The 54,053-nt window shown below is 66.1% G+C and carries 61 protein-coding genes (1 of these 61 cut by a window edge); 12 read left to right on the top strand and 49 right to left on the bottom strand.

The genetic code is table 11. From position 1 onward, the window contains the following. Window positions 1-566, top strand: partial view of a helix-turn-helix transcriptional regulator gene (locus tag ACP156_RS03645; protein WP_425049933.1) — the 3' portion only. Its footprint begins 112 nt before the window's first position; the window shows 566 of its 678 coding nt (coding positions 113-678); the start codon falls outside the window, past its left edge; its stop codon occupies window positions 564-566. 18 nt (window positions 567-584) lie between these two features. On the opposite strand, the gene ACP156_RS03640 is transcribed toward ACP156_RS03645, so the two are convergent. Both ACP156_RS03640 and ACP156_RS03635 read right to left on the bottom strand, forming a co-directional pair. Then, window positions 585-1,706 carry an ABC transporter ATP-binding protein gene (locus ACP156_RS03640; RefSeq protein WP_425049932.1) on the bottom strand — a complete coding sequence of 374 codons (1,122 nt, stop codon included), beginning with the start codon at window positions 1,704-1,706 and terminating at the stop codon, window positions 585-587. Window positions 1,707-1,815: 109 nt separating this feature from the next. Then, complete coding sequence (locus ACP156_RS03635) at window positions 1,816-2,595, bottom strand: SDR family oxidoreductase (protein WP_425049931.1); 780 nt, start codon at window positions 2,593-2,595, stop codon at window positions 1,816-1,818. A gap of 358 nt (window positions 2,596-2,953) precedes the next feature. Between ACP156_RS03635 and ACP156_RS03630 the strand changes: the two genes are divergently transcribed. Continuing rightward, window positions 2,954-3,988, top strand: a complete 1,035-nt coding sequence (locus ACP156_RS03630; protein WP_425049930.1) for a Hint domain-containing protein — start codon at window positions 2,954-2,956, stop codon at window positions 3,986-3,988. 82 nt (window positions 3,989-4,070) lie between these two features. Continuing rightward, window positions 4,071-4,481, top strand: coding sequence for a nuclear transport factor 2 family protein (locus ACP156_RS03625; RefSeq protein ID WP_425049929.1), 411 nt, complete (start codon window positions 4,071-4,073; stop codon window positions 4,479-4,481). Window positions 4,482-4,485: 4 nt separating this feature from the next. Here the strand turns inward: ACP156_RS03625 and ACP156_RS03620 are convergent, their stop codons facing one another. The 3 genes from ACP156_RS03620 to ACP156_RS03610 all read right to left on the bottom strand — a co-directional run bounded on the left by ACP156_RS03620 (window position 4,486) and on the right by ACP156_RS03610 (window position 7,565). Beyond that, complete coding sequence (locus tag ACP156_RS03620) at window positions 4,486-4,740, bottom strand: DUF7218 family protein (RefSeq protein WP_425049928.1); 255 nt, start codon at window positions 4,738-4,740, stop codon at window positions 4,486-4,488. A 59-nt stretch (window positions 4,741-4,799) separates the two neighbouring features. Further along, the gene (locus ACP156_RS03615) at window positions 4,800-5,750 is read right to left on the bottom strand and encodes a Hint domain-containing protein (protein WP_425049927.1); all 951 of its coding nucleotides are present in this window, start codon (window positions 5,748-5,750) and stop codon (window positions 4,800-4,802) included. Between the two features lie 99 nt (window positions 5,751-5,849). Beyond that, window positions 5,850-7,565 (bottom strand): Hint domain-containing protein, encoded by a 1,716-nt coding sequence (locus ACP156_RS03610; protein ID WP_425049926.1) that lies wholly within the window; start codon window positions 7,563-7,565, stop codon window positions 5,850-5,852. A 294-nt stretch (window positions 7,566-7,859) separates the two neighbouring features. Here ACP156_RS03610 and ACP156_RS03605 point away from each other — a divergent pair, with 294 nt between their 5' ends. The 3 genes from ACP156_RS03605 to ACP156_RS03595 all read left to right on the top strand — a co-directional run bounded on the left by ACP156_RS03605 (window position 7,860) and on the right by ACP156_RS03595 (window position 10,538). Then, entirely contained in the window at window positions 7,860-9,479 is a 1,620-nt protein-coding gene (locus ACP156_RS03605; RefSeq protein WP_425049924.1) for a peptide chain release factor 3, read from the top strand. 200 nt (window positions 9,480-9,679) lie between these two features. After that, a complete protein-coding gene (locus ACP156_RS03600) occupies window positions 9,680-10,156 on the top strand; it encodes a hypothetical protein (RefSeq protein WP_425049923.1) in 477 nt (158 codons plus the stop codon). After that, window positions 10,110-10,538 carry a hypothetical protein gene (locus tag ACP156_RS03595; RefSeq protein WP_425049922.1) on the top strand — a complete coding sequence of 143 codons (429 nt, stop codon included), beginning with the start codon at window positions 10,110-10,112 and terminating at the stop codon, window positions 10,536-10,538. Before ACP156_RS03600 ends, ACP156_RS03595 begins: the two co-directional genes overlap by 47 nt. 5 nt (window positions 10,539-10,543) lie before the next feature. Here ACP156_RS03595 and ACP156_RS03590 read toward each other — a convergent pair whose 3' ends face one another. Beyond that, window positions 10,544-11,035 (bottom strand): hypothetical protein, encoded by a 492-nt coding sequence (locus ACP156_RS03590; protein WP_425049921.1) that lies wholly within the window; start codon window positions 11,033-11,035, stop codon window positions 10,544-10,546. A gap of 63 nt (window positions 11,036-11,098) precedes the next feature. Next, window positions 11,099-11,242: a hypothetical protein gene (locus ACP156_RS03585; RefSeq protein ID WP_425049920.1), complete on the bottom strand. Its 144-nt coding sequence runs from the start codon at window positions 11,240-11,242 to the stop codon at window positions 11,099-11,101. 410 nt (window positions 11,243-11,652) lie between these two features. Between ACP156_RS03585 and ACP156_RS03580 the strand changes: the two genes are divergently transcribed. Then, on the top strand, window positions 11,653-13,038 hold the full coding sequence (locus tag ACP156_RS03580; RefSeq protein ID WP_425049919.1) for a DEAD/DEAH box helicase: 1,386 nt from the start codon (window positions 11,653-11,655) through the stop codon (window positions 13,036-13,038). A gap of 116 nt (window positions 13,039-13,154) precedes the next feature. Next, a complete protein-coding gene (locus tag ACP156_RS03575; protein ID WP_425049918.1) occupies window positions 13,155-13,475 on the top strand; it encodes a PilZ domain-containing protein in 321 nt (106 codons plus the stop codon). 453 nt (window positions 13,476-13,928) lie between these two features. On the opposite strand, the gene ACP156_RS03570 is transcribed toward ACP156_RS03575, so the two are convergent. From ACP156_RS03570 to trhA, 36 genes are all read right to left on the bottom strand, one after another. Then, the gene (locus ACP156_RS03570; protein WP_425049917.1) at window positions 13,929-14,348 is read right to left on the bottom strand and encodes an OsmC family protein; all 420 of its coding nucleotides are present in this window, start codon (window positions 14,346-14,348) and stop codon (window positions 13,929-13,931) included. Between the two features lie 75 nt (window positions 14,349-14,423). Next, window positions 14,424-16,088: a ribonuclease J gene (locus ACP156_RS03565; protein WP_425049916.1), complete on the bottom strand. Its 1,665-nt coding sequence runs from the start codon at window positions 16,086-16,088 to the stop codon at window positions 14,424-14,426. Beyond that, window positions 16,085-16,858 carry a type III pantothenate kinase gene (locus ACP156_RS03560; protein WP_425049915.1) on the bottom strand — a complete coding sequence of 258 codons (774 nt, stop codon included), beginning with the start codon at window positions 16,856-16,858 and terminating at the stop codon, window positions 16,085-16,087. Before ACP156_RS03560 ends, ACP156_RS03565 begins: the two co-directional genes overlap by 4 nt. 10 nt (window positions 16,859-16,868) lie before the next feature. Further along, window positions 16,869-17,636 (bottom strand): biotin--[acetyl-CoA-carboxylase] ligase, encoded by a 768-nt coding sequence (locus ACP156_RS03555; RefSeq protein WP_425049914.1) that lies wholly within the window; start codon window positions 17,634-17,636, stop codon window positions 16,869-16,871. Further along, the gene (gene nuoN / locus ACP156_RS03550; protein ID WP_425049913.1) at window positions 17,626-19,065 is read right to left on the bottom strand and encodes an NADH-quinone oxidoreductase subunit NuoN; all 1,440 of its coding nucleotides are present in this window, start codon (window positions 19,063-19,065) and stop codon (window positions 17,626-17,628) included. The genes ACP156_RS03555 and nuoN overlap by 11 nt, the downstream gene beginning before the upstream one ends. A gap of 3 nt (window positions 19,066-19,068) precedes the next feature. Beyond that, on the bottom strand, window positions 19,069-20,637 hold the full coding sequence (locus ACP156_RS03545; RefSeq protein WP_425049912.1) for an NADH-quinone oxidoreductase subunit M: 1,569 nt from the start codon (window positions 20,635-20,637) through the stop codon (window positions 19,069-19,071). A gap of 14 nt (window positions 20,638-20,651) precedes the next feature. Beyond that, window positions 20,652-22,811, bottom strand: coding sequence for an NADH-quinone oxidoreductase subunit L (nuoL, locus tag ACP156_RS03540; RefSeq protein WP_425049911.1), 2,160 nt, complete (start codon window positions 22,809-22,811; stop codon window positions 20,652-20,654). Window positions 22,812-22,817: 6 nt separating this feature from the next. Then, entirely contained in the window at window positions 22,818-23,123 is a 306-nt protein-coding gene (gene nuoK, locus ACP156_RS03535; protein WP_275633164.1) for an NADH-quinone oxidoreductase subunit NuoK, read from the bottom strand. Between the two features lie 146 nt (window positions 23,124-23,269). Then, window positions 23,270-23,815: a hypothetical protein gene (locus tag ACP156_RS03530; protein WP_425049910.1), complete on the bottom strand. Its 546-nt coding sequence runs from the start codon at window positions 23,813-23,815 to the stop codon at window positions 23,270-23,272. Next, complete coding sequence (locus tag ACP156_RS03525) at window positions 23,812-24,426, bottom strand: NADH-quinone oxidoreductase subunit J (protein WP_425049909.1); 615 nt, start codon at window positions 24,424-24,426, stop codon at window positions 23,812-23,814. Before ACP156_RS03525 ends, ACP156_RS03530 begins: the two co-directional genes overlap by 4 nt. Next, complete coding sequence (locus ACP156_RS03520; protein ID WP_425049908.1) at window positions 24,423-24,833, bottom strand: carboxymuconolactone decarboxylase family protein; 411 nt, start codon at window positions 24,831-24,833, stop codon at window positions 24,423-24,425. The genes ACP156_RS03525 and ACP156_RS03520 overlap by 4 nt, the downstream gene beginning before the upstream one ends. Window positions 24,834-24,921: 88 nt before the next feature. Next, window positions 24,922-25,416, bottom strand: coding sequence for an NADH-quinone oxidoreductase subunit NuoI (nuoI, locus tag ACP156_RS03515; RefSeq protein WP_425049906.1), 495 nt, complete (start codon window positions 25,414-25,416; stop codon window positions 24,922-24,924). A 58-nt stretch (window positions 25,417-25,474) separates the two neighbouring features. Then, window positions 25,475-26,512 (bottom strand): NADH-quinone oxidoreductase subunit NuoH, encoded by a 1,038-nt coding sequence (nuoH, locus tag ACP156_RS03510; protein ID WP_425049905.1) that lies wholly within the window; start codon window positions 26,510-26,512, stop codon window positions 25,475-25,477. Between the two features lie 8 nt (window positions 26,513-26,520). Then, window positions 26,521-26,925, bottom strand: coding sequence for a hypothetical protein (locus ACP156_RS03505; protein WP_425049904.1), 405 nt, complete (start codon window positions 26,923-26,925; stop codon window positions 26,521-26,523). A gap of 11 nt (window positions 26,926-26,936) precedes the next feature. Then, complete coding sequence (gene nuoG, locus ACP156_RS03500; RefSeq protein ID WP_425049902.1) at window positions 26,937-28,955, bottom strand: NADH-quinone oxidoreductase subunit NuoG; 2,019 nt, start codon at window positions 28,953-28,955, stop codon at window positions 26,937-26,939. A gap of 418 nt (window positions 28,956-29,373) precedes the next feature. After that, entirely contained in the window at window positions 29,374-29,784 is a 411-nt protein-coding gene (locus ACP156_RS03495) for a DUF5333 domain-containing protein (protein ID WP_425049901.1), read from the bottom strand. Window positions 29,785-29,980: 196 nt separating this feature from the next. Then, on the bottom strand, window positions 29,981-30,397 hold the full coding sequence (locus ACP156_RS03490; RefSeq protein ID WP_425049900.1) for a hypothetical protein: 417 nt from the start codon (window positions 30,395-30,397) through the stop codon (window positions 29,981-29,983). 2 nt (window positions 30,398-30,399) lie between these two features. Further along, a complete protein-coding gene (nuoF, locus tag ACP156_RS03485) occupies window positions 30,400-31,695 on the bottom strand; it encodes an NADH-quinone oxidoreductase subunit NuoF (RefSeq protein ID WP_425049899.1) in 1,296 nt (431 codons plus the stop codon). A 6-nt stretch (window positions 31,696-31,701) separates the two neighbouring features. Next, complete coding sequence (locus ACP156_RS03480; protein WP_425049898.1) at window positions 31,702-31,932, bottom strand: DUF5337 family protein; 231 nt, start codon at window positions 31,930-31,932, stop codon at window positions 31,702-31,704. Window positions 31,933-31,940: 8 nt separating this feature from the next. Continuing rightward, window positions 31,941-32,732 carry an NADH:ubiquinone oxidoreductase gene (locus ACP156_RS03475; protein ID WP_425049897.1) on the bottom strand — a complete coding sequence of 264 codons (792 nt, stop codon included), beginning with the start codon at window positions 32,730-32,732 and terminating at the stop codon, window positions 31,941-31,943. Window positions 32,733-32,770: 38 nt separating this feature from the next. Next, the gene (locus ACP156_RS03470) at window positions 32,771-34,018 is read right to left on the bottom strand and encodes an NADH-quinone oxidoreductase subunit E (RefSeq protein WP_425049896.1); all 1,248 of its coding nucleotides are present in this window, start codon (window positions 34,016-34,018) and stop codon (window positions 32,771-32,773) included. A 9-nt stretch (window positions 34,019-34,027) separates the two neighbouring features. Next, the gene (locus ACP156_RS03465; protein ID WP_425049895.1) at window positions 34,028-34,696 is read right to left on the bottom strand and encodes a hypothetical protein; all 669 of its coding nucleotides are present in this window, start codon (window positions 34,694-34,696) and stop codon (window positions 34,028-34,030) included. After that, window positions 34,693-34,836, bottom strand: a complete 144-nt coding sequence (locus tag ACP156_RS03460) for a hypothetical protein (RefSeq protein ID WP_425049894.1) — start codon at window positions 34,834-34,836, stop codon at window positions 34,693-34,695. The genes ACP156_RS03465 and ACP156_RS03460 overlap by 4 nt, the downstream gene beginning before the upstream one ends. Window positions 34,837-34,844: 8 nt before the next feature. Further along, window positions 34,845-36,086, bottom strand: coding sequence for an NADH-quinone oxidoreductase subunit D (locus ACP156_RS03455; RefSeq protein WP_425049893.1), 1,242 nt, complete (start codon window positions 36,084-36,086; stop codon window positions 34,845-34,847). Continuing rightward, window positions 36,083-36,688, bottom strand: a complete 606-nt coding sequence (locus ACP156_RS03450) for an NADH-quinone oxidoreductase subunit C (RefSeq protein WP_425049892.1) — start codon at window positions 36,686-36,688, stop codon at window positions 36,083-36,085. The genes ACP156_RS03455 and ACP156_RS03450 overlap by 4 nt, the downstream gene beginning before the upstream one ends. A 3-nt stretch (window positions 36,689-36,691) precedes the next feature. Further along, window positions 36,692-37,225, bottom strand: a complete 534-nt coding sequence (locus ACP156_RS03445; protein ID WP_425049891.1) for a NuoB/complex I 20 kDa subunit family protein — start codon at window positions 37,223-37,225, stop codon at window positions 36,692-36,694. Then, complete coding sequence (locus ACP156_RS03440; protein ID WP_425049890.1) at window positions 37,216-37,581, bottom strand: NADH-quinone oxidoreductase subunit A; 366 nt, start codon at window positions 37,579-37,581, stop codon at window positions 37,216-37,218. Before ACP156_RS03440 ends, ACP156_RS03445 begins: the two co-directional genes overlap by 10 nt. 215 nt (window positions 37,582-37,796) lie before the next feature. Further along, window positions 37,797-38,465: a glutathione S-transferase family protein gene (locus ACP156_RS03435; RefSeq protein WP_425049889.1), complete on the bottom strand. Its 669-nt coding sequence runs from the start codon at window positions 38,463-38,465 to the stop codon at window positions 37,797-37,799. A gap of 97 nt (window positions 38,466-38,562) precedes the next feature. Next, a complete protein-coding gene (locus ACP156_RS03430; RefSeq protein ID WP_425049888.1) occupies window positions 38,563-39,552 on the bottom strand; it encodes an NAD(P)H-dependent flavin oxidoreductase in 990 nt (329 codons plus the stop codon). Beyond that, window positions 39,540-40,259 carry a hypothetical protein gene (locus tag ACP156_RS03425; RefSeq protein WP_425049887.1) on the bottom strand — a complete coding sequence of 240 codons (720 nt, stop codon included), beginning with the start codon at window positions 40,257-40,259 and terminating at the stop codon, window positions 39,540-39,542. The genes ACP156_RS03430 and ACP156_RS03425 overlap by 13 nt, the downstream gene beginning before the upstream one ends. A 113-nt stretch (window positions 40,260-40,372) precedes the next feature. Continuing rightward, the gene (locus ACP156_RS03420; RefSeq protein ID WP_425049886.1) at window positions 40,373-41,188 is read right to left on the bottom strand and encodes an EcsC family protein; all 816 of its coding nucleotides are present in this window, start codon (window positions 41,186-41,188) and stop codon (window positions 40,373-40,375) included. A gap of 22 nt (window positions 41,189-41,210) precedes the next feature. Continuing rightward, the gene (locus tag ACP156_RS03415; protein ID WP_425049885.1) at window positions 41,211-41,720 is read right to left on the bottom strand and encodes a lysozyme inhibitor LprI family protein; all 510 of its coding nucleotides are present in this window, start codon (window positions 41,718-41,720) and stop codon (window positions 41,211-41,213) included. Window positions 41,721-41,743: 23 nt separating this feature from the next. Next, complete coding sequence (locus ACP156_RS03410) at window positions 41,744-42,901, bottom strand: isovaleryl-CoA dehydrogenase (protein ID WP_425049884.1); 1,158 nt, start codon at window positions 42,899-42,901, stop codon at window positions 41,744-41,746. Window positions 42,902-43,237: 336 nt separating this feature from the next. Then, on the bottom strand, window positions 43,238-43,900 hold the full coding sequence (locus tag ACP156_RS03405) for a DUF1236 domain-containing protein (RefSeq protein WP_425049883.1): 663 nt from the start codon (window positions 43,898-43,900) through the stop codon (window positions 43,238-43,240). Between the two features lie 178 nt (window positions 43,901-44,078). Continuing rightward, on the bottom strand, window positions 44,079-45,290 hold the full coding sequence (locus ACP156_RS03400; protein WP_425049882.1) for a DegT/DnrJ/EryC1/StrS family aminotransferase: 1,212 nt from the start codon (window positions 45,288-45,290) through the stop codon (window positions 44,079-44,081). A gap of 57 nt (window positions 45,291-45,347) precedes the next feature. After that, the gene (gene trhA, locus ACP156_RS03395) at window positions 45,348-46,028 is read right to left on the bottom strand and encodes a PAQR family membrane homeostasis protein TrhA (RefSeq protein ID WP_425049881.1); all 681 of its coding nucleotides are present in this window, start codon (window positions 46,026-46,028) and stop codon (window positions 45,348-45,350) included. A gap of 272 nt (window positions 46,029-46,300) precedes the next feature. Between trhA and ACP156_RS03390 the strand changes: the two genes are divergently transcribed. Next, window positions 46,301-46,564: a YjhX family toxin gene (locus ACP156_RS03390; RefSeq protein ID WP_425049880.1), complete on the top strand. Its 264-nt coding sequence runs from the start codon at window positions 46,301-46,303 to the stop codon at window positions 46,562-46,564. A gap of 126 nt (window positions 46,565-46,690) precedes the next feature. Here the strand turns inward: ACP156_RS03390 and ACP156_RS03385 are convergent, their stop codons facing one another. From ACP156_RS03385 to ACP156_RS03370, 4 genes are all read right to left on the bottom strand, one after another. Next, window positions 46,691-46,873 carry a zinc-finger domain-containing protein gene (locus tag ACP156_RS03385; protein ID WP_425049879.1) on the bottom strand — a complete coding sequence of 61 codons (183 nt, stop codon included), beginning with the start codon at window positions 46,871-46,873 and terminating at the stop codon, window positions 46,691-46,693. 144 nt (window positions 46,874-47,017) lie between these two features. Further along, on the bottom strand, window positions 47,018-47,731 hold the full coding sequence (locus ACP156_RS03380; RefSeq protein WP_425049878.1) for a hypothetical protein: 714 nt from the start codon (window positions 47,729-47,731) through the stop codon (window positions 47,018-47,020). 168 nt (window positions 47,732-47,899) lie between these two features. Further along, entirely contained in the window at window positions 47,900-48,268 is a 369-nt protein-coding gene (locus ACP156_RS03375) for a histidine triad nucleotide-binding protein (protein ID WP_425049877.1), read from the bottom strand. A gap of 7 nt (window positions 48,269-48,275) precedes the next feature. After that, the gene (locus ACP156_RS03370) at window positions 48,276-49,853 is read right to left on the bottom strand and encodes a DUF5928 domain-containing protein (RefSeq protein ID WP_425049876.1); all 1,578 of its coding nucleotides are present in this window, start codon (window positions 49,851-49,853) and stop codon (window positions 48,276-48,278) included. Between the two features lie 148 nt (window positions 49,854-50,001). Here ACP156_RS03370 and ACP156_RS03365 point away from each other — a divergent pair, with 148 nt between their 5' ends. Beyond that, entirely contained in the window at window positions 50,002-50,820 is an 819-nt protein-coding gene (locus ACP156_RS03365) for a sulfotransferase family protein (RefSeq protein WP_425049875.1), read from the top strand. 73 nt (window positions 50,821-50,893) lie between these two features. On the opposite strand, the gene ACP156_RS03360 is transcribed toward ACP156_RS03365, so the two are convergent. Continuing rightward, entirely contained in the window at window positions 50,894-51,061 is a 168-nt protein-coding gene (locus ACP156_RS03360; protein ID WP_425049874.1) for a hypothetical protein, read from the bottom strand. 261 nt (window positions 51,062-51,322) lie between these two features. On the opposite strand from ACP156_RS03360, the gene ACP156_RS03355 reads away from it, so the two are divergent. Both ACP156_RS03355 and ACP156_RS03350 read left to right on the top strand, forming a co-directional pair. Beyond that, a complete protein-coding gene (locus ACP156_RS03355; protein ID WP_425049873.1) occupies window positions 51,323-51,793 on the top strand; it encodes an NUDIX hydrolase in 471 nt (156 codons plus the stop codon). Between the two features lie 66 nt (window positions 51,794-51,859). Beyond that, window positions 51,860-53,335 carry an inorganic phosphate transporter gene (locus ACP156_RS03350; RefSeq protein WP_425049872.1) on the top strand — a complete coding sequence of 492 codons (1,476 nt, stop codon included), beginning with the start codon at window positions 51,860-51,862 and terminating at the stop codon, window positions 53,333-53,335. Here ACP156_RS03350 and ACP156_RS03345 read toward each other — a convergent pair. Beyond that, window positions 53,315-53,842: a cupin domain-containing protein gene (locus tag ACP156_RS03345; RefSeq protein ID WP_425049871.1), complete on the bottom strand. Its 528-nt coding sequence runs from the start codon at window positions 53,840-53,842 to the stop codon at window positions 53,315-53,317. The two genes, ACP156_RS03350 and ACP156_RS03345, sit on opposite strands and share 21 nt — an antisense overlap. Between the last annotated feature and the right edge of the window lie 211 nt (window positions 53,843-54,053).

The raw sequence follows: 54,053 nt of genomic DNA, 5'->3' as shown, positions 1-54,053 counted from the left end.
GCGACATGGACACGCTGATGGCGTCCGGCGTGCCGGTCCGGGGCGAACGCGGGCTGGGCTACCGGATGACCGCGCCGGTGACGCTGCCGCCGCTGAACCTGTCGATGACGGAACTCGAGGCCTTGCACCTTGGACTGGCGGCGGTGGCGCATGGCGGCGACGCGGAACTGTCGGCGGCCGCGCGCGGGCTGTCCGCGCGGATCGACACGCTGCTGCCCGAGGACCGCACCGGGGCGCGCGGCGGCTGGACCTTCGCGGTGCATCCGCTGGCGGACGCGGCGGCGGGCTTCGCGCACATGCCGCGTATCCGCGCCGCGATCCGCAGCCGTCAGAAGCTGGCCGCGCATCACCACGAGGACGACGGCTCTTTGCTGCGCCGGGTGATCCGCCCGTTGCAGCTGGACTACTGGGGCCGCGTCTGGACAGTGACCTGCTGGTGCGAGACCACGGCGGATTTCGCCACGCTGCGCGTGGACCGGATCGAGAAGCTGGAGAACCTTCCGGCGCTGTTCGTCGAGGAACAGGGCAAGACGCTTGTGGATTTCAAGAACGCCGGGGCCGCCTAGTCGGCGACGGGTCGTTCGTTATTTCTTCGCCGGGAACACGAAACACCGGTCCCGCCGCACCGTCAGCCACAGGGGCCGCCCCGGCTTGGGCAGGAACACGTTCGGCACCGTGGCCTTCAGGATAGACAGGTCGTGGTCCATGCGGAACTCGACAAGGCTTTCCGACCCCATGAACCGCGCCCGCTGTACGACGCCGCGCGCGGGCACCCCGTCGCGCGAGGTCGGCAACGGCCCGGCGCCGTTGCGGTCGAAGTCGATCTTCACATGCTGCGGACGGAACACGATCTCGACCTCGGTGCCGTCAGGCTGGCCGGGGGCAAGGAACTGGCCGAACGGGGTGTCCGTCAGCGCACCGCGCACCGTGCCCCGGATCACGTTGATATCGCTGAAGAATGCCGCCGCGGCCTTGTCCGCCGGGGCGTTGTAGACGTTGTAGGGGGCGCCTTGCTGCACGATCCGCCCGTCGCGCATCAGCGCGATCTCGTCGGCCATGCGCATCGCCTCTTCCGGCTCGTGCGTGACCAGCAGGACAGCCGCGCCCGCCTCTTTCAGGATCTCCAGCGTCTCGTCGCGGATGCCGTCGCGCAGGCGGTTGTCCAGCCCGCTGAACGGCTCGTCCATCAGCATCACGCTCGGCCCCGGCGCAAGGGCGCGGGCCAGCGCGACGCGCTGCTGCTCGCCGCCCGACAGTTCATGCGGGAAGGCGTCGATGTGGCGCAGAAGGTCGACACGTTCCAGCAACGCCGTCACACGCGCCCGCGTCTCGGCCTTGCTGCCCGTCAGCCCGAAGGCCACGTTGTCGGCCACCGACATATGCGGAAACAGCGCGAAGTCCTGGAACATCAGCCCGATCGAGCGCCGTTCGGGCGGCACCCGGAACACCGTGTCGCAGATCAGCTTGCCGTCCAGATAGATCTCGCCCGAGTCCTGCATGTCCACCCCGGCGATGCAGCGCAGCGTGGTGGACTTGCCGCAGCCAGAGGGGCCCAGCAGACAGGTCACCTGCCCCGGCATCACCCGCAGCGACACATGATCCACCACCGACCGACCGGCGAAATGCCGGCTGAGATCGCGGATCTCCAGCCGGGGCTCGGGGACCACCGGCGGAGTTGTCTTCGGCAGAGGCTCGGGCGCGTTCATGCGGGCAGGACCAAGTCCGATCAATTTTGTCGATCACTCGGACCTAGCAATACCGCCCCGTCCCCGCAAGGCACGGGGACGGAATGCCACGCCTGCCCCTCGTCCGGGGTTACAGCGTGAAGTTGTTGTAGCCGCCGTCCAGCAGGATGTTCTGGCCCACCATGAAGCCCGCGAACTGCGAGCACATGAAGGCGCAGGTGGCGCCGAATTCCTCGGTCGTGCCATAGCGGCGCGCGGGGATTTCCTTGAACTTCTCGGCCCGCAACTCTTCCATCGAGACACCGGCGTCGGCGGCGCGCTTGCCGTCCATCGTATCGGTGCGGTTGGTGGTGTGCGAACCCGGCAGCAGGTTGTTGATGCACACGCCCGAGGGCGCGACCTGCCGCGCGGTGCCGGCGACAAAACCGGTCAGGCCCGTGCGGGCCGAGTTCGACAGGCCAAGGATCGCCATCGGCGCCTTCACGGACTGCGAGGTGATGTTGACCACCCGGCCCCAGCCACGTTCCATCATGCCCGGCAAAGCGGCCTGCATCAGCGCGATGGGCGTCAGCATGTTCGCGTCCAGCGCCTTGATGAAATCCTCGCGCGACCAGTCGGCCCACATGCCCGGAGGCGGGCCACCCGCGTTGGTGATCAGGATGTCCAGATCGCCCGCGGCCTCCAGCACCTTCGCGCGGCCCTCTTCCGACACGATGTCGGCGGCCACGGCGGTGACCTCGACGCCGAAGTCGTCGCGGATCGCCTGCGCCGCCTCTTCCAGCGCCTCGGCGCCACGGGCGTTCATCACGATGTCCACACCGGCCTCTGCCAGCGCGCGGGCGCAGCCCAGCCCCAGCCCCTTCGACGACGCGCAGACCAGCGCCCGCTTGCCCTTGATACCCAGATCCATCTGTCCGATGCCTCCCGTCCGATTGCGATGTCGCCCCGGCCTAGCACCCCGCCCCGGCGAACGGAAGCGAGCGATCGTGCGCCCGACCTCTCGGATGCCCGAGCGCCGCCATTGCTGCGTTGCGGCAAAATAAGGCGAAACCGGTGAAACAATGACCCGAAAATCGGCCGGACCGTCGCCCGATCAACGACTTACGGAAGGTTAATTGCCACAACATTTACCCGAAGTTGACGCGAATACGCGCCGCATCATATAGCAAATACTACCATGGCGATGGGGTTACGCATTCGGACGAATGGTGGGGGCCGCGTCCGGACGCAAAGCCGTGGAGACGGAACCTGGTACAGGCTGCTGCAAGATGAGTGTGCATGGTGTGACCCAGCGCGGGGGTGCGCAGGGACTGCCCGTCATCCGGGCGACAGACTTCGTTGTATCGAACGGGGCCAACCTCGGTGACCCGGTCGCACACGCGTCCGAACTGATCCTTGATGATGTCTATACTCTCGACGTTGATGCGCGTCGCCTGCGCCTGTCGCTCGAGATCGCCGACCAGCATTCCAATTTCACGATCGCCGCGGGCACCCAGACCGGCCGCCCCGGTGCGGCGCTGCACTTGGACTGCTGCGCCACCTTCATGGCGCCCGACGGCACCATCGTCGAGGCGCTGATCCTCGTCGAGCTCGACCGCGACGGCATGATCGCGGACACCTATGTCATGACGCTGGCCGACCTGCGGCCGCGCACCGATTACGCCCTGGTCGCCGTCGACACCGAAAGCGCGCGGCAGAAATTCGCGGCGCTGGCCTGCGTTTCCTTCACCCGTGGCACGCACATCACCATGGCCGACGGCGCGCAGCGCCGGATCGAGGACATCCGCCCCGGCGACCGGGTTCTGACCCGTGACAGCGGCGCGCAAACGGTGCGCTGGATCGGCCAGCAGACGGTCCGCGCCACGGGCGCCTTCGCGCCGATCACCATCGCGCCCGGCGCGCTGAACAACGAGGGGCCGCTTCGCCTGTCGCCGAACCAGCGCCTGTTCGTCTACCAGCGCGAGGACAAGCTTGGCGCCGGTCGCTCTGAAGTGGCGATCAAGGCCGAGTATCTTGTGAACGGCGAGACCGTAACGCGCGGCAACGGCGGGTTCGTGGATTACTTCCAGATCCTGTTCGATACGCACGAGTTCATTTTCGCCGAGGGCATCGCCACCGAAAGCCTTGCGCTCGACACCCGCACCGGCCCGGTGCTTCCGCGCGAGATCCGTGCAAAGCTGACCTCGGACTCGGGGCTGTCACGCCGCGCGCCCCTGTCGCGCCCGCGCCCGGTGGACCTGCCCGAGGGCATGCTGGACAGCACAGTCGCGGCGGACCTGCTGCGCAAGGCGTCCGCGCACTAGGCGCATGACCGTTTCGCGATAGTTCTTGGCAGGGGGCCGGGATCGGCCCTACCCTTGCTCTATTCTTCCAAGGAGCATTGCCATGACCATTTCCGATCCCCGCGGTTTCGTATCTGGGCTTTATGCCGACCGCTTGAAAAACGACCCCGTCACCATAGCCAACCAGTTCACCGAGGATGCCGGGTTCGCCATCGTCGGCCGCCCGCTTGCCAATTCGGCCGCCGTCAGTCGCCCCGCCCGGATGAGCGTCACCGACATGGCGCAGCAGATCGTCGACACATGGGAGTGGCGCGACATCCAACTGGGCGACGTGCTGGCAGAGGGTGACCTGATCGTCACCCGCTACGAGGTCACCGCCCGCCACGTCCCGACCGGCCGCGAAATCACCACCGAGATCGTGGACTTCCTGACGGTCAAGAACGGCAAGGTCACCGACATGCGGCAATACACCGACACCGCCTATCTGGGTGAGGTCGTCTGTTCCGTGACCTAGACGGTCAGCCCTCGCGCAGCTCCTCGATCAGTTCGTCTTTCGTCATCTGGGACCGGTTCTCGACATCCAGTTCCTGCGCCCGGGAATACAGATCGTCCTTGCTCCACTTCTCGTAAGGCGGCTGCTTGCCGCCCTTCTCCGACGGATGCATGTCGTCGTTGGCCTTCGCGTTGGCGATGCGGGCGGCCTTTTGCTTGGACATCCCGTCCTCGCGCAGGTCGTCGTAAAGCTTTTCGTCCTTGATGCTGGGTCGTGCCATCTGAGGTCTCCTTTCGGAAACCGAACGCGCCCCTGACCCAAGGGTTCCCCGGTGCGCGGTCAGCCTTGCCGCAGCATCTGTGCAGCGGGCAGGCCCAGCCGCGCGCGCGTGGCGGGCGGCAGCAGCCGGGCCGAGCCGATCCGGGGCATGCGCATCTCTGGCACGATCCGCTCTGTTCCGAAGCGCAGCACATAGTCGGCGTGGTTGTCGAACAGGCGGCGACCGGCGGCGTCCATGAAGGTCTCGGCCGGCAGACCGTTGGCATAGATCAGCGAATGGCGGTCCGTCTCGACGTGATAGACCTTCTGCGTGTTCGGCGCCTTGGCGCGGGGCTCCCAGCCGATGCCTTCCGCGCCGGCCAAAGCGCCGGCGGTGACCATCATGCCGTCCAGAAGGATCGCGTGGTCCGGCGTCACCAGCAGATCGCGGGCGGGCCGGTCGTGTCCCAGAGCATGGGCGCGGATGCGGATCATGCCGTGCCGAAGGCTGAACAGGCGCGGGAACAGCGTGCGCACGCCGACCCAGCGCACCGGCACCACCGCCCCGTCGGCGGTGCGGACCATGTCGCCGGGCTTCAGGTCTTCGACGGCGGTCTCGCCCCCGGGCGTGGCGATCCCGGTGCCGGGACCGAAGCAGAAGGCGAAGGTGGCCCCGTCCGAGGCCAGCGCCACGTCGTCAGGGTCCAGCGTCGCGGGCCAGCTGACCGTCGTGTCCTCGGGGCAAAGCACCGCGTAGGTGTAAGTTTCCGACCCGCCGCCGCCCGAGGTAATCTGTTGGAACACCGGCATCACGATGCCCTGAACCAGAACCGTGCCAAGGAAGAGCCCATAGTCGGTCGCTCCGCCGTTCCACAGGCCGCCGGTGTCGCTGTCGCCATCCTCCAGCGTCATGTCGCCGTCCTCGTCCGGCATCGTCCCCGCCACCAGCGTGTCCGCGAAGAACGACGCGATCGCGACCGCGCTGGCCGCACTGTAAAGCGCGTGAATGAAATATGTGAACTCGCTGTCCATGGTGCCGCCCCCCAGCAGAATACCTGACCCGAATTCCCTTAGGTTTCCGTAGCGTCAAGATTCTGTCAAGGGAAGCGCCGCATGGGGCGCGGTCCGCGTCTAGGTCAGCCGACGCCCCACCGCGCCCAGCGCCACCGGCAGCAGGCGGGCCGAACCGATGCGTGGCAGGTCCATCTCGGGCACCACCCGCCGGTCGCCCGGACGGTCGGTCGCGCCCGCGAAGCTTTCCGCAGGTGCGCCGTTCGCCAGCAACACCTCGTGCGCCTCGGTCTCGACGTGGAACACCTCGAACACCGGGGGCAGGTCCGCCAGCGGCACCCAGTCGATGCCCGGCAGCCCCACCAGCGCCGACGCGACCACGATGAGGCCGTTCAGGATCATCCCGTGATCGCCGGTGACCACAAGATCGCGCGACGGCACACCCTCGCCCAGCGCGCCCGCCGCGATGCAAACCGGCACCGTCTCGGGCGACGCGGGCACCTGCTGGCGGCCCAGCCAGCGCACCCCGACGGCCCGCCCGTCCGCAGTCAGAACGCTGTCGCCGGGCTGCAATGTCTCGACCGCCGCCGTGCCGCCCGGCACCGCGATGGCGGTTCCGGCAGCGAAGCAGTTGACGTTTGTGTTGGCCATCGAAAGGTCGTCGGCGGTTGTCCCCTCGATCCGCAGGACGCCCGAACCGCCGCCATGTGACAGGTCGATCTCCAGCGTGTCACCATCCATGTCGGACGCCGCCAGAATGTCGGCGAAGCGGGCGAAATGACCCGAAAGGTCCACCACGTCCAACGCCGCGTCGAAGTCGGTGATCAGGTCGGTCGCGCCGTCTCCGAACCCCAGGAACCAGTCCGCGCCGTCGCCGCCGGTCAGGGTGTCGTCGCCGGTGCCGCCGTCCAGCGTGTCGCCGCCCTCGCCGCCTTTCAGCAGATCGTCCCCGCCGCCGCCTGACAGATCGTCGTCATTCACACCGCCGTAAATGTCCTCGTGAAAGAACTGCCCCTCGACCGTCGTGTTCTCCGACCCGGCCGATTGCGCCGACAGCATTGTCATCCGTGCGAAATCGTCGGCGGTGCGCGCGTCGTCGCCCGTCAGCGCCTCGATGGCGGCGGCGATGTCGGCATAGTGCGGCGCGAAGGCCGCCGACTGAAGCTGCGAGACGCCGGGGATCAGGCTGCCGCCGCCGGTCTCGTACACGCGCGAGGTCGCGCCGATGGCGTAGGTCTCGGCCACCCCGTCGCCATCCGCGTCGTAGTCGATGAAATTGCCGCCGCCGCTCATGCCGCCCACGACATCGGCGCCGACGATCATGAAGTAGCCGCCCGCGTCGCCCTCGATCTCTTGCGCGCTGTAGCCCAGAAGCGAGCCCGAGGTTTCGTGCAGCGTCCCCTCCTCGCCGTCCAACGCGTTCTCGGCGGTGGGATAGCCGGTGATCGTGACCGTCCCGCTCAGGTCGGAGGGATCGTTTGCGATCAGCAGCGACACCGCCGGACCGTCGTAGAAGGTGCCGGTGCTGGACAGCGTCGCGCCCACATGCATCCCGATGTCGAAGCCGGTCGCGATATAGCCGGTGGAGTCGTCGATATAAGGGTCCCAGTCGGCGGTATCCGAGGGCAGGGTCACGTCGATCTCGGTCGTCGCGTGGGCCTCTGCCTCGCCATCCAGACCCGCCTGCGGCACGGCCTCGTAGGTGCCGCCCGCTTTCGGAATGTGGTTGGCGGAAAAGTAGATGCCGCCGCCGATGTGGATGCCGGAAAACTTCACCTCGACAGACGCAAGGTATTCGATCCCGGTGGCGGCCGGGTCGACGATCTCAAGAGCCATGGGAAAACCTGCTCGGTACTCGTTACAACGCGTTTCTCGCCGAGGACCGTAAAATTGATGCTAACGATGTTAAAGACATCCGGCCGCCCGCGACGTAACGGAACTTTCGCCAAGCACTTTTTATAGGCGATTCAAGTGATTGAAGCTCGCTTTTCGATTGAAGGCAGGCAGGCCCGAAGGGCTGAAACCCGGCTTCGCGGCTGAAAACTGCGCCCTGACCCGACGGGTCCCTCCGCCGCGCCGATAGCGTCGGGACCGTTGCTCTTGCCGCCGAGGGTCAATATATCGCCGCTCATGCTGGACCGTGCTCATAACGCCCCCGACCTGCCCGCCGAGATTGCCCGGCGGCGCACCTTCGCCATCATCTCGCACCCGGATGCGGGCAAGACGACGCTGACCGAGAAATTCCTTCTCTACGGTGGCGCGATCCAGATGGCCGGACAGGTGCGCGCCAAGGGCGAGGCGCGGCGGACGCGGTCGGACTTCATGCAGATGGAAAAGGACCGGGGCATCTCTGTCTCGGCCTCGGCCATGTCGTTCGATTTCGCCAGCGGCGACAGCAACTATCGCTTCAACCTCGTCGACACCCCCGGCCACTCGGACTTTTCCGAAGACACCTACCGTACCCTGACGGCGGTGGATGCGGCGATCATGGTGATCGACGGCGCGAAGGGCGTGGAAAGCCAGACCCAGAAGCTGTTCGAGGTCTGCCGCCTGCGCGACCTGCCGATCCTGACCTTCTGCAACAAGATGGACCGCGAAAGCCGCGACACGTTCGAGATCATCGACGAGATCCAGGAAAACCTGGCCATCGACGTGACCCCCGCCAGTTGGCCCATCGGCATGGGGCGCGAGTTCGTCGGCTGCTACGATGTGCTGAACGACCGGCTGGAGATCATGGACCGCGCCGACCGCAACAAGGTGGCGGAGTCGATCAAGATCGCCGGGCTGGACGACCCCAAGCTGGCCGACCACGTGCCCGCGCACCTTCTGGAACAGCTGCGCGAAGAGCTTGAGATGGCGAAGGAACTGCTGCCGAAGTTCGACGCGCAGGCGTTTCTGGACGGAACGCTGACGCCGATCTGGTTCGGCAGCGCCATCAACTCGTTCGGCGTCAAGGAACTGATGGACGGGATCGGCAAATACGGCCCCGTGCCGCAGCCACAGTCCGCCGAACCGCGCCCGATTGGCCCGGACGAGACCAAGGTGATGGGCTTCGTGTTCAAGGTGCAGGCCAACATGGACCCCAAGCACCGCGACCGCGTGGCCTTCGTGCGCCTCGCCTCGGGGCATTTTCAGCGCGGAATGAAGCTGACGCATGTGCGCTCGAAAAAGCCGATGGCGATCTCGAACCCGGTGCTGTTCCTCGCCTCTGACCGCGAACTGGCGGAAGAGGCCTGGGCCGGCGACATCATCGGCATCCCGAACCACGGGCAACTGCGCATCGGCGACACGCTGACCGAGGGCGAGACGATCCGCGTGACCGGCATCCCCTCCTTCGCGCCGGAACTGCTGCAAAGCTGCCGTGCGGGCGATCCGCTGAAGGCCAAGCATCTTGAGAAGGCGCTGATGCAGTTCGCTGAGGAAGGTGCGGCCAAGGTGTTCAAGCCGAACATCGGCTCGGGCTTCATCGTCGGCGTCGTCGGCGCGCTTCAGTTCGAGGTGCTGGCCAGCCGGATCGAGCTGGAATACGGCCTGCCCGTCCGGTTCGAGGCGTCGCAGTTCACCTCGGCCCGCTGGGTCAGCGGCCCCAAGGCGGCAGTCGAGAAGTTCGTCAACGCCAACAAGCAGCACATCAGCCACGACAACGACGGCGACATCGTCTACATGACGCGGCTTCAGTGGGACATCGACCGGGTGGAACGGGACTATCCCGAGCTGACCCTGTCGGCGACCAAGGAAATGATGGTCTGATCCGGGCCCCGGCGGCGAAAGACCGCCGGCCCGACCGTTGACGCCCGGGGCGGGTCTTGCCCGTGCCGGGCGGTGTCATACCTGCAAAAGGAACCCGCCCGTCCCTGCCCCCTTTGCGGGCGGGCAGCCCTATCTTCGTGTGCTCCGCCATGGTCCCGAACGCATGGCCGGCACACCGACACAAGACACGGACGACCCAGATGCGCCACATCGCCCCGACGCTGCTTGCCGTTTCCCTGCTTTCCCTGCCGCTTGCCGCACCAGCGCAAGAGACCGATCCCCACATCACCGAAGTCGACGGCGCGCGCGTCCTGTATGCGTGGGCCGTGCCGGAAGACGATGGTTTGCAGGTCTACATGGAGATCGAGAACACCGGCAGCGTCGGGCTTCTGCTGACCGGCGGCGAAACCGCCGACGGAGGCACTTTGGCTTTGCGGGATACCGAGGTGACCGCGGCGGCGCCGGTGGACCTGAGCGAATTTCCGATTGCGCCGGGCGTGTCGATAGACCTCGTGCCCGGCGGGATGTACCTTGCACTGGACGACGCCCCGGACCTGTCCGAAGGCGATCGCCTGAACGCCCACATAGAACTGGACCCGGTTGGTGACGTTGAGATCGAAATCGACATTCTTGCTCCCGGCACTCGCGATCATCCTGACGCTGGCCACCGGCAGTAGGCCTTCTGCGGCAGAGCCCGCGGGCTGGGGCCTGCTTGGCGCCATCGAGATCCGCGAGGTCGAGAAGGACGGCCGCTGGGCGGTCGAGAAAACCTATCCCGACGCGCTGCGGGCGGCGGCAAACGATTTTTCCGTCACCGGTTATTATGTCCCGGTCGAGGCGCAGGCCTATGTGCGCAGCTTCCTTCTGGTGCCGGACCCCGCCGACTGCCCCTTCTGCGGCACGAACGGCTATGGCCCGACGCTGGAGGTGCACATGCGCAAGCCGCTGCCCGACATGCCCGAAGGGACCGAGATCACGGTGCGCGGGACGCTGCGCCTGCTGGACAGCGACGAGACCTACCAGTCGGTGATCATGACCGAAGCGGTGCTTCAGAACTGACGCGCCTAGCAGGCGGCGGCAATCTCGAACGGCCCCGCTTGCGAAACCTTGCCAGTGCGGTCGACCGCCTCGACCTTGAGGATGCCGGTGAACGGCGCCTCGGTGGTCAGGCTCAGGACGACACTGGTGCGGATCGCGCCCGGCACCTCGGGGCGGAACAGTACGCGGATCTGCTCGTCGCCGGGTCCGCCACCCTCCATCAGGGAGATGTCGCTGCCCGCAGGGGTCATCTGAGTGCCATCGGCCAGCGTCCCTGTCCACGTCAGGCGGGCGTTGGCCAGACCGTCGCTGTCGTAAAAGCTGACCCCGATCCGACCCGGCCCGTCAGCGGCGTTGCAGGCCGCCATCGCCACCGGCGCGCCGTCCGCGTCCTGCATCGTGACCGCGATGCTTGGACCTTCTCCGCGCGCACCCGGCGCGAGCCCCGAAAACACCCCCTCGCCCCCGCCCGAGCAGGCGGCGAGCAGGAACAGGGATACCGGCGCGATCACTCTCATGGCGGGAAGCATAGCACGACGCCTGCCCCCTGACGAGAATGCCGCCGCCGCGGAGGCGTGCGGTCAGAGTTCGGCTTCAGCCCGTTCGCGGGCGGACAGTTGGTCGGCGCGGCCCGGACGGCGCGTCCAGAACACGAAGACAAGGTAGACGATGGCCAGCACCGCCATCGTCGCGGCGCCCGGTACGAGATAGGGCGAAAATTCCATGGTATCCTCCGATATCAGTCCCCGGATGCAATCTTTACGGGTATTCACGGCCATTCTGTGTCAATTCCCGGCCCCCGATGGGGAGAGTCGCGGCAAGTTCCGCACGGCGGAACGTCTTGACGTGAAGTCTCGGGCGCGCAGAGAATCTGTGGAGAAGTCCGGGACGCGGAACCGCAACTTGCCCACCATTGTCCGGTGCCGGATTTCGCCAATACGGCGATTCCGCAGCGTTACACCGCCATTTCCCCGCAAATACTGGCCTCGAGCCCCGTTCTTGTCTTTGGGGAAAACTTGACCATCTGGCCTGTTTCCCTTATGTCACGGCCACGTCGAAGACAGGCAATCCGGCCTGTCGGGCCGCTCGAGTTTCGCGGCCGTAGTTCAAGCCGCACCAAACTCGAAAGGGCTACATGACCGACTTTTCTGAACTGGGGCTGTCCCCGAAAGTTCTTCGCGCCGTCACCGAAGCGGGCTACGAGAAACCGACTCCGATCCAGGCGGGCGCCATTCCCCCTGCGCTGGAAGGCAAGGACGTGCTGGGCATCGCCCAGACCGGCACCGGCAAGACCGCCAGCTTCACGCTGCCGATGATCTGCAAGCTGGCCCGTGGCCGCGCCCGCGCCCGTATGCCGCGCAGCCTTGTCCTGTGCCCGACCCGCGAACTGGCGGCGCAGGTGGCCGAGAACTTCGACACCTATTCCAAGCATGTGAAGCTGACGAAGGCGCTGCTGATCGGCGGCGTGTCCTTCAAGGAACAAGACGTGCTGATCGACAAGGGCGTCGACGTGCTGATCGCCACGCCGGGCCGCCTGCTGGACCATTTCGAGCGCGGCAAGCTGCTGCTGACCGGTATCGAGATCATGGTGGTCGACGAAGCCGACCGGATGCTCGACATGGGGTTCATCCCCGACATCGAACGCATTTTCTCGCTGACGCCGTTCACCCGTCAGACCCTGTTCTTCTCGGCCACCATGGCGCCCGAGATCGAGCGGATCACCAACACCTTCCTCTCTGCCCCCGCGCGGGTCGAGGTTGCGCGTCAGGCGACCGCGTCCGAGACGATCGAGCAGGGCGTGGTGATGTTCAAGGGCTCGCGCCGCGACCGTGCGGCGAGCGAGAAACGCGCCGTGCTGCGCGCGCTGATCGAGGCCGAGGGCGAGAAGTGCACCAACGCGATCATCTTCTGCAACCGCAAGGTCGACGTCGATATCGTCGCCAAGTCGCTGAAGAAATACGGGCTGAACGCCGAGCCGATCCACGGCGACCTAGACCAGTCGCAGCGGACCCGCACGCTGGACGCCTTCCGCAACGGCGACCTGAAGCTGCTGGTGGCGTCCGACGTCGCCGCGCGCGGTCTGGACATCCCGTCGGTGAGCCACGTGTTCAACTACGATGTGCCGTCGCACTCCGAGGATTATGTTCACCGCATCGGCCGCACGGGCCGGGCCGGTCGTGACGGCAAGGCCGTGATGATCTGCGCTCCGTCGGACGAGAAGAACTTCGCTGCGATCGAGAAGCTGATCGACAAGGAAATCCCGCGGATCGAAAACCCGGTGAAATCCCGCGCGCCCGAGCCGAAAGCCGAAGCGCCCGTCGAGAAGGCACCCGAAGTGCAGACCGCCGAGGAAAAGCCCGAACGCAGCAGCCGCAGTTCGTCGTCGCGCCGCAGCCGCGGTGGCAAGTCGGGCGGTGGCTCGGGTGGCCAGTCGCGCCAGCGGGACGAGGCCGTTGTCGGCATGGGCGATCACATGCCCCAGTTCATCGCCATGAGCTTCGAGGAGCGGCGCGCAAGCTGACGCGCCGCACCGGAAGATCGGCCGCATTCGTCTTGAAATGCGGTCGGTCTTAACCTTTCCTTCACCATTGCCCCGCTAGAACCGGCCCGAACCGGGCCTCAGGATGCGGCAAAGGGATGGAACTAGGCGACTTCATGGATGACCAGCGTGTCCCGCTCGGGATACAGGCCCGGCTGGACACCGGCAGCGACGGCTATGACGCCATCGTCACCGACCTGTCCTATGGCGGCGCCTGCCTTGAGGCGCCGGATACGCCGGAATTCCTGCCAAGGGGCGTGCTGTTCCTGACCATCGAAGATCTTGGCACGCTCGACGTTCTGTTCCGCTGGCGGAAGGACAACCGCCTTGGCGTCTCTTTCGCCCGTGAACATGATGCCAGACCGCGGCTTGAGGCTTTCTTTGCCAGTCGCGGGATCAGGGTCGGCGCGCGGAACTGACGCGCCAATCCACCGGATGCCCCGTGGCGGGCGCGCGGACAGAAGGCCGCTTTCAACATGCAACCGGCGTCACCGACGGGCCGGGGGACTCCGACCACCCAGCGGACTCCGCCCGGACGCCCTGCCCGCCCCGGACCGGCGGGCGCGCCGCAGCGGCCCTGCCTCATCCCCTATCGGACGGGCCCGCTGCGGCGCGCCTTGCTTGCCCGCTGCCAGAGGCAGGGACAGCGCCGGTCACACGCCAGACCCCGAACACGAAAAAGGCCGACGCCCTGTGGGGGCGCCGACCCTACTGGTACTCTTGAACGGCGCGCCAACCAGCGCGCCGGACTCGCACAAAACCTGCAACTACGGACCGGTCTTGGCCGGTCTCGCCTTGGAACTCGTACGAACCTTTGCTTACGTTACGGAACAGGCGCCGATCCGGATCACTTTCCCGACCGGCGTGTCCGTTCAGGCCAGCTTGGCGTCCAGCGTGATCTCGGCGTTGAACAGCTTCGACACCGGGCAGCCTTCCTTGGCCTTGCCCGCCGCTTCCTGGAACTTGGCGTCATCGCCGCCGGGGATCTTGGCGGTCAGGTCCAGATGCACCTTGGTGATCGTCAGGCTGCCGGGATCCAGCGTGACCTTCGCGGTCGTTTCGATGCTGTCGGCCACCATGTCGTAGTCGCCAAGGATGTTGGACAGTGCCATCGAGAAACAGGCCGCATGCGCCGCGCCCAGAAGCTCTTCGGGGTTGGTGCCCTTGCCGTCCTCGAACCGCGTGTTGAACCCGTAGGGCTGATCGCTCAGCACACCGGTTTCAGTGGAAACGAAGCCCTTGCCGTCCTTCAGACCGCCGGACCATTTCGCGGAACCGCTCTTGTGGATCATGATTTTCCTCCTGTCATGTTGCGGGACAGGTAGGCTGGCGGGAGCGTCTGTCACCCCCGCCGCACGGATTTTCCGCTACGAGATCCGGCTGATCACGATGGTGACCTCTGGCTTTTTGCCGATCTCGTCAGAGGCGGTCTTGCGCACGATCCGGCGCATCGCCTCGTCCAGCTTCTCGTCGTTGCGCAGGGTCTTGGCGTCGGCGCGGTTCAGGAACTGGCTCAGGTCCTCTTCCATCACATCGACCAGCGGCGCCCGGCTGATGCCTGTTTCCGGCAGGCCCATGACCTCGCACCACGGCTCGCCGATCGGTTCGTCATCCTCGAGGATCGCGGTCACCGTCACGTGCCCGTTCAAAGCCATGCGGATGCGGTCGCGGATGATGCCGTCCATCGCGCCGATCAGCACGATGCCGTCCTTGTAGGTGCGGCCCGTCTCGACATAGCCCGCGATCTTCGGCGCGTCGCCGGTCAGGTCCACCATCGTGCCGTTCGGCGCGATGACACTCGGCAACCCCGACTCTTCCCCGAGCGCGACGTGGGCGCGCAGGTGGCGGTGTTCGCCGTGCATCGGCACAAGCATCTTCGGCTTGATCAGGCGGTGAACAAAGGCAAGGTCGGGCCGGTTCGCGTGGCCCGACACGTGGTACAGGCCGCCGCTGTCGTCGACCACCTCCACCCCCATCTCGCTGAAGGCATTGACGATCTTCGACACGCTGCGCTCGTTGCCGGGGATGACCTTGGACGAGAACAGGAAGGTGTCGCCTTCCTTCAACTCCAGCCCCAGGTACTTGCCTCGCGACAACTGCGCCGAGGCGGCGCGGTGCTCGCCCTGGCTGCCCGAGGTCAGCAGCATCAGGTTCTCGCGCGGGATCGAGGCGGCATCCTCTGGGCTGACCACCGAAGGGAAGTTCGTCAGCACACCGGTTTCCACACCCGCCGTCACCATGCGCCGCATGGCGCGGCCCAGCAGCACAATGGATCGGCCCGCCGCCTGCCCCGCTTCTGCCAGCGTCTTCAGGCGGGCGATGTTGCTGGCGAAGGTGGTGGCGGCGACCATGCCCGGCGCCGCCGCGACAAGGTCACGGATCGCGTCGGGCAGATCGGATTCCGACCGGCCGGGGTTCGGGCTGAACACGTTGGTGGAATCGCAGACCAGAGCCTGCACCCCGTCCTTCGCGATGTCGGCCCACATATCGTCGTCGAACGGCTCGCCCACACCGGGCGCGCGGTCCAGCTTGAAGTCGCCGGTGTGGACGACCCGGCCATGCGGCGTGTCGATCACCAGCCCCGAGCTTTCGGGGATCGAGTGCGAGATCGGCGCGAAGCCCACCGTGAAGGGCCCGGCCGTCACCGTCTCGGGCCACGGCGACACGGTGGTCACCTTCTCGGGATCGATCCCCGCCTCTTCCAGCTTCATCCGGCCCAGATGCGCCGTGAAGGCGCGCGCGTAAACCGGCGCGTCAATCATCGGCAGCAGCATCGCCAAGGCGCCGATGTGGTCCTCGTGCGCGTGGGTGATGAAGATCGCCTCGACCCGGTCGGCGCGTTCCTGCAGCCAGTCGACATCGGCCATGATCAGATCGACGCCGGGGGTCGTGTCCATGTCCGGGAAGGTCACGCCGAGGTCGACGACGATCAGGCGTTCGTCATCCTCCGGTCCGACGCCGTAGACATAGGTGTTCATCCCGATCTCGCCGGCGCCGCCGAGGGGAAGATAGATCAGCCGGCTTTGGCTCATGCGTTTTCCTTGTTGTAGCGATGGATCACCGTCAGGCCATGCATCGTCAAATCGTCTTCAATATCGTCGAACAGCACTTCGCCGCTTGCGAACAGGGGCGCAAGCCCCCCCGTGCCGACGACGCGCATGTCGCGGTCGTATTCGCCCTTGATCCGCGCCGTAATCTCGCGGACCAGACCGATATAGCCCCAGAACACGCCGGTCTGCATACAGGCGACCGTGTTGGTGCCGATCACCTTCTGCGGCCGGGTCACGTCGACATGCGGCAGCGCCGCCGCCGCCATGTGCAGCGCCTCCAGCGACAGGTTCACGCCGGGCGCGATCACGCCGCCCACATAGGCGCCGTCATGGGCGACCACGTCGAAGGTGGTGGCGGTGCCGAAATCCACGACGATGATATCGCCGCCGTGCCGGTCGAACGCGCCGGCCGTGTTCACCAGCCGGTCCGGCCCCACCTGCGTGCCCGCGTCGACGCGGGGCTGCACCGGCAGCAGACAGTCGGGCTTGCCCACCACATAGGGCCGCGTGTCGAAATAGCGATCGCACAGGACGCGCAGGTTGAACACAACGCGCGGCACGGTCGAGGACACGATGACATCCCCGATCTGGATCGGAACGCCCCGATGTTCCATCAGTTGACTGAACCAGACCCAGTACTGGTCGGCGGTGCGCTGATGCTCGGTCGCGGTGCGGAAGGTCGCGACGAACTCGCTGCCGTTCCAGACCGAGAAGACCGTGTTGGTGTTGCCGCAGTCGATGCACAGAAGCATGGCCGCCTCCCTAGAAATAAACGTCCGCCGCCGGGATCGTTCGCGGCCCGGCAGGGGTTTGCAGGACAAGGTGCCCCGCGTCGTCGATGCTTAGAAACCGCCCCGTCACCTCTTCGTTGGGCAGGCGGGCGGTGACCGTGTCGCCCAGCCGCGCCGCCCGGTCGAGCCACGCGGTGCGGACCGGGCCGAAGCCATAGGTGAGGAACCGCTGTTCCCACGTGGCGAAGGCCGGGGCGAGCGTGTCGAGGAAGCTGTGCGGCGGCACCAGCGCATCGCATTCCTGCGCAAGGCTCACGGGCGGCGTCGCGCCCGGTTCCACCGTGTCCGCGCCCGGCGCCTGCGACAGGTTCACGCCTATGCCGATGGACAGGGTGCCGCCGGGCAGCGCCTCCAAAAGGATACCCGCGACCTTGCCGCCGTTCAGCAGCACATCGTTGGGCCACTTCAGCGCGAACTGCCCCCGCGTGCCGCAGCGGGCGACGAAGGCGTCATACAGGGCCAGCGATGTGGTGAAAGACCGCAGCGCGGCCTGTGCGGGATCGCCCGCGCCGGGCAGCACCAGCGTTGCCGCGAAGTTGCCGGGGGGATGCTGCCACGCGCGTCCGCGCCGGCCATGCCCCGCGGTCTGATGCCGCGCCAGGATCCAGAGTGGTCCGCCAAGCTCGGGCGCGCGTCGCCGCGCCTCGGCCATGGTGCTGTCGGTTTCCTCCAGCAGCACCCGGTCGTATCCGTCGGGCCAGGCGCCGCCCGCCCCGACGGTCGTGGGATCAGTGGACAAGGGCCGCTGCCGCTGCCGCTGCCGGACCTTCGATGCCGAAGAGGTTCACCACCCCCAGCAGCATTACCGCCGCCGCGACCATCAGAAGCGCCCATTGCGGTGCGGGCATCGCGCCGTCCAGCGCCTCGCCCTCTTCGCCGAAGTACATGTAGTACACGATCCGCAGGTAGTAGAACGCGCCGATGACCGAGGCGATCACGCCCGCCACCGCCAGCCACGCCATGTTCGCGTCGACCGCGGCGCGCAGCACGTAGAACTTCCCGAAGAAGCCCACCAGCGGCGGCACACCGGCCATCGAGAACAGAAGGATCAGCATCGCCAGCGCCTTCAGCGGCTCGCGTTTCGAGTACATGTTCAGCGCGGTGATGTCGGTGACCACGCGGCCATCGCGCTGCATCGACAGGATGAAGGCGAAGGTGCCGACGTTCATGGTGATGTAGATCGCCATGTAGACCAGCATCGCCTGCACGCCGAACTCTGTGCCCGAGGCAAGGCCGATCAGCGCAAAGCCCATATGGGTGATCGACGAATAGGCCATCAGCCGCTTGATGTCGCGCTGGCCGATCGCGGCCACCGAGCCAAGGAACATCGACGCCACCGCAAGCAGGGCCACGATCTGCCCCCAGTCGCCCGGCGCCGCGCCGAAGGCGTCGTGCATCAGGCGGGCGAACAGCGCCATCGCGGCCATCTTGGGCGCGGTCGCGAAGAAGGCCGTGATCGGGGTCGGCGCGCCCTCGTACACGTCCGGGGTCCACATGTGGAACGGTACCGCCGAGACCTTGAACGCGAGGCCCGAGATCAGGAACACAAGGCCGAACAGCAGGCCCAGCGGCATGTCACCCTCGGACGCGGCCTCGATGATGCCGGCGAACTCGGTGGTGCCCGAGAAGCCATAGGTCAGCGAGGCGCCGTACAGCAGCATGCCCGAGGACAGCGCCCCCAGCACGAAGTACTTCAGGCCCGCCTCGGTCGACTTGACGCTGTCGCGGCGCAGCGAGGCGACGACGTACAGCGCCAGCGACTGCAGCTCCAGCCCCATGTACAGCACGATAAGGTCTCCGGCCGAGACCATGACGCACATGCCGACCACGGCCAGCGCCACCAGCAACGGATACTCGAACCGCAACAGGTCGCGCTTCTGCATGTAGTCCTGGCTCATGACCAGCACGGCGGCGGCGGAGATCAGGATCACGATCTTCGAGAACCGCGCGAAGGCGTCGTCGCGGAACAGGCCGCCGAACGCCTCGTTCGCGCCCTCGCCGTTCAGTCCGATGTACAGCGCGAGGATCAGGAAGATGCCCGCGGTGCCCCAGACCATCATCGGCGCGGTCTTGTCCTTGCCCGTATAGACGGCGAACAGCAGCGCGGCCATGGCGAAGATCGCCAGGATGATCTCGGGCAGAAGGATCGAGAAATCGGCAGAGGTCATGGCTTAGTGCCCCGCTTCTACGTTGGCAGTATTGTCCGCGACGGCGGTCGTGCCGCCATCCCATGCCGCAACCGCGTCGCGGTTGTCGGAAATCAGCGCCTCGACCGAGGGGCCGATGATATCGGTGACAAGGCTGGGATAGACCCCCAGCAGCAGCGTCATCGCCACCAGCGGGGCGAAGATGACCTTCTCGCGCCGGGTCATGTCGGTGATCGAGCGCAGGCTTTCCTTGATCAGGTCGCCCATCACGACGCGGCGGTACAGCCACAGCGCATAGCCCGCCGACAGGATCACCCCGGTACAGGCGACGACCGCGACCCAGGTGTTGGCCTGGAACATGCCCATCAGCGTCAGGAATTCGCCGACGAAACCGCTGGTGCCCGGCAGGCCGACGTTGGCCATGGTGAACAGCATGAAGATCAGCGCATAGGCGGGCATCCGGGTGACAAGGCCGCCGTAAGCGTCGATATCGCGGGTGTGCATCCGGTCATAGATCACACCGACGCACAGGAACAGCGCGCCCGACACGAAGCCGTGGCTGATCATCTGGAAGATCGCGCCGTCGATGCCCTGCTGGTTCGCCGCGAAAATCCCGGCGGTGACATAGCCCATGTGGGCCACCGACGAATAGGCAATCAGCTTCTTCATGTCCTGCTGCGCCAGTGCGACCAGCGAGGTGTAGACGATGGCGATGGCCGACAGCCAAAGCACCAGCGGCGCCAGCAGGTCCGAGGCGACCGGGAACATCGGCAGGCTGAACCGGAGGAAGCCATAGCCGCCCATCTTCAGCAGGATCGCCGCCAGCACGACCGAGCCCGCCGTGGGCGCCTGCACGTGGGCGTCCGGCAGCCAGGTGTGGACCGGCCACATCGGCATCTTCACCGCGAAGCTGGCGAAGAAGGCGACCCACAGCAGCGTCTGCATGCCGCCGACGATCTGGATGCCCAGCAGGCTGAACGTGTCGGACCCGAAATTATGCGCCAGCAGCGTCGGGATGTCGGTTGTGCCCGCATCGACATACATCGCGATCATCGCCACCAGCATCAGCACCGAGCCGAAGAAGGTGTAGAGGAAGAACTTGAACGACGCGTAGATCCGTTCCTTGCCGCCCCAGATGCCGATGATCAGGAACATCGGGATCAGGCCGCCTTCGAAGAACAGGTAGAACAGGATCAGGTCCAGCGCCACGAACACGCCCAGCATCAGCGTTTCCAGCACGAGGAAGGCGATCATGTATTCCTTCACGCGGTGCGTGACGCCCCAGCAGGCGAGGATCGTCAGCGGCATCAGGAAGGTCGTGAGCATCACGAACAGCACCGAGATCCCGTCGACGCCGACCTTGTAGGTCAGGCCAACCAGCCAGGCGTGTTCCTCGACGAACTGAAAGCCGGTGTCCGACGGGTCGAACTGGGCGATCAGGAAGATCGAGATCAGGAAGGTGATCGACGTCGCGATCAGCGCCAGCCACTTGGCGTTCTTCTGCGCCGCTTCATCCTCTCCGCGCAGGAACAGCGCAAGGATCGCCGCTCCGAGGAGCGGGATGAAGGTGATCATGGAAAGAAGGTTGTCCATACCTCAGGCCCCGCTCAGCTCAGCACCATCCAGGTGATGAAGATGACGATCCCCAGCACCATGGTGAAAGCGTATGTAAAGATGTAGCCGGACTGCGCCCGCCCGGCGAGGCGGGTGAAGAACGGCACCACGCCCATCGCCAGCCCGTTCAGTGCACCGTCGATCGTGCCCTGGTCACCGCGTTTCCACAGCAGGCTGCCCAAAGCCTTCGCCGGCCGCACGAAGACGAAATCGTAGATCTCGTCGAAGTACCACTTGTTCAGCAGGAACAGGTACAGCGGGCGCTGGTTCTCGGCCAGCCGCTTCGGCAGCGACGTGTCGCGGATGTAGAACAGCCACGCCACGAACAGGCCGATCAGCATCGCGATGAAGGGCGACACCTTCACCCAGGCGGGCGAGTGGTGCGCGTCGTCCATCACGTGATTGTCCGGCCCCATATAGATCGCGCCAGCGGTCCAGCCGCCCGCGACGGCATGTCCGTCCTCGGCCCCGGTCGCTTCGCCATGGTCTTCGGCGTGATCGGCCGCGACGGCGTCCGCGCCATGATCCTCGCCCTCGCCCTCGGTGGCGGCTTCGGCGTGATCGCCCGCGGCTTCACCCGCGGCCTCGCCGTGACCCTCGACGGTTTCCTCGTGATGTGCCGGAATGCCGAAGAAGCGGTTCACCCGGTCGTGGTCGCCGAAGAACGGGCCGTACCAGACCATCCCCGCGAACACCGCGCCAAGCGCCAGAACGCCCAGAGGGATCAGCATGACCTTCGGGCTTTCATGCGCATGCTCGTGCGTGTGCTTGTCGCCGCGCGGGGTGCCGAAGAAGGTCAGGAAAATCAGCCGCCACGAGTAGAAGCTGGTGAACATGGCCGCGATGACCAGCATCCAGAAGGCATAGGTGCCGACGCCGGTATGCGCGCCGAACGCGCTTTCGATGATCGCGTCCTTCGACAGGAAGCCGGCAAAGCCGATGTGGGTCAGCGGGATGCCGACCCCGGTGATCGCCAGCGTGCCGATCAGCATCGCATAGTAGGTGTACGGGATCTTTTTCCGAAGACCGCCGTAGTTCCGCATGTCCTGCTCGTGGTGCATCGCGTGGATGACCGAGCCGGCGCCAAGGAACAGCATCGCCTTGAAGAAGGCGTGCGTGAACAGGTGGAACATCGCCGCCGAGTAGACACCCACGCCCGCCGCCACGAACATGTAGCCCAGCTGCGAACAGGTCGAATAGGCGATGACGCGCTTGATGTCGTTCTGCACCAGACCCACCGTCGCCGCGAAGAAGGCGGTGGTCGCGCCCAGCACGACGATAAATGCGGTGGCGGCCGGAGCGAATTCGTACAGCGGCGACATCCGGCAGACCAGGAACACGCCGGCGGTCACCATGGTCGCGGCATGGATCAGCGCCGACACCGGGGTCGGGCCTTCCATCGCGTCCGGCAGCCACGTGTGCAACAGCAACTGCGCCGACTTGCCCATCGCGCCGATGAACAGCAGCACGCCCACAAGGTTCGCCGCATTCCACTCGGTCCACAGGAACGACAGGTTGGTCTGCGCCAACTCGGGCGCCATGCCGAAGATGATGTCCATGTCGACGCTGTCGGTCAGGAAGAACAGCGCGAAGATGCCCAGCAGGAAGCCGAAGTCGCCCACGCGGTTGACGATGAAGGCTTTCATCGCCGCGGCGCCGGCGGACGGCTTGCGGAAGTAGAAGCCGATCAGCAGGTAGGACGCGGCGCCCACCCCTTCCCAGCCGAAGAACATCTGGATCAGGTTGTCGGCGGTGACCAGCGACAGCATCGCGAAGGTGAAGAACGATAGGTAGGCGAAGAACCGGGGGCGATAGCTTTCGCCCTCTTTGAAGTTGTCGTCATGCGCCATGTATCCGAAGGAATACAGGTGAACCAGCGCCGAGACCGTGGTGACGACGATCAGCATGATCGCGGTCAGCCGGTCCAGCCGGATCGCCCATTCCGCCGCCAGCGTGCCGCTTTCGATGAAGCGGAAGATCGGGATCTGCCGCATCTCGCCGTCGAAGGACAGGAACACCGCCCACGACAGGATACAGGCAAGAAACAGCAGGAAGGTCGCGGTCCATTGGGCGGCGTATTCGCCGATCAGCCGCCAGCCGAACCCGCAGATGATGGCGCCCAGCAGGGGAGCGAACAGGATGATGGGTTCCATCGCGGATCAGCCTTTCATCACGTTGACGTCTTCGACGTCGATGGTGCCCCGGTTGCGGAAGAAGCAGACCAGGATCGCCAGCCCGATCGCCGCCTCGGCCGCGGCGACCGTCAGCACGAACAGGGTGAACACCTGCCCGACCAGGTCGCCCAGGTAAGACGAGAAGGCGACGAAGTTGATGTTGACCGACAGCAGGATCAGTTCCAGCGACATCAGCAGGATGATCACGTTCTTACGGTTCAGGAAGATGCCGAAGATGCCGATGACGAACAGTGCCGCGGCGACCGCCAGGTAGTGTTCAAGTCCGACCATTGCGTCCCTCAAGTCTCTTTTTCTTTTCCCGCCGCCGCCGGATGGCGGTGACGAACAGCGCCGCCATCCCCAGAAGCGGCAGAAGAGGCGCGAACTGGTTCACCAGCCCGCCCCCGCGTGGATCACCCCGTGTGCGGCCCGGCGCTTCATGACGCCCCCGCGCTGCCCGGGTAGAAGACCTTGCAGCCGCAGCTGAGGTCATAGCGCCGGTTCGACGGCGCCCCGGTGTTGGAAATTCCGATGGCCTTGCCGACGACGGGCACGATGGCCGCGTTGGCCATGCCCGCCGCGCGGCGCTTGATCTCGCCCAGCGGCAGCGGGGTTCCCGCCTTCGCCGCGGCATCCACCGCAGCATAGGTGCCGGCGTATTGCGCGTTCTCCGGCCCCGGCTCTGCCGCGAACTCGATCAGCGCCGAGGGTCCGTAGATCACGGCCTGCCCCGCGTTGCAGTCGATCACCACGCCGCTTTGCGTGGCCGCGCAGGCGAACCCGTCGAAATAGGTCTGCCGCACGAAGCCGCCGCCCAGATCGTCCGCCGGAGAGATCCCCTCGTCCGAGATGCCGTCCTTGAAATAGGTCACACCGCAGTTCGGGCCGTCGAACCGGTCGACGCCTTCCCTGTAGATCGGCTCGCAAGCCTGTGCCGCCGGGGCGGCAAGGGCGAAGGCCAATATGACGGCGTAAAGCTTCAAAGGCCCTGCCCCGGCTTCACGTCGCGCACTTCCATCGCCTTGGCCGGATCGCGGTACATCTGCGCCAGCACGTTCTGCCGCTTGATCCAGGTGCGGTGGCGCAGCGTCAGGACGATGGCCCCGATCATCGCGACCAGCAGGATCAGGCCCGCAAGCTGGAACAGCAGAATATAGCGGTCATAGACCAGCGCGCCGAGGGCGGCGGTGTTGTGCAGCTCGCCCGCGTCGGGGGTGACGGCGCTGCGCAGCCCCATCGCGCCGTCCGCGAAGGTCCAGCTGCCGTAGACAAGGCCCAGCTCCATCAGCAGGACCACCCCGATCAGCAGCGCCAGCGGCATGTATTTCGCCATCTCGGCCTTCAGTTCGGCAAAGTCGACGTCCAGCATCATCACGACGAACAGGAACAGCACCGCGACCGCGCCCACGTAGACGATGATCAGCAGCATCGCCACGAACTCGGCCCCCAGCAGCACGAACAGCCCCGCCGACGACAGGAAGGCGAGGATCAGCCACAGGACCGAGTGCACCGGGTTGCGGCTGACCACGGTCATCAGGCCAGAGGCAAGCACCGCAAGGGCGAATACGTAGAATGCGAAGTCGGCAACCGTCATGCTTGTCCCTCCTGCCCCGAAGTCATGACCTCGCGGGCGAGGTTCATCGCCTTGGTCATCGCGGGGACGCCGCCGAACATGCCGGCCAGCGAGATGGTCTCGGTGATTTCCTGCTCCGTCGCGCCGGCCTCCTGGGCGTGGCGGACGGTCAGCCGGATCTGCGCCTCGGCCTGCGCGCCAAGGATGGTGAGGCCCTGCAGCGTCAGCAGAAGCTTGTTCTTCGCGCTCAGGCCCTCGGGGTTCCACGTCTTGCCCCAGAACGCTTCCATCACGTCCTTGGGCATCACGGGCCACATCTTCTCGATCGCGGCGGGGGTGAAGGATTCCATGATCGGGCCCATCGTCTTGGCCCAGTCCTGCCCCATCTTCATCAGATCGTCGAACGGGTTCTTCGGGGTATCGGTCATGCGCGGCCCTCCCTGACACCTGCCACGGGTCCCGAATTCCTGCTGGGAATTCGCCGGCTGGCGCCGGGATATGTCAGACCGCGGCCGTTCATCTGTACGGTGCGTCCAGTTCCAGGTTCCGTGCGATCTCGGCTTCCCACCGCTCGCCGTTCTCCAGAAGCTTTTCCTTGGTGTAGTACAGCTCTTCCCGCGTCTCGGCGGCGAACTCGAAGTTCGGCCCCTCGACGATGGCGTCCACCGGGCAGGCTTCCTGGCAGAAGCCGCAGTAAATGCACTTGGTCATGTCGATGTCGTAGCGCGTGGTGCGGCGGCTGCCGTCCTCGCGCGGCTCGGCGTCGATGGTGATCGCCTGCGCCGGGCAGATCGCCTCGCACAGTTTGCACGCGATGCAGCGTTCCTCGCCGTTCGGATAGCGGCGCAGAGCATGCTCGCCCCGGAACCGCGGCGACAGCGGGCCCTTCTCGTGCGGGTAGTTGATGGTTTCCTTGGGGGCAAAGAAGTACTTCAGCCCCAGCTTGAAGCCGGCAAAGAAGTCCGACAGCAGGAAATAACGCGAGGCGCGGCCCCAGTCGATCTGGGTCATTTCAACCCTCCGGTCGTTTGGGCGGCGTGCGCCCGAATTCCAGTTTCCACCCGCATCCTCAGCCCCCGATCGCCCAGCGGGCATAGGCGCCGCCGAACCAGCCGAAATGCGCCGCAAAGGACACGAACACCACCCAGCCAAGCGACAGCGGCAGGAACACCTTCCAGCCGATCCGCATCAGCTGGTCATAGCGGTAGCGAGGAGTGATCGCCTTCACCATCGCGAAGATGAAGAAGAAGAACAGCATCTTGCCGACCATCCACAGCGCGCCGTCCGGCAGGCCCGGGATCGGCGACAGCCAGCCGCCGAAGAACAGCAGCGTCGTCAGCGCGCAGATCAGGAAGATCGCGAAGTACTCGCCCGCCATGAACAGCAGGAACGGGGTCGACGAGTATTCCACCTGATAGCCGGCGACGAGTTCCGATTCCGCTTCCGGCAGGTCGAACGGCGGGCGGTTCGTCTCGGCGAGGCCCGAGATGAAGAACAGGAACACCATCGGCAGGTGCGGCAGCCAGAACCAGTTGAACAGGCCGAAGCTTCCGTCCTGCGCGGCGACGATCTCTCCGAAGTTCAGCGACCCGGCCGAGATGACGATGCCGATGATGATCAGGCCCAGCGACACCTCGTAGCTGATCATCTGCGCGGCGGACCGCAGCGAGCCGAGGAACGGGTATTTCGAGTTCGACGCCCAGCCGCCCATGATCACGCCGTACACTTCCAGCGACGAGATCGCGAAGACGTACAGGATGGCGACGTTGATGTCCGACAGGACCCAGCTTGTGTTGAACGGGATCACCGCCCAGGCCGCCATCGGCAGCGCGAAGGACAGGATCGGCGCGATGAAGAACACCGCCCGGTCGGCGCCCGCGGGCACGACGATTTCCTTCAGCACCAGCTTCAGCATGTCGGCGGCGGATTGCAGCAGGCCCCAGGCCCCCACCACGTTGGGACCGCGGCGCATCTGGACAGCCGCCCAGATCTTCCGGTCCGCGTAGAGGATGAAATAGGCCGACAGCAGCAGGAAGATCGCCATCAGCAGGCACTGCGCAAGGATGATGATCGTTATGCCAAGCCCGGTCGAAAAGAAGTCTGCCATATGTCCACTCACACCGTCGGTATGCCGGTTTCCGCGCAGTTCGCCACCGTGACCTCTGCGTCTATGGTACTGAGTCCGCGCGGCAGGTCGGGTGAGACGGTGTAAACCGCATCTCCCTTCCAAACGCCACCCTCTTCGGCGACATTTGTGCGGACATGCCGCGCAAAGCCGAAGCCCCGGATCAGTGCGTATTGTGCCGCGGCGCAGTCGGCGTATGCCGTGACATCCTCGCCCGTCCGGGCGCCGCGCATGGCGACCCGGAACTCGACCAGGTCGTCTTCCAGCAGCCGTGTCTGGATGCCGCGGTATTCGGGATTGAACGGCGAGCGGTCGACGGTCTCGGCTTCAAGCCCGGCGCAGGCGGCAAGCCCGCCCAGCCCGATGAGCCCTGCTATGACCTTCGCCGCAACCACCCGTCCGGACCCTATTCCGCCGCCACCGCCGTGGTGGCGCGCGCCTTCGCCCGCGCGCTCAACTCGGCCATCAGGGCCGAGGCCCGCGCAATCGGATTGGTCAGCCAGAAGTCGCGGATCGCCGGGCGGAAGCTGGCGTCGCCAAGCTTGCCCTGCTCGACCGCCTGCCACTCGTTCGCGGGCACCGAACCGACGCTTTTCAGCACCGGCGCGGCCTCGACCATCTTGCGGCGCAGCTGCGCGAGGCTGTCGAAGGGAAGCGTGGCGTCCAGTTCGGCGGACAGCGCCCGCAGGATGGCCCAGTTTTCCTTCGCCTCGCCCGGCGGGAAGCTGGCGCGCAGCGCAAGCTGCGGGCGTCCCTCGGTGTTGACGAACAGCCCCTGCTCTTCGGTATAGGCGGCGCCCGGCAGGATGATGTCGGCCCGGTGCGCACCACGGTCGCCGTGGCTGCCTTGGTAGATCACGAAGGGACCGGCGGCGATTTCGACCTCGTCGGCACCAAGGTTATAGACCACGTCCGCCCCGTCCAGCGCGGCGTCCATGCCACCCTCGGTCACCGCGCCCACGTCCATCGCGCCAACGCGGCCGGCGGCGGTGTGCAGCACCATGAACTTCGACTCGGTCAGCTCGGCCACTTTCATCGCGGCGCCCAGAACGGCGGACCCGTCCGCCTCGGACAGCGCGCCCTGGCCGATGATGACCACGGTGTCCTTGCCCTTGGCGTTCTTGTGGTCCTTCTCGACCAGCGCCTGCAGGTCGGACCGCTGGTTGCCATAGTGAGTGTAGTCATAGGTCAGGTCCGCCGCCTCGCCCACCAGCGCCACGCGGGCGCCGTTCAGCCAAGCCTTGCGGATGCGGGCGTTCAGCACCGGCGCTTCCTCGCGCGGGTTGGTGCCGATCAGCAGGATCGTCGCGGCGGTGTCCACATCCTCGATCCGGGCGGTGCCGACATAACCCGAGCGGTTGCCCGCGGGCAGCTTTGCGCCGTCGGTGCGGCACTCGACGTTGCCGCCCAGCCCTTCCACCAGCGATTTCAGCGCAAAGGCCGCCTCGGCCGGGGCAAGATCGCCCACAAGGCCCGCGACCTTCTTGCCCTTCATCGCGGCGGCGGCCTTCGACAGCGCCTCTCCCCACGTGGCGGGGCGCAGCTTGCCGTTTTCGCGCACATAGGGCTTGTCCAGCCGCTGACGGCGCAGGCCGTCCCAGACGAAACGGGTCTTGTCGCTGATCCACTCTTCGTTGATGCCGTCGTGGTTGCGCGGCAGGAATCGCATCACTTCGCGGCCCTTCGTGTCGACCCGGATGTTCGAGCCAAGCGCGTCCATCACGTCGACGCTTTCGGTCTTGGTCAGTTCCCACGGGCGGGCGGTAAAGGCATAGGGCTTCGACACCAGCGCGCCCACCGGGCACAGGTCGATGATGTTGCCCTGCATGTTGGAATCGAGCGTCTGGTTCAGATAGCTCGTGATCTCGGCATCCTCGCCCCGGCCGGTCTGGCCCATCTGGCTAATGCCCGCGACTTCTGTCGTGAAACGGACGCAGCGGGTGCAGGAGATGCAGCGCGTCATGTGCGTTTCGACCAGCGGGCCGAGGTCCAGATCGTCCACCGCGCGCTTCGGTTCGCGGTAGCGGCTGAAGTCGACGCCGTAGGCCATCGCCTGATCCTGAAGGTCGCATTCGCCGCCCTGGTCGCAGATCGGGCAGTCGAGCGGGTGGTTGATGAGCAGGAACTCCATCACCCCTTCGCGGGCCTTCTTCACCATCGGCGAATTGGTCTTGATGACCGGTGGCTCGCCATCCTTGCCGGGACGCAGATCGCGCACCTGCATCGCACAGGACGCGGCCGGTTTCGGCGGCCCACCCACCACTTCGACAAGGCACATCCGGCAGTTGCCCGCGATCGACAGACGCTCGTGATAGCAGAAACGGGGGATCTCGATCCCCGCCTGCTCGCAAGCCTGGATCAGCGTCATCGCCGGATCGACTTCTATCTCTTTGTCGTCAATGATGATTTTCCGAAGATCGGTCATGGGTGTGGTTCCCTTCGGATCGGCCTGCCGCGGATGCGACTAGCTTATCGGTTGCCGCGAGACACACGGCCCCGCCATTCTGCCATTGGCTATTTCCTCCGGCCCGGTATTGCAAGGCCTTAGCGCCCGTGAACGCCGCAGCGCAGCACCGGATCGGGCCCATTTTCCGCGTCGGATGCCGCCCCATCGGGCTATCCAAAGAAAATTGCCGTTTCGTGAAGGCGAATGGGGATACGGACGTTTCCTCACGCACAGAGATCGGCTGGCGCGCAGACGGGAACGATACCGAATGTCCCGCAAAGTTGATCGCGCAACGCCGAGTCGGCCGCTTAGCGGGATCGCTGCGGCCGGTCGGATTGGGACATCAGGTCAGGAAACCATGGCCGCGCACAAGACCGCGCCGGGCCAAAGCCGCGGCTCAGTTGGCGCGCAGCAGGTAGCCGGTCAGCGTGTTCTTCTCGATCTCGGCCATCCCAAGACGGCAATAGCTGGCCGCATCGCCGGGCGTCACGCCGTTCTTGGCAAGGTAGTTGTCCCGCATCGCTTCAAGCTTGGCCTTCGCCTCGGGGCTTTTGCGCATCTGGGTGATGTCGTCCTGCGAGTACCCGAGCTTCAGCGCATAGCTTTCCAGCTCTTTCGCCCGTACCACGACGCGCAGCATCCGCGCGCTGATCGAGGGGCAGTTGTTGCGGATCTCGTCCCCGACAGCGGCGGCAAAGAACTCGCGCACCACGCGCGGGTCGTCCTCCAGCGGCGGCAGCGCCATCGCGGCGCCCGCGCTGGCCGTGACGAGAACGGCGGCAAGGGTGGTCTTCAGGAACTTCTGCATCGGTATTCTCCGGGCCTGTACGCGTCGCGCCCCGCAGGTCGTTGCCTGCCAGTCCGTTTCGGAGGGGACGGTTGGGCCAATAGGCCGAATATCCCGTCACCGGTCCAGACACGGGCGCGTGACCTGTCATGTTGGGCGGGGCACCGCCGTTTTCCAGCCCCGGACAGCCCCCGAACCATCACGAAACGTTACGCTTTTAACGCGCCGTACACGTTCCGCGCAGGGTCACCGAGTCGTCGGTGATCGGCAACTGGTCAATCGGCGTGTCCGGTCCCACCGTCCACGCGGTCTCGGAACTGCCGAACTTGCGCAGGCAGTAGACCGTGGCGCGATAGCGCCCGGCTTCCAGCGCCGTCTCGGGGTTGGCGCGGAACGGGCGGACGGTGATGGTCAGGTCGCGCCGCGCATCGCCGCTGATGTCGAGCTTGGAGCGATAGGTGACGCCGTTCACCTCTAGCCGGTTGGCCCCGCGCGGGCTTGCGCTGCCGATACCGACGGCGCCGCCGACGTTGCGGGCCACGCCGCAGCCAGCCAGCGCGACAAGGACCGAGCCGATGACAAGGCCGCGCACCACGCGGCGGGCGGCGGGCGATTGAGTCGTCTGGAAGGTCATGCTTACTCCGCCGCGACCGCGCTGACGCGGCCGGTCTTCTTGGCCTTGATGCGGTCCTCGATCTCTTCGCGGAAGTGCCGGATCAGGCCCTGGATCGGCCAGGCCGCCGCGTCGCCCAAAGCGCAGATCGTGTGGCCCTCGACCTGCTTGGTCACGTCGAACAGCATGTCGATCTCTTCGATCTCGGCGTCGCCGGTCACAAGGCGGTCCATCACGCGCATCATCCAGCCGGTGCCTTCCCGGCAGGGCGTGCACTGGCCGCAGCTTTCGTGCTTGAAGAACTTCGACAGCCGCCACACGGCTTTCACCACGTCGGTCGACTGGTCCATCACGATCATGCAACCGGTGCCGAAGCTAGACTTGTTCTCGCGCATCCAGTCGAAGTCGAAGATCGCGTCGTCCAGCGCCTCTTTCGGCAGGACCGGACAGGACGCGCCGCCGGGGATGATGGCCTTGAGGTTGTCCCAGCCGCCGCGAATGCCGCCGCCGTGGGTTTCGATGATCTCGCGCACGGACATCGACATCGATTCCTCGAACACGCAGGGGGTGTTCACATGGCCGGTCAGGCCCATCAGCTTGGTGCCCGCGTTGTTCGGACGTCCGAAGCTGGAAAACCAGTCGGGCCCGCGCCGCAGGATGGTCGGCACGACGGCGATCGATTCCACGTTGTTCACGGTGGTCGGGCAACCGTACAGGCCCGCCCCCGCCGGGAACGGCGGCTTCATGCGGGGCATGCCCTTGCGGCCCTCGAGGCTTTCCAGCAGCGCGGTTTCCTCGCCGCAGATATAAGCCCCCGCGCCGTGGTGCAGGTACAGGTCGAAGTCGAACCCCGACCCCGCCGCGTTGCCACCCAGAAGGCCCGCGTCATAAGCCTCGTCGATGGCGGCCTGCAGCGCCTCGCGCTCGCGGATGTATTCGCCGCGGATGTAGATATAGGCCGCGTTCGCCCCCATCGCGAACGAGGCGATCAGCGCCCCCTCGACCAGCGTATGCGGGTCGTGGCGCATGATCTCGCGGTCCTTGCAGGTCGCGGGCTCGGATTCGTCGGCGTTGATAACCAGATAGGCCGGACGCCCGTCGGTTTCCTTCGGCATGAAGGACCATTTCAAGCCGGTCGGGAAACCGGCGCCGCCGCGACCGCGCAGGCCCGAGGCCTTCACCTGATCGATGATCCAGTCCCGCCCCTTCGCGAGAATGCCCGCGGTGCCGTCCCAGTGGCCGCGCTTCTTCGCGCCGGCCAGCGTGCGGTCGTGCATCCCGTAGAGGTTGGTAAAGATGCGGTCCTTGTCGGCAAGCATGTCCGGTTACCCTTCGTTGTTCCGGCGTTTCCGCCAGATCTGATACGTCACGATGAATGCCCACAAAAAGGCGGCGAGCGCCAGCAGGTCGAACAGCAGCACCGTCCGGGCCGTCAGCCCGAACCGCGCCCCCGCGAACTGCGCCCCCATCCACAGCACGAGCGTCGCGATGATCACCACAGCGACCATCCGCGACTGCTTTGCCAGCGCCTTGTCCTTGCCCGTGGGCTCTGCCATCGCCACTCCTAGTAGACCTCGCCCTTGTCGACCCGCGACGAGAACTCGGTCTCGCCACCGGCGGCGAGGATCTTCGCCTGTTCCACCCAGCCGTCGCGGCTGACGCGGCCACGGAAGCCTTTCAGGTTCTCGTCCATCCACGCGACCTCTGCCGAGCCCCAGCCCGCGATCTGGTCAAAGTGATAGACACCAAGCGAGTGCAGAAGCTCTTCAAGCTTCGGCCCCACGCCCTTGATTTCTTTCAGATTGTCCGCTCCGCCCTCGCGCGGCGCCGTCATCATCTCGGGCTTTGTGCCCTCTCCGTCGGCCACCGGCGCTGCGGCGGTCGGTTCGGACACGACCGGTTCGGGCGCGGTCTCTGCCACGGGCGTCTCGACCGGAGCGTCGGCGGGCTCTTCTACCGGAGCCGCGGCGATGGACTGTTCCGGGGCCGCGCTGACCGGCGTCGGCTCAGGCTCGGGCGCCGCATCGGGTGCGCTGGCGGGTTCCGAAGGCGCGGGCTTGAACGATGCGGGCTCTTCCGCCATCGCGCTCAGACCGAAACCGGCGCCGGTGCTGTCGCTTGCAGGAGCGGTCGAGGCAGCCGGATCGGCATCGGAATGCGCGCCGCCATCCTTCATGTCGCCATAGCCGTAATACAGGATCAGGAAGACCATGACCCCCACGACAAGCCCCATCAGCAGGGCGCCGAAGAAGGCATAGGTCACCAGCAACCACAGCCACAACAGCACAAGCAGTCCCACGACGCCGGAAATCACCAGCATCGCCTCGGTAGAAAGTCCTTTACGTCCGTCAGCCATATCGTCCCTCTCCCATGTCGCGTTACGCGTGCATGGGATCAGTATTTAGCGCGTTTCGAGAATTCTGTCTCTCCCCCGGCGGCAAGCACCTTGGCCTGCTTCACCCACTCGTCGCGGGTCACCCGGCCCTTGAAGCCTTCGAGATTGGCGTCGACCCAGGCGATTTCCTCGGCGGTCCAGCCGGCCACCTGGTCGAAGTGGTAGAAGCCCAGCGAGTGCAGCAGCGACTCGAGCTTGGGGCCCACGCCCTTGATCTTCTTGAGATCGTCGGCCTTACCCTCGCGTGCGGCGTCCAGCGCGGCCGGGCGTTTCGCGTCCTCGGGCTTCACCGATTTCGCGGCCTCGGTCACGGCGTCGGCCTCTGCATCCGTCTCGGCGGGGGCCGCCGACGGTGTCGCCGTTCCGGGCGCTTCGGTGTTCGACACGTTGCCGGTCACGTCGGACTCGGGCTTCGCGGCGCTGTCGTCGCTGGAGATTTCGCGCGCGTCGACGCCGGTTTCGTCGGCGGGCACATCCTCGGACGGGCGCGGATGCGAGGTCGCTTCCTTCTGCGCCTCGATCTCGGCCTCGGTCGTGTCGTTGCGGCGCCACGGCGTCGTCAGCGGCACCTCGGTCCCGTCGATCCGCTTCACGGTGTCGTTCAGGTCCAAAGCCAGCGCGACCGACGCGTTATGCGCCTCGCGGTTCTCGGCATATTCGGTCAGCACGTTCGGGCCGCCCTTCGCCTCGGACGAGAAGCGGCCGTTCTGCGGACCCGGCGTCGGCACCCGGCCGGCGGCGAATTCGTCAAGGATGGTCGCGAAGCTGTCGGCGGTCAGGTCCTCGTAATAGTCCTTGCCGATCTGCGCCATCGGCGCGTTGGAGCAGGCGCCAAGGCACTCGACCTCTTCCCACGAGAACCGGCCATCCGCGGACAGCGCGTGCGGCTGGGCCGCGATCTTGTCACGGCAGACCGCCATCAGGTCCTCGGCCCCGCAGATCATGCAGGACGTCGTGCCGCAAACCTGAATATGCGCAACGCTGCCAACGGGTTGCAGCTGGAACATGAAGTAGAACGTCGCCACCTCAAGCGCCCGGATATAGGCCATGCCCAGCATCTCGGCGACCGCTTCGATCGCGGGGCGGCTCAGCCAGCCCTCCTGCTCTTGCGCGCGCCACAAAAGCGGGATGATCGCCGAGGCCTGACGCCCCTCGGGATACTTGCTGATCTGCCCTTCGGCCCATGCCTTGTTGGCGTCCGTGAAGGCGAAGCTTTCGGGTTGGTCGTGATAGAGACGGCGGAGCATGGTCTGTCCTTATCCGTTGCAGTCCGCGAGGCTGACCGTCATGTCGGCCTCGTCCACAGTGAGTTCGCCGGATTGCACCAGCGACTCGAACACCCCGGCCAGCGCCACGTCGACCGGTGCGCGGGCGGCGGCTTCGTCAGCGACGCCCAGCCCCTCCAGCACCGAGACGAGGATCGCGCTTTGCGCGGCCATCTGGTCCGAGAAATCCATGGCGCAGCCCGCGCCTTCGAAATGGGTGCGCACGAGCGCGGCCAGTTGCGCGTCGGTCACCACGCCGGCGCCGGGCACGGTATGACCCGCAATGTCCGGTGTGCAGTCCTTCAGCCGGACGACGCCGGCCTGCATGTCAGGCTCGATCACGCCGCCCTCGACCATGGAGATCGAGACTTTCTGGATGCGGTCCTGAAGCTGGTCGTGAACGACTTCGGCCTCGTCCACCGACAGGCCGAGCGCTGCGCCGAAATGGGACATGATCCGGCGATCCGTCGCCTCTTCCTCGACCATGCTCAACGCGCAGCCGTTCGAGCGGAACAGATCGGTGAACAGAGACTCGATCCGGTCGTCGGACATTTCCGAGATTTCGGTCCGCAGCGCCTCGATCCGGGCGTCGTCGGCCGCAACCGCCACCTGCCCGGCCAGCAGCGCGGCCAGCAGGATGCCTGCGCCCGCCCGCTTCATGCCGCGTCTCCGGCCAGCGTGCCGATCAGCCCGACTGGCGCCGCGCCCGGGAAGGGGGCGGGGCTGGACATCACGGCAGCGGCCGCAACCGGCGCGTGAAAGCTGTTCGGCAGCACCCCCAGCACAATCACCAGAAGCATCACCGACATCAGCGGTCGACCTCGCCGAACACGATATCCATCGTCCCGATGATCGCCGCCACGTCGGCCAGCTGGTGGCCGCTGGCCACGTAATCCATCGACTGCAGGTGCAGATATCCCGGCGCGCGCAGCTTGGCGCGGTAGGGTTTGTTGGTGCCGTCCGACACGATGTAGACGCCGAACTCGCCCTTGGGCGCTTCGACAGCGGCATAAGCCTCGCCCGGGGGGACGTGGAAACCCTCGGTGTAAAGTTTGAAGTGGTGGATCAGCGCTTCCATCGAGCGCTTCATCTCGCCCCGCTTCGGCGGGGTCAGCTTGCCACGCGCCAGCACGTCGCCCTGCCCGTCCGGCGCGGACAGCTTTTCGATCGCCTGCTTCACGATCTTGACGCTTTCGCGCATCTCCTGCATCCGCACGAGATACCGGTCGTAGCAGTCGCCGTTCTTGCCCACGGGAATGCCGAACTCGAACTCGTCGTAGCATTCGTAGGGCTGGCTGCGGCGCAGGTCCCACGCAAGTCCAGAGCCGCGGACCATCACGCCCGAATAGCCCCAGTCCAGAATGTCCTGTTCCGAGATGATGCCGATGTCGGCGTTGCGCTGCTTGAAGATCCGGTTCTCGGTCAGCAGCCCGTCGATGTCGTCCAGCAGCTTCAGGAACGGATCGCACCATGCGTCGATATCCGCCAGCAGTTGCTCGGGCAGATCCTGATGCACGCCGCCGGGCCGGAAATATGCGGCGTGAAGGCGCGCGCCGCAGGCCCGTTCGTAGAACACCATCAGCTCTTCGCGGGCGGTGAAGCCCCACAGCGGCGGCGTCAGCGCGCCGACATCCATCGCCTGCGTGGTGACGTTCAGCAGGTGGTTCAGGATACGCCCGATTTCAGAGAACAGCACCCGGATCAGGCTGGCGCGGCGCGGCACAACGGTGCCGGTCAGCTTCTCGATGGCAAGGCACCACGCATGTTCCTGGTTCATCGGCGCCACGTAGTCGAGGCGGTCGAGATACGGCAGGTTCTGCAGGTAGGTGCGGCTTTCCATCAGCTTTTCAGTGCCGCGGTGAAGCAGGCCGATATGCGGGTCGGCACGTTCGACGATCTCGCCGTCCAGTTCCAGCACCATGCGAAGAACGCCGTGCGCCGCAGGGTGTTGCGGGCCGAAGTTGATGTTGAAGTTGCGGATCTTCTGCTCGCCCGTAAGGGTGTCGACAGAGCCGTCGTCGTACTTGTGGGGAACGGTGCCGTCCATCATTTTGCGGCCTCCTTCTCGTCACCCGGAAGGATGTAATGGGCGCCTTCCCACGGGGACATGAAATCGAACTGCCGGTATTCCTGCACCAGCTTCACCGGCTCGTAGACCACGCGTTTCTCGGCCTCGTCATAGCGGACCTCGACATAGCCGGTGGTCGGGAAATCCTTGCGCAGCGGGTGCCCGCGGAAGCCGTAGTCGGTCAGGATGCGCCGCAGGTCCGGGTGCCCGGTGAACAGGATGCCATACATGTCGAACACTTCGCGCTCGAACCAGTTGGCGGCCGGGAACACCTCGACGATCGAGGCGGCCTTTTCGTCCTCGCGCACCGCCGCTTTGATGCGGATGCGCTGGTTCTGGTACATCGACAGGAAGTGATAGACGAGATCGAACCGCGCCTCCCGCTCGGGGTAGTCGACGGCGGTCAGGTCGACCAGCGTCGAGAACCGGCAGGTCTGGTCTGTCTTCAGGAACTCGACGAAGCTGACGACCGAGGACAGCGAGACCTCGACATTCAGCTCACCGAAGGCGACGTTCCAGCCCAGCACGCAATCGGGGCGTTTCAGCTCGATATGCTGGCCCAGTTCCTTCAACGCTTCCGACATGGCTTACCTCGCGATGGTCCCGGTGCGGCGGATCTTGCGCTGCAGCGCCATCAGGCCGTACAGCAGCGCCTCGGCCGTCGGCGGGCAGCCGGGCACGTAGACGTCCACCGGCACGATCCGGTCGCAGCCGCGCACCACCGAGTAACTGTAGTGATAATAGCCCCCGCCGTTCGCGCAGGAGCCCATGGAGATCACATAGCGCGGCTCGGGCATCTGGTCGTAAACCTTGCGCAGCGCCGGCGCCATCTTGTTGGTCAGCGTGCCCGCGACGATCATCAGGTCCGACTGACGTGGCGAAGCGCGGGGCGCGATGCCGAAGCGTTCGATGTCGTAGCGCGGCATCGACGTCTGCATCATTTCGACGGCGCAGCAGGCAAGGCCGAAGGTCATCCAGTGCAGCGAGCCGGTGCGCGCCCAGTTGATGATATCCTCGGTCGAGGTCAGCAGAAAGCCCTTGTCCTGCAGCTCGCGGTTCAGCGCCTGCGTCGCAACCTCGCGGTCGCCGCCGGCGTCGTTCAGCGCGGTGCTCACTCCCATTCCAGGGCTCCTTTCTTCCACTCGTAAGCGAAGCCCACCGTCAGCACGCCAAGGAAGACCATCATCGACCAGAACGCGGTGTCGGACATCCCGTTGAACGAGACCGCCCACGGGAACAGGAACGCCACTTCGAGGTCGAAGATGATGAACAGGATCGAGACGAGGTAGAACCGCACGTCGAACTTCATCCGCGCGTCGTCGAAGGCGTTGAAGCCGCATTCGTAGGCCGACACCTTTTCCGGGTCCGGGTTCCGCACCGCCAGCAACGCGGCGGCAAGGATCAGGATCAGCCCCAGCCCGACGGCCACGGCGATGAAAAGGAGGATCGGAAGGTACTCGGTAGCGAGAGATTGCACGTACTGGCTCCTTCACATGGCGGGCAAGTGCACTTGCAGCACAGCCATAAACCCGCCCCCCCGAAGGGTCAACCGACAGCCGGTTAACCCTCGCGTGAGACACGGGGATTCTGTTCATCCCTCCCTAGCCTGCGCCGCCGGGGGTTTCCAAGGGCTTAAGCGCCGCATGTGCCGATCTTCCCGGCCAGGGGCCGACCTCCCCGCGACCGGTGCCGCTAGGCCTCCCACGGCTCGTAGAATTCGCGGTCATACAGCAGCGTGACCCCGTCGGGCGGCAGCGCCGCCTGAAAGGCCGGGCGTTCGGTGATCCGCTGATACCAGCGGGTCAATTCGGGGTAGGCGTCGGTGCGGGCGAAATGGCGGCCCATGTAGACTGCCTGCCCTACCCCGATGTCGGCAGCCGAGAACCCGCCGGTCAGCAGGTGGTCGCGGTTCTCGACCGGCGTCGACAGCCGGCCCTCGATCGCCTCATAGCATTTCTCAAGACGCATCTTTTCCAGCTTCATCACCACCGGCGACCGCATCGAGTCGTCGTACAGCGCGACATGCTGCTGGGTCAGCGCGGCGGTGTGCTGGCTGACCGTCTCGGCAAAGTGCAGCCATGTCAGGAATTCGGCGCGGTCCAGCGCGCCCGGCGGGCGGCCAAGCCCCGCGTCCGGGAAGCGCTCGCACAGGTATTCTGCGATGGCGCCGCTTTCAAACATCACGTCGCCGTCGATCTCCAGCGCCGGAACGCGCCCGGCGGGGTTCAGGGTGCGGTACTCGGGCGAGCGCAGGGTGCGGTCGAACGGGTAGACCACCAGTTCGAAATCCACGCCCAGTTCGTTCAGCAGCCAAAGGCTCCGCATCGAGCGGGTCTGGTGACAGTGGTGCAGCCGGATCATCCGTGCTCTCCTTCGGGATCATTCAGGGCGGCCCGCTAAGGGCCGGCCCCCGACAAGACTGTGGCGGATCGCGCCAGGGACAAGGGCCAGGGACCCGTCAGCCGCGCCGCCACCCGCCGCCCAACAGCGCCTCGGCCTCGTCGACCATGGCTCCGACAACGGTCGCGGCGGGGCGCACCTCGTCGATCAGGCCGGTGGCCTCGCCCACGAAGGTATTGGCGACGGTGACGTCTCCGGCCTCCCAAGCGGCGGTCCACTGAGGTGCGATGGTGTCGGCGGCGGCGATCAGGCCCTCGCGATCGTCGTGCCAGCGTTCGGTGAACGGGTTCTTCAGCACCCGGCAGCTATAGCGGTCGGGCCAGTCCAGCCGCCGCGCCACATCCATCACGGTGGTGCGGATCGTTTCATCGCCGGTCGCGCCGACGGCGGCTTTCAGCATCTCGGGATGCACAAGCGCCTCGCGCGTGGCCCACAGGCGCGAGCCCACGACCACACCCTCGGCACCCAGCATCAGCGCGGCGGCCAGACCGCGCCCGTCGGCGATCCCTCCGGCGGCAAGCAGCAGGATGCCCGGCGCGTTCTGCGCAAGCCAGTCGGCGATCTCGGGCACCAGCGTCATCGTCGCCCGCTTCTCGCCATGGCCGCCCGCCTCGGCCCCCTGGGCGACGATCACGTCCGCCCCGGCCTCGGCCGCGCGTTTCGCGTCGCGCAGCGTCTGAACCTGCACGATCAGCGGCACCCCGGCGGCATGGATCCTGCCCGCGAAGGGCATCGGATCTCCGAAGCTCAGGAACACGGCCGCCGGTCGCCGGTCCAGCACCCGGTCCAGCAGGTCCGGCGTCACCTTCAGCGCCTCTGCCAGCGACCACGTGATAAAGCCGCAGCCCACCCGCGCGTTCCCCGCCTTCGCGAACTGGTCTTCGATCCAGTCCGCGTCACAGTAGGACCCGCCGATCAGCCCAAGCCCGCCGGCCCCGGTCACCGCCGCCGCCAGCCTGCCGCCCGAAACCTTCGCCATCGGCGCAAGGACGATGGGCACCTCGATGTCGAAACGTTCGGTCAGCCGGGTCGAGATCACTGGCACCATCCTCCGCTTCCGACCGGACGCACGATCCCGGCCTCCAGCATCGCAGGCGCCACGTCCGCGCCGTCCACCAGAACCCGGACCCGTCCGGCAGGCACCGCCGACGCTGCCGGAGCGGGCGGCGTGTCCTCGGCGGTTTCGGTCGCCTCCGGGTCCGTCTCGCCGGTCGCGGCCTCGGCTTCTGGCACGTCCTCGCCGTCAGGCTCCGGCGCGGGCGCCACATCCGCCTGCGGCGCGACGACGCCCGGCCCCTGCAACTGCACCACGTCCGCGGCAAACAGCAACTTGCGCAATTCGAGACCCGCGACGAAGGCCGACTTGAACTCGGCCCAGCATCCCGGCCCGGTCAGCGAGGGCGCGTCATAGCCCGCGACCGTCATCGGCAGGTCGGCGCCGTCCGGGCAATGTGTGGTCAGCCGCCCCCCGTCCACCACGACGCGCACCGCGCAGCCGCCGTCGGGCGCCTTGGCCAGACCGTTGGCGAAATCCGCGCCCGGCCCCGCCAGACCGACGATCACCGCGATGGCGATGACGAAGCGCAGCACCCGCCCGGTGATCGACCGCCGCCGCGGTGGCCGCCTGTCCCGTCCGCCACCGCCTCCGCCCGAGGATGGCGCGGGCGTCTCGCGGTAATTGGGCCGCCAGTCCTTGTACCGGCTGTGTTCCCAGTTCTTGCTTCCCGAACCCGAAGGCCCCTTGCCGCCGCTCATCCTGTCCCCCCACGGATCGCTCTCGTCGGGCAGCCTCTACCTCCCGAGGCGCAAGCGCAAGGCGGGATACGCGCGGGGGTAGATCACCCCCACCCCACCGCACTACCCGGACATCAGGCCGGGGCCGGTTCCGGCGGGGGCAGCATCCGGCGCGCCATCAGCCAGCGCTGGCGGTAGGCATAGCGCGCCGCCCGCGCCACGTCGGCCTGAAACGACGCGTTGACCGTCGCCGCCACCACGCCGCCGACGATGGGCACGATCTGCCCCGCCTTGCGTGCCGCCAGCGACAGGCCAAGCTGCCGGGCGATACGCTCGACCAGCTTGTCGGTCACCCATTTCCCGCCCTTCTCCAGCAGGATCTTCGCCTCGGGCGACGACAGTTCGCGCGCCAGGGCGTTCAGCCCGTCCACCGCCTGCTCGCGGTTGTCGCTGGCCATCGAGGTCGCGACCTCCAGCACCATCAGCCGGAACGCCCGCTCGCCCTCGTCATCGCCGTGGAAGCCATAGGCGGCACCGGTCGCCCGCACGCAGCGCGCCGACAAGGCCACCGTAGCGGGCACGTCCACCGCCAGCCCGGCCGCGCCGAACCAGCCCGCGACCCCGCCGGTCGCGGCGTTGCTGCCCTGCGCCCAGGACTGCACCCGCAGCGCCGCGCGGTCGCAGGCAAGGATGTCGTCCGTGTCGTGCCGCGTCAGTTCGCGCGGCAGCGTCAGCCCCGCCGCGCGATCGGCCTGCCGCAAGGCCTGCCGCACGACGCCAGAGGGGATCATCCGCCCGATCACCCCGCTGACCGGCGCCGTCAGGCGCTCTGCCCCGCGCCCCAGCCGGGTCGCGCGGCGCTTCTCGAAATCGCGCTGATCGCGGATCGCCTTCAACACGGCCTCCGGCACACCTTCGGGACCTGCCGGCGGTTTCTTCTGATCCGTCATGCCGTCACCCTCCGCGCGCCGCTCACATCCGGTTCTCCATCGCCTCGAGAAACAGCGCCTGCTGCCCCGTCACCTGCATCGCGCAACTGACGAAAGCCGGCCCGCCGCCCGTCCCCGAGCCCCACTGGCTGCGCTCGTACATGCAGCGCGCATCGCGGAAAGGGATCCACGCCCGCTGCATCTCGCGCAGCGCATCGGCGCGGCTGGGCTCGGACGCGCCAAGCTCGCGCATCTCCGCATCGGTCGCGTTCTCGCTCTCCATCAGCGCGCCGTAGGCGGCGTTCAGGCGGGCGTCCCAGTAATCGCGCTCGTAGCTCAGACAGGTGGCGGTGCCTACGGTGGTCCATCCATCGGACGTCGCCTCCATGCAGGCCTTGGCAGAAGCGCCGATGCAGGCCTCGCGCCCGGCAGGGTCCTCCGCCGCCGCAAGACAGACCTCGGTCTGCGCGGTGTCGAACACGATCTCCTGCGCCGCCGCCCCGGATGCGACGCACCCGGCGATCCCCGCCGCCACGATCAGCACTCTCGTCATCGACACCTCCATGTTGCTGCCCTTCAGATGGCCATCAACTCGCGTCCGATCAACATGCGGCGGATTTCACTGGTCCCGGCGCCGATCTCCATCAGCTTGGCGTCCCGGAAGATCCGCGCCACCGGGCTGTCGTTCAGGAACCCCGCGCCACCCATCGCCTGCACCGCCTGATGCGCCTGCTTCATCGACTCTTCCGAGGCATACAGCACGCAGGCCGCCGCGTCCTGACGCGTCACCTCGCCCCGGTCGCAGGCCTTCGCCACCTCGTAGACATAGGCCCGGGCCGAGTTCATCGCGGTGTACATGTCGGCGATCTTCCCCTGCATCAGCTGGAAGTTCCCGATCGGCTGGCCAAATTGCTTGCGCTCGCGCATGTAGGGCATCACCTCGTCCAGACAGGCCGCCATGATGCCGGTGCCGATCCCCGACAGGACCACACGCTCGTAATCCAGCCCGGACATCAGCACCCGGACCCCGCGGCCCTCCTCGCCCAGCACGTTCTCGAAGGGCACCTCGCAGTCCTCGAACACTAGTTCGGCGGTGTTCGACCCGCGCATGCCCAGCTTGTCGAAATGCGGGCTGGTCGAGAACCCGGCCATCCCCTTCTCGATCAGGAAGGCGGTGATCCCCTTCGACCCCGCCTCGGGATCGGTCTTGGCATAGACGACCAGCAGATCGGCATCCGGCCCGTTGGTGATCCAGTATTTCGTGCCGTTCAGCCGGTAATGATCGTTGCGCTTCTCGGCGCGCAGCTTCATCGATACCACGTCCGACCCGGCGCCCGCCTCGGACATCGCCAGCGCGCCCACCTTCTCGCCTGACACGAGCCCGGGCAGACAGGCCTCCTTCTGCGCCTGCGTCCCGTTCAGACGGATCTGGTTCACGCACAGGTTGGAATGCGCGCCGTAGGACAGCGACACCGAGGCCGAGGCGCGGGCGATCTCCTCGACCGCGATCACATGGGCAAGGTACCCCATCCCCGAGCCGCCGAATTCCTCTTCCACCGTGATGCCCAACAGGCCCAGTTCGCCCATCTCGCGCCACAACTCGGCAGGAAAGGCGTTGTCCGCATCCACCTTCGCGGCGATCGGCTTCACCCGCTCCTGCGCCCAGCGATGAACCATCTCGCGCAGCGCGTTCACTTCCTCGCCAAGGTCGAAGCGCATCGATCCGTCGAACATGGCCATTCCTCCCCGAAGCCTGTCTCGCCCGCACTGCACCACGCGGCGCAGCGGCTGTCCACCACCCAGACACACCGCGCCGGCAACGTCACGACGGCGCCGTGCTTCTTCTCTTTCCAAATACCTCGGGGGAGTCGCGCAGCGACGGGGGCGGAGCCCCCATCGCACGTATGATTGGCGCACCTTTGGTGCGACGTGTGATTGGCGCACCTTTGGTGCGACATGCGATAGGCGCACCTTTGGTGCGACGGGGCAGATCCCCCGCCAACACCCGGAACAAGCGAAAAGGCCCGGGCACATGCCCGGACCTTCCCGTCGTTCCTGCGGATCGCTGCCTTAGAAGTCGGCGATGTACACGATCTCGCGGCTGTCCGGCTGCACCAGCACGTAACGGCCGTTCAGGTTGATGTACTCGTACTCCGCATCCGGCACCTGGTAGGCGGTGACTTCGACCGGCACGGTCGCGCCTTTCACGACTTCACCGTTCACGAACACCGGCTCGACCGGGTTCTGCTGGATGTAGGTCACGGTCTTTTCTTCCGGCGACAGCGTCACGCCGGTCGCAGCGCCGATGATCGCACCGCCGACGATGGCGGCGGGGCCGCCGATGGCCAGGGCGCCAACCGCCGCGCCCATCGAACCCAGCGCCAGCGCGCCTTCTTCATGCGCGGTTTCGTCGTAGGTCACGACCTTCGTCTCGGTGGCTTCCATGTTCGGGTAAACCGCGACGTATTCGCCTTCCAGTTGCGTGGCAAGGTAGTCGCCATAGGCCCAGCCCTGTTCACCGTTGTAGTCGACCTCGCACCAGTTGCTCTGTTCGAGGCAGCCCAGAACGGTGACATCGGCTTCGGCGTCGATCACGTTGTTGATCGCGTAGTTGGGGCCGGGGCCCGCGCGCAGGTTCAGATCGGTGGCGGCGGTCGCCATGGTCTGCGCCGAGGCGCCGGTGGCAATCAGCATCGCGGTGGCGGAAACGCCGAGAATGGCCTTGCTGAACATCAGTCTTCTCCTTCGTTTTTCACTTCACTGCTGCCCGTCTTGCGAGTGTCTCGGATCGGGCCTCAGGGGGCGAACGTCTTGTCCGCCCGGCTGCCCCCTCAACACGGGGGCCGCGGAAAAGGTTTCGAGAGAGTTCAGTTAACCCATGGGAAACTCGGCAAAATCTTGCCAGTCCCGGTTAGCTGGCGGCTGCAGCCGCCTGATGCTGGCGGGTGACTTCCTGCCTTATTATACGGGCGATCAGCGCACAATCTTCGGTTGAAAACGTCAACGGAATCCGCATGTCCATCAAACCCGCCAAAACACGGTCGGTGCGCGGCAGATCCGGCGTTTCGGCATAGCGCCAGCTGTCGTAGCGCGAGGTGAAGGCGACCGGTTCCGCCGCGCCGAACCATTTCAGTTCCACCCCCCGCGCGGCGCAGCGCTTCACCACCGCCTGCACGTCGGCGGCGGCCCAGTCCTCCAGCAGGAACTGGATCGACGAGCCCACCGGCGTCTCTTTCGCGGGACGCTCGATCACCGTCAGCCCGGTCGTGCCGCGCAGGCCGTCCTCGATCGCCCGGTAGCGTTCGTTCCAGCGCGCGCACTGGTCGGCAAGGCGCGGCAGCTGCGACCGCAGGATCGCGGCGCGCAGGTTGTCCATCCGGCCCGACATATTGGGCGTCTCGTAACGCGCCTCGGCAAAGGCCTCGGGCCCCGGCGCGGCAAGGTGGCGCCCATACAGCATGTAGGACCCCGACAGCATGACCGCGCGGGCCATCACGTCGGCGTCGTCGGTGATCAGGAAGCCACCTTCGCCCGAGTTCATGTGCTTGTAGGTCTGGGTCGAGTAACAGGCCGCCTTGCCGTGGCGGCCCGACGGCACGCCGTCCCACGCCGCGCCCATGGTGTGAGCGCAGTCCTCGACCACGGTGACGCCCGCGCCATCGCAGATCGCCATCAGCGCATCCATGTCGCAGATATGCCCCCGCATGTGGCTCAGCAGCAGGAACCGCGCGCCGCTGTCGGCGATCTTCGCCTGCAGGTCGTCGAGGTCCAGCACCAGCCCTTCTGTCACTTCCACGAAGACGGGCACCGCGCCGACATTGGCGATGGCGCCCGGGACTGGGGCCAGCGTGAAGGCGTTGGACAGGACCTTGTCGCCCGGCTTCACGCCCACCGCCCGCAGCGCGCAGGCCATGGCATAGCCCCCCGAGGTGACCGCAAGACAGTAGCTCGCGCCGGTGAACGTCGCGAAGTCCTGTTCCAGCAGCGCCGCCTCGCCCTTCTCGTCGCCGGCAAGGTTGTAGCGGTGCAGCCGTCCGTGGCGCATGACCTCGACTGCGGCGGCGATGCCCTCTTCGGGGATCGGTTCCTGCTGGGTGAAGCTTCCGGTGAATCTTTCGTCCATGGGGCGCACATTGCTGCGCCGCCCCGGCGGCGTCAATCGGGGCGCGACGCGCCAGCCTCAGACAGCGCTATGCGCCGAGTGCATGAAGACCGCGACGAAAAACACGACCGAGGCGGCCACGACGAAAACGTGCCAGATCGTGTTGTGAAAGCGCAGCCGCTCCCACATGAGGAAGAAGGTGCCCAGCGAGTACAGGACGCCGCCCACCACCATCAGCACGATGATCGACCACGGCAGTTCCGCGATCAGGTCCTGCCCGCCGACCACCACCGCCCAGCCCATCGCAAGGCAGATGCCGATGCCCAGCAAAGCCGGCCGCCGCGGCAGCACGAAGTTGCAGACCGAGGCCACCACCGCCACCGCCCAGATCGTCGCCAGCAGCCCCCGCCCGGCCCCCGCCATCAGCGAGAACGGCGTGTAGGTGCCCGCGATCTTCATGTAGATCGCCGATTGGTCCAGCTTCAGCAGCAGGCGTTTCAGGTCGGGGCGCGGGATATGGTTGTACGCAAGCGACGCGCCCAGCATGACGATCAGCGTGGCGCCGTACAGCGACACGCCCACCACCCCCGGCGCCGCCCCGTGCCAGACGGCGGTCAGGGTGATCAGCACCGGAACAGCGCCCATCGCCAGCACCAGCGCCGCGATATGCACCACCGCATCGCTGATCAGTTCGGGGCGCGAGTAGACCGGGCAGTCATCGGCCATCGGGCGGCCCGCGGTGTCAGGGACTCGGGTCATGGGTCAAGCCTATACCCCGTCTTGGTATATGCGAAGTAACGATCCTGCCGACACAGTGTTCGCGCCGCGGCGTCACACGCCGTTGCCTCCTCTTGACGCAGGGGACAGCGGGCCCTTACGTGACCCTCACATCCTTGCGAGGAATTGTAGATGTTGGAGCTTGTCACGAACCACTGATCTCTGCCGGCGGCGCCGGAGGGATCAAGGACACGGGGGCGCGGCCGCAGGTCGCCGGCGCCCCGTCTCTGCATGGTTCACGCACAGGCCAAAAAATGAACATCTCGAAGATCGAACAGCGCGTGCTGCACGTGCTGGCTCAGGGCGGTTTGATCCGCTACGAACGCGCCTCCAACGGTCGCCTGACCGAAGTCGACTGCTTCACGCATGATGGCTCGGTTCTGGCGGATTGCACGCTGGACATCGTCAGGAAACTGAAGCGCAAGCGGCTGATCGAGTCGCGCAACTCCGGCCCTTACCGGATCTCGGACACGGGCCGCCGTTCGGTGCGCGCCCAAACCGACAACCGCACCGGATGACCGGGCGCGGAAGACACAGGAATGCCCCGCCGCGCGCGGGGCATTTCGCCACTCAGGGCGGCGGGCTCGGTTAGGGAAGTTCGCAGCGCCACGATCCAACGACAGACCGTGGCCACGGACCGCGGCCTAGTGCGCGTCCTTCGCATCGTCCGCAAGGACATAGCGCTTGTCGCAATAGCCGCATTCGACCCAGCCCTTGTCCGGCGAGATCATCAGCCACACGCGGGGATGGCCCAGCGCGCCCTCGCCGCCGTCGCAGGCGACGCGGGTGGTATGGACGATTTCCGTTTCAGGCGCTTCGATGGTCATGGCACTAGCTCGTTCATCTGGCGGGTCCGTCGCCGGGATACTAGCGATTGCGGGCGCTTGGGCAAGCGCGTTCACGCAGGATTGGTTGATCCGTCGCGGGCTGCCGCGCGGTCAAACGCGTGGCGAAGCCGCTGCAACGGCCCGCTACCGGCCCGCCGCCTCGACCGCGCGCGCCTTGCGGATGATCGCCCTGTCGGTGCGGCCCTTGACCAGCCAACTCAGCGAAAACGCCCAGACTCCCACCGCCTCGAACCAGAACACCAGTTGATGTTCGATGACGAAGGCGGACTGCGCCGGCGTGCCGATCTTGCGGAACGTGGCCGCGACGATGGTCGCCACCGTGGCCGCGAGGATCAGCCAAGCGCAGGCGACATAGATCGCCCGCCGCCCCGGCTTGGCGGTGCGGGCGAACTTGAAATAGCATAGGTAGGCCATGCTGAGCAGGAAGATCAGCGCCGCAAGGTGGTGGGCCATATCGCAGATGAAGACGCCGAACAGGTGCTGGCTTAGCGCCTGCGGCTCCAGCGAGGTGTTCAGCGTGCCCCGGTTCGGGATGAAGGCCGCCGCAAGGGCGGCGACGCCCGCCAGCGTGGTGACGAGGTCGTCCGAGAACCGCTCGTCATCGTCGCGGCGAAATCCGGTGTAGCAGATCAGGAAGACCCCGATCGCGGTCAGGATTCCGACGAACACATCTCGGCTCAGCGTGTGGTAATAATCGCTGATCGACGGCTCGGCCCCGTCGAAGGCGATCCCGATGACCAGAAGCATCAGGGGCAGCAGGAAGCCAAGAACGCCAAGCGCCCGCCTCACCCGGTAAAAGTTGTCGACGATTTCCTCGCGCGCGTTGACGTATTCCATCAGCAGCCCCCCAGCGGCGCCCCCACGCGCCTGTCCCCAATTGGGTAATAGCTAACGCGTCTCCGCCAAAGCGATCAACAACTTGCGATGCAGTTCTCTCCTGCCGACACGCCGCGGCCCGTAGGATGGGGTTCCACCCCATCCCCCACGCGGCACTGGCGGACGGGCTTATGCCTTTTCCAGCATCCGCCCCAGCACGCGGCCCGCGAGGATATGGACGTGCAGGTGCGGCACTTCCTGCACCCCGTCCTTCCCGGCGTTGGAAATCAGCCGCCAGCCATCCGCCTCGACCCCGAGGTCGGCGCAGATCTTTCCGACGGTGCGGACATAGTCGACAATCTCGGCATCCGACGCCTCTTGCGCGAAGTGGTCGAAGGTCACGTAAGGCCCCTTCGGGATCACCAGCACATGCGTCGGGGCTTGCGGCGCGATGTCGTGAAACGCAAGGCAATGCTCGGTTTCCATCACGGTGTTGTTCGGGATCTCGCCCCGCAGGATCTTCGCAAAGATGTTCTGGTCGTCGTACTGGTAGCCCATAGGTCCCTCAATCCACGAAGAGATAGCCGGTTTCCGCGATCTCGCGCGCCCTGTTCTCGGGGATATCGAGGAACCGCGCAAGGGCAAGGAGGTTGTCGTCCGGCGAGCCGCTTTCGCGCAGACGGTAGACATGCTCGAACCCGGCGTCGCGGATCTGGTCGCTTTCATAGACGAAATCCGCCCGGATCGTCGGCAAAAGCGCCTCCAGCGTGTCGGGCGGCGTGCGATCCCCGGCAAGGCCCACGCGCTTGGCATGGCCCACAAGGTATTCGTCCGAAAAGTCGCACTGGACCTCCAGCATCTTGGTGCCGGAGCGGTCCGAGTAGAAATCCCGCATCAGGTCGATGGCGCCGGGGTCAAGGCACATCACCAGCCGGTCGCTGTCGTGATAGTCGAACAGCATCCGCATCAGCGACCGCCGGTGCCGCGTGCGCTTTTCCACCGTCGACTGGATGCCACCAAGGTCGGGCAACGGGCAGCTGTCCTCGTTGAACAGATACTCGACGCAGGGAATGCCGGTGACGATGCGGATGCGGTCGAGGATGCGCTTTGCGACGTGCCACTTCTTGCACACCACGATCATCAGCTCCCGCTCGCGGCCCAGCGTCGACTCGGTCTCCCAGAAGCGCGGGCTGAACCGCCGCCCCACCCGGCCCCGCCCGACGACGAAGCTGAACAGGCTGCGCCCCTCGTTCGAGATCTGGAACGTCGCCTCGTCGTTGGCGTAAAGCTGGCCCAGCCGGTCCTTCAGTTCCAGCGCGCCGGGGCTGATCTTGCGCGCGAACAGATAGTCCTGCGACAGCAACAGGTCGTAGTGGTCGTTGTAGAAGGTCACCGGCATCCCGTAGTCGGTGAACATCAGGAAGGTCAGCGTGCGCCGCCGGATCTCGGTCTCGGGGACGAGGTGCGGCACAAGGGTCTGGAAGAACGTCTCGTCCGGAATCCATGTCGTGCGGAAGAACCGCACCACGTCGGGGCGGGTCTTCACGAAATCGAGGATCCATTCGATGGTGCGCCGCCGGAGGCACCACCATTGCGAGCCGATCATGATTTGCATGTCGCCCGGCACCTGCCGGGACAGGCGCAGCTTCTTCTGAACCTTGTGGCTGGCATAGAACAGAAGCTTGTTCTTCCGCTCGTTGAACCAGTGCCGGTAATGCAGCCGGTCCCCCTTCATCCCGGTCTTGATCCAGTCGCTTTCGAAGAAGTCGAAGCTTTCGATGTAATCCACGTCCTCGGCATCGAGGAAGGCGTGGGCGTAGGCCGCCGACTTGATCGACATGCAGTCGCCCGACAGCATGTAGAAATGCGTGGCGCGGGGGAATTTCTCGACCGCCGCCATCACGGCCTGCAGCGTCGCCTCGACAAGGCTCCATTCGCCCCAGCCGCATTTGACGCGCCGTTTGGCGAATACGACCGACGGATTGTCCTTCAGCGCCGCGTGAATCGTGTCGAAATGCTGCTGCGAAGCGCGGCCGTCGAAGTGAATCGAGATATAGTCGCCGCGTGCGGTCAGCCGCTCCGCCTGTGCGATCACCGACTCGGGGTCCTTGTGACACAGAAGGATGAACGCGATTTTTGCCATTTTGGAAACGGTCTGCCTGCTGCCCGCCTGTTGCTAGCCTTCATATCGTGAAGACCCATTGAAAAGACAGCCCGGGTTTGCTCTTTTCTAACGCGATATGGCCAGGGTGGGCAGGGGACGATCCACCCGGCAGCAGGAGGCGGAAAATATGGGGTTTCCAGGGACCTGGATGACCGAAAGCGAAAGCATGGTCTATCGGGTCGTACCCAAATGTGCCTGCTCGACCATCGGGCAGATCATGTTTTACTCGGACCACGGTCGGTTCTTCGACGGCGACATTCATGACTCGACCGAAGGACTGCACAAGTGGGCGCAGGACGGCAGCCAGCAGAAGATCGAGGCGAACGTGCTGAACCACGCAAGCTATTCGTTCACCTGCGTGCGGAACCCCTATACCCGGATCCTGTCGTCCTTTTTCGACAAGATCTGCGGCATCCAGCGCAACGGCCGCCGCTATCGCGGCAACCTCGTGCCGCTGTTGGTGCAGAAATACGGGATCGAGGTCGGCGGCGACGACGGCAAGCAGGAGTTCGACCAGATCAAGAGCTTCCGGCGGTTCCTGCTGTTCGCCCGCGACACCATCCGCTGGCGTCGCCCGATGGACCCGGACATCCACTGGTCCGCGATGTCGGGCCACGTCTCGACCTTCATCGTGAACGGCGGCACCTACGACAACATCTTCTTCACCGAGAAGTTCAACGAAGGGATGCAATCGGTGCTCGACGCGGTCGAGGTGGCGCATCCCGTCGACCTGAAGACCATTCCCCGCTTCAACGAATCCGAAGGCCACGGACCGAAGCGCGCGCACCCGGTCGAGGATTACTTCGACGACCTGTCGATGCACCTTGTCTACGAGATCTACAAACGCGATTTCGAGGTGTTCAAGTACGACTTCGAGGACCCGTCGAACAAGATGCCGGTGGGCGAGATCGACCTCGACGAGGTTCACAAAAAGCTGGGAGACTAGCGCCGGTGGGGCGGGCAGGTCTTGCCTGGCAGGCGCGCGCAGCGCGGGGATCGGGGCGCGTGGTGCGCGGGGGTCAGTCGGTCAGATAACCCTTGTCGCGGAAGAATTCGACAAGTGCGGCGCGCACCGCCTGGGGGCGGCTCAGGCCGGCATCCGGGTGGTCCCGGGTGTACTGTGTCAAAGCCTCAAGTATTGGCGCCGGAAGGCGCACCGTAACCGGAAGTTCCCTGTCGCTGGGCATCAAGTTCCTTTCCTGAGACCGTGAACCCTCGCCGACGCGGCGAAGACGCGGTCGCTCTCAAATTTGCCGTGAGATATAACGAGTGAACCACTTAGGAACAGCCATATTTTAACCTATAGTTAATCAAATGACTGGCAACTCGCCCAAAGATCAAGAGGTTGCAGCGGTCCAATAAGCCATTTCGTAGCGTCGCTTGCGTCCTGCCGTTGAAAAATGTATCTCACACATATATACAAAAAAGAAAGTCCGGCAGGTACGAGCATGATGGAATTCGCCCGCAAAACGTGGCGCAACGTGATTGCGCCCACCCTTCGACGTCCGATCGACGTCCAGTTCGGCGCGCTGTGCTATCGGCGCGGCCCGGACGGCGTGTCGGTGCTGCTGGTGCAAAGCTCGCGCGGGCGCTGGCTGCTGCCCAAGGGCTGGCCCATCGACGGCATGGACGGGGCCGAGACGGCGATGCAGGAAGCGTGGGAAGAGGCCGGCGTGCGCGACGCGCAGGTCGAGCGGGAACCCGTCGGCAGCTACGAGACCGCCAAGCGGCTGGACACCGGCCTGGACGTCCCCTGCGTGATCCACGTCTACGCCGCCGAGGTGACGCGGCTGTCCGAGGATTTCCCCGAAGCCGACCGCCGCCGCGTGATCTGGACCTCGCTGGACGAGGCCATCGCCCGCGCCGGCGACCCCGGAATCGTCACGGTGCTGAAGACGTTCCGCAAGCGGTTCGTCTAGGCGCCCGACCTTGAACTTTCCGTCCGGCAGTCCTAATCGGGCGCCCCGATACAGGCACCCTTCCGGATGAGTCAGAACAAACCCTCCAGTGACTGGCATACGCTCGACAAGGATCTCGGGCGGATCGGCCAGCTTGAATATGCGGCGCAGCATATTTCGCGCCCCCTTGTCGGGGTGGGCGTTGCGCTGGCGTTCGTGCTGGTGGCCGGGTTCGTCGCGGCGCTGGTGATCGGGACCGGCCCGGCGCAGTTGACCGTGGTCGCCGCCGCCGTGCTGGGCGCCTACATGGCGCTGAACATCGGCGCCAACGACGTCGCGAACAACATGGGCCCGGCGGTGGGCGCACGGGCGCTGTCGATGACCGGCGCCATCGTGATCGCCGCCGTCTGCGAAAGCGCGGGCGCGCTGCTGGCCGGCGGCGACGTGGTCTCGACCATCTCGACCGACATCGTGGCGCCGTCCAGCATGGCGGACACCCACGTCTTCGTCTGGGCGATGATGGCCGCGCTGCTGTCGTCGGCGCTTTGGGTCAACCTTGCCACCTGGCTGGGCGCGCCGGTCTCGACCACGCATGCGGTGGTCGGAGGCGTGCTGGGCGCGGGCATCGCCGCCGCCGGGTTCGGCGCGGTGAACTGGCAGACGATGTCCGCCATCGCGGCCAGTTGGGTGATTTCCCCCTTCCTTGGCGGCGTGATCGCCGCGGCGATGCTGGCCTTCATCAAGGCGCGGGTGATCTATCAGGACGACAAGATCGCCGCCGCGCGGGTCTGGGTGCCGGTGCTGATCGGCGTGATGGCCGGGACCTTCGCCACCTATCTCGCGCTGAAGGGCCTGCGCCGCGTGGTGTCGGTGAGCCTAGAGACTTCGCTGCTGATCGGGCTGCCGCTGGGTCTGCTGGCGTGGCTGGCGAGTATCCCGATGGTGCGGCGCCAGTCGCAGGGGATGGAGAACCGCAACAAGTCGCTGAAGGCGTTGTTCGCGGTGCCGCTGGTGTTCTCGGCGGCGCTTTTGTCCTTCGCGCACGGGGCGAACGACGTGGCAAACGCGGTGGGTCCGCTGGCCGCCATCGTCCATGTCGGATCGTTCGGCAGCAACGACGCGCTGGTTGCGATCCCGCACTGGGTCATGGTGATCGGCGCGTTCGGCATCTCTTTCGGCCTGCTGCTGTTCGGCCCGCGGCTGATCCGCGTGGTGGGCAGCCAGATCACCAAGCTGAACCCGATGCGCGCCTATTGCGTCGCGCTGTCGGCGGCGGTGACGGTGATCCTTGCCAGCTGGCTTGGGCTGCCGGTCTCGTCCACCCACATCGCCGTGGGCGCGGTGTTCGGCGTCGGGTTCTACCGCGAATGGTACATGGAGCGCCGCCGCCCCGGTCGGCGAAGCCCGGAAGAGATCCGTGTCGCGCGCGAAGAGCGCCGCAGGCGGAAGCTGGTGCGCCGGTCGCATTTCCTGACCATCGTCGCCGCCTGGGTGATCACCGTGCCCGCCGCCGCCGCCATGTCGGCAGTGGTATTCCTGGCGCTATCCTCGGTCTTCGGCTGAGCCGCGCCACGCCCTGATCAGCGGGCCGTCCGGCCCGGACAGGGGATCGGTGTCTGGCAGCGGCACCCTTGCGATCTCTGCCACCCGGTCCCGCCCCTCGCCCGCGCGGCAGGTCGAATAGCGCCCCTGCCCCTGCGGATAGCAGCCGCACACGGCGAAATCGCCGCTGGACGACAGCCGGCAGTGCCCGGTGCCCGCGGGCAGGATCAGCGTGTCCCCCGCCTCGACCCGGAACAGCTCGCCCTGCGGTCCGCCCAGCATCAGGTCCGCGTGACCCGAGGCGACCGACAGCGCCTCGTGCGCGTCGGGGTGCCAGTGGTGATAATCGAACACGGTCCAGACCCAGTTGCCGGTCCAGCCGTTCCCGCGCTGGATGTGGTGGATCGCGTCCGGAGACAACGCCGGATCAAGCGCGCCTTGCAGGATCACCACCGGAAGGTCGGGGTTGTTCGGGATCTGTCCGTCATCGCCGAAGCGGCGGGTGATGGGCCTGGGTGCGGTGGGCATATCGGTCCTCCCTTGGCGATACATACCACGCGGAAGGGGGTGATGGGGGAACTGCCCCCGTCGCACCGCAGGTGCGCCTTGGAAGAGGGCGATGGGGGCTCTGCCCCCGTCGCACCACAGGGGCGCCTTGTAAGGGGGGGGAGGGGGGGGGGGGGCCCCCCCCCCCCGCGCCGCCCCCCGCGGGTGTTGGTAAGGAAGAACCGCCCCGGGG

Source organism: Psychromarinibacter sp. S121 (genome assembly GCF_049801035.1).
Lineage (GTDB): Bacteria > Pseudomonadota > Alphaproteobacteria > Rhodobacterales > Rhodobacteraceae > Psychromarinibacter.
This window is presented reverse-complemented; position numbering and strand designations above follow the sequence as displayed.

Excerpts from the sequence above, each read along its gene's own strand:
- ACP156_RS03640 (WP_425049932.1), bottom strand. The coding sequence starts at position 1,706 with ATGAACGCGCCCGAGCCTCTGCCGAAGACAACTCCGCCGGTGGTCCCC.
- ACP156_RS03635 (WP_425049931.1), bottom strand. The coding sequence starts at position 2,595 with ATGGATCTGGGTATCAAGGGCAAGCGGGCGCTGGTCTGCGCGTCGTCG.
- ACP156_RS03630 (WP_425049930.1), top strand. The coding sequence starts at position 2,954 with ATGAGTGTGCATGGTGTGACCCAGCGCGGGGGTGCGCAGGGACTGCCC.
- ACP156_RS03625 (WP_425049929.1), top strand. The coding sequence starts at position 4,071 with ATGACCATTTCCGATCCCCGCGGTTTCGTATCTGGGCTTTATGCCGAC.
- ACP156_RS03620 (WP_425049928.1), bottom strand. The coding sequence starts at position 4,740 with ATGGCACGACCCAGCATCAAGGACGAAAAGCTTTACGACGACCTGCGC.
- ACP156_RS03615 (WP_425049927.1), bottom strand. The coding sequence starts at position 5,750 with ATGGACAGCGAGTTCACATATTTCATTCACGCGCTTTACAGTGCGGCC.
- ACP156_RS03610 (WP_425049926.1), bottom strand. The coding sequence starts at position 7,565 with ATGGCTCTTGAGATCGTCGACCCGGCCGCCACCGGGATCGAATACCTT.
- ACP156_RS03605 (WP_425049924.1), top strand. The coding sequence starts at position 7,860 with ATGCTGGACCGTGCTCATAACGCCCCCGACCTGCCCGCCGAGATTGCC.
- ACP156_RS03600 (WP_425049923.1), top strand. The coding sequence starts at position 9,680 with ATGCGCCACATCGCCCCGACGCTGCTTGCCGTTTCCCTGCTTTCCCTG.
- ACP156_RS03590 (WP_425049921.1), bottom strand. The coding sequence starts at position 11,035 with ATGAGAGTGATCGCGCCGGTATCCCTGTTCCTGCTCGCCGCCTGCTCG.
- ACP156_RS03585 (WP_425049920.1), bottom strand. The coding sequence starts at position 11,242 with ATGGAATTTTCGCCCTATCTCGTACCGGGCGCCGCGACGATGGCGGTG.
- ACP156_RS03580 (WP_425049919.1), top strand. The coding sequence starts at position 11,653 with ATGACCGACTTTTCTGAACTGGGGCTGTCCCCGAAAGTTCTTCGCGCC.
- ACP156_RS03575 (WP_425049918.1), top strand. The coding sequence starts at position 13,155 with ATGGAACTAGGCGACTTCATGGATGACCAGCGTGTCCCGCTCGGGATA.
- ACP156_RS03570 (WP_425049917.1), bottom strand. The coding sequence starts at position 14,348 with ATGATCCACAAGAGCGGTTCCGCGAAATGGTCCGGCGGTCTGAAGGAC.
- ACP156_RS03565 (WP_425049916.1), bottom strand. The coding sequence starts at position 16,088 with ATGAGCCAAAGCCGGCTGATCTATCTTCCCCTCGGCGGCGCCGGCGAG.
- ACP156_RS03560 (WP_425049915.1), bottom strand. The coding sequence starts at position 16,858 with ATGCTTCTGTGCATCGACTGCGGCAACACCAACACGGTCTTCTCGGTC.
- nuoN (WP_425049913.1), bottom strand. The coding sequence starts at position 19,065 with ATGACCTCTGCCGATTTCTCGATCCTTCTGCCCGAGATCATCCTGGCG.
- ACP156_RS03545 (WP_425049912.1), bottom strand. The coding sequence starts at position 20,637 with ATGGACAACCTTCTTTCCATGATCACCTTCATCCCGCTCCTCGGAGCG.
- nuoL (WP_425049911.1), bottom strand. The coding sequence starts at position 22,811 with ATGGAACCCATCATCCTGTTCGCTCCCCTGCTGGGCGCCATCATCTGC.
- nuoK (WP_275633164.1), bottom strand. The coding sequence starts at position 23,123 with ATGGTCGGACTTGAACACTACCTGGCGGTCGCCGCGGCACTGTTCGTC.
- ACP156_RS03525 (WP_425049909.1), bottom strand. The coding sequence starts at position 24,426 with ATGACGGTTGCCGACTTCGCATTCTACGTATTCGCCCTTGCGGTGCTT.
- ACP156_RS03520 (WP_425049908.1), bottom strand. The coding sequence starts at position 24,833 with ATGACCGATACCCCGAAGAACCCGTTCGACGATCTGATGAAGATGGGG.
- nuoI (WP_425049906.1), bottom strand. The coding sequence starts at position 25,416 with ATGACCCAGATCGACTGGGGCCGCGCCTCGCGTTATTTCCTGCTGTCG.
- nuoH (WP_425049905.1), bottom strand. The coding sequence starts at position 26,512 with ATGGCAGACTTCTTTTCGACCGGGCTTGGCATAACGATCATCATCCTT.
- nuoG (WP_425049902.1), bottom strand. The coding sequence starts at position 28,955 with ATGACCGATCTTCGGAAAATCATCATTGACGACAAAGAGATAGAAGTC.
- ACP156_RS03495 (WP_425049901.1), bottom strand. The coding sequence starts at position 29,784 with ATGCAGAAGTTCCTGAAGACCACCCTTGCCGCCGTTCTCGTCACGGCC.
- ACP156_RS03490 (WP_425049900.1), bottom strand. The coding sequence starts at position 30,397 with ATGACCTTCCAGACGACTCAATCGCCCGCCGCCCGCCGCGTGGTGCGC.
- nuoF (WP_425049899.1), bottom strand. The coding sequence starts at position 31,695 with ATGCTTGCCGACAAGGACCGCATCTTTACCAACCTCTACGGGATGCAC.
- ACP156_RS03480 (WP_425049898.1), bottom strand. The coding sequence starts at position 31,932 with ATGGCAGAGCCCACGGGCAAGGACAAGGCGCTGGCAAAGCAGTCGCGG.
- ACP156_RS03475 (WP_425049897.1), bottom strand. The coding sequence starts at position 32,732 with ATGGCTGACGGACGTAAAGGACTTTCTACCGAGGCGATGCTGGTGATT.
- ACP156_RS03470 (WP_425049896.1), bottom strand. The coding sequence starts at position 34,018 with ATGCTCCGCCGTCTCTATCACGACCAACCCGAAAGCTTCGCCTTCACG.
- ACP156_RS03465 (WP_425049895.1), bottom strand. The coding sequence starts at position 34,696 with ATGAAGCGGGCGGGCGCAGGCATCCTGCTGGCCGCGCTGCTGGCCGGG.
- ACP156_RS03460 (WP_425049894.1), bottom strand. The coding sequence starts at position 34,836 with ATGCTTCTGGTGATTGTGCTGGGGGTGCTGCCGAACAGCTTTCACGCG.
- ACP156_RS03455 (WP_425049893.1), bottom strand. The coding sequence starts at position 36,086 with ATGATGGACGGCACCGTTCCCCACAAGTACGACGACGGCTCTGTCGAC.
- ACP156_RS03450 (WP_425049892.1), bottom strand. The coding sequence starts at position 36,688 with ATGTCGGAAGCGTTGAAGGAACTGGGCCAGCATATCGAGCTGAAACGC.
- ACP156_RS03445 (WP_425049891.1), bottom strand. The coding sequence starts at position 37,225 with ATGGGAGTGAGCACCGCGCTGAACGACGCCGGCGGCGACCGCGAGGTT.
- ACP156_RS03435 (WP_425049889.1), bottom strand. The coding sequence starts at position 38,465 with ATGATCCGGCTGCACCACTGTCACCAGACCCGCTCGATGCGGAGCCTT.
- ACP156_RS03430 (WP_425049888.1), bottom strand. The coding sequence starts at position 39,552 with ATGGTGCCAGTGATCTCGACCCGGCTGACCGAACGTTTCGACATCGAG.
- ACP156_RS03425 (WP_425049887.1), bottom strand. The coding sequence starts at position 40,259 with ATGAGCGGCGGCAAGGGGCCTTCGGGTTCGGGAAGCAAGAACTGGGAA.
- ACP156_RS03420 (WP_425049886.1), bottom strand. The coding sequence starts at position 41,188 with ATGACGGATCAGAAGAAACCGCCGGCAGGTCCCGAAGGTGTGCCGGAG.
- ACP156_RS03415 (WP_425049885.1), bottom strand. The coding sequence starts at position 41,720 with ATGACGAGAGTGCTGATCGTGGCGGCGGGGATCGCCGGGTGCGTCGCA.
- ACP156_RS03410 (WP_425049884.1), bottom strand. The coding sequence starts at position 42,901 with ATGTTCGACGGATCGATGCGCTTCGACCTTGGCGAGGAAGTGAACGCG.
- ACP156_RS03405 (WP_425049883.1), bottom strand. The coding sequence starts at position 43,900 with ATGTTCAGCAAGGCCATTCTCGGCGTTTCCGCCACCGCGATGCTGATT.
- ACP156_RS03400 (WP_425049882.1), bottom strand. The coding sequence starts at position 45,290 with ATGGACGAAAGATTCACCGGAAGCTTCACCCAGCAGGAACCGATCCCC.
- trhA (WP_425049881.1), bottom strand. The coding sequence starts at position 46,028 with ATGACCCGAGTCCCTGACACCGCGGGCCGCCCGATGGCCGATGACTGC.
- ACP156_RS03390 (WP_425049880.1), top strand. The coding sequence starts at position 46,301 with ATGAACATCTCGAAGATCGAACAGCGCGTGCTGCACGTGCTGGCTCAG.
- ACP156_RS03385 (WP_425049879.1), bottom strand. The coding sequence starts at position 46,873 with ATGACCATCGAAGCGCCTGAAACGGAAATCGTCCATACCACCCGCGTC.
- ACP156_RS03380 (WP_425049878.1), bottom strand. The coding sequence starts at position 47,731 with ATGGAATACGTCAACGCGCGCGAGGAAATCGTCGACAACTTTTACCGG.
- ACP156_RS03375 (WP_425049877.1), bottom strand. The coding sequence starts at position 48,268 with ATGGGCTACCAGTACGACGACCAGAACATCTTTGCGAAGATCCTGCGG.
- ACP156_RS03370 (WP_425049876.1), bottom strand. The coding sequence starts at position 49,853 with ATGGCAAAAATCGCGTTCATCCTTCTGTGTCACAAGGACCCCGAGTCG.
- ACP156_RS03365 (WP_425049875.1), top strand. The coding sequence starts at position 50,002 with ATGGGGTTTCCAGGGACCTGGATGACCGAAAGCGAAAGCATGGTCTAT.
- ACP156_RS03360 (WP_425049874.1), bottom strand. The coding sequence starts at position 51,061 with ATGCCCAGCGACAGGGAACTTCCGGTTACGGTGCGCCTTCCGGCGCCA.
- ACP156_RS03355 (WP_425049873.1), top strand. The coding sequence starts at position 51,323 with ATGATGGAATTCGCCCGCAAAACGTGGCGCAACGTGATTGCGCCCACC.
- ACP156_RS03350 (WP_425049872.1), top strand. The coding sequence starts at position 51,860 with ATGAGTCAGAACAAACCCTCCAGTGACTGGCATACGCTCGACAAGGAT.
- ACP156_RS03345 (WP_425049871.1), bottom strand. The coding sequence starts at position 53,842 with ATGCCCACCGCACCCAGGCCCATCACCCGCCGCTTCGGCGATGACGGA.